The 55,216-nt window shown below is 65.1% G+C and carries 60 protein-coding genes and 1 pseudogene (2 of these 61 only partly in view); 22 read left to right on the top strand and 39 right to left on the bottom strand.

The annotated features are described in order from the left end of the window. Window positions 1–1,106, bottom strand: partial view of a glycosyltransferase 87 family protein gene (locus QRN52_RS08830; RefSeq protein WP_284752355.1) — the 5' portion only. 286 nt of this gene lie to the left of the window's left edge; only the first 1,106 of its 1,392 coding nucleotides appear in the window; the start codon lies at window positions 1,104–1,106; its stop codon lies off the left edge, out of view. 112 nt (window positions 1,107–1,218) lie between these two features. Between QRN52_RS08830 and QRN52_RS08825 the strand changes: the two genes are divergently transcribed. Beyond that, the gene (locus QRN52_RS08825; protein WP_284752354.1) at window positions 1,219–2,436 is read left to right on the top strand and encodes a molybdopterin-dependent oxidoreductase; all 1,218 of its coding nucleotides are present in this window, start codon (window positions 1,219–1,221) and stop codon (window positions 2,434–2,436) included. After that, the gene (locus QRN52_RS08820; protein WP_284752353.1) at window positions 2,436–2,948 is read left to right on the top strand and encodes a hypothetical protein; all 513 of its coding nucleotides are present in this window, start codon (window positions 2,436–2,438) and stop codon (window positions 2,946–2,948) included. The genes QRN52_RS08825 and QRN52_RS08820 overlap by 1 nt, the downstream gene beginning before the upstream one ends. Here the strand turns inward: QRN52_RS08820 and QRN52_RS08815 are convergent. The 12 genes from QRN52_RS08815 to QRN52_RS08760 form a co-directional block, all read right to left on the bottom strand. Continuing rightward, window positions 2,909–3,658, bottom strand: a complete 750-nt coding sequence (locus QRN52_RS08815; protein ID WP_284752352.1) for a methyltransferase domain-containing protein — start codon at window positions 3,656–3,658, stop codon at window positions 2,909–2,911. The two genes, QRN52_RS08820 and QRN52_RS08815, sit on opposite strands and share 40 nt — an antisense overlap. Beyond that, window positions 3,658–4,362: a TIGR04282 family arsenosugar biosynthesis glycosyltransferase gene (locus QRN52_RS08810; protein ID WP_284752351.1), complete on the bottom strand. Its 705-nt coding sequence runs from the start codon at window positions 4,360–4,362 to the stop codon at window positions 3,658–3,660. Before QRN52_RS08810 ends, QRN52_RS08815 begins: the two co-directional genes overlap by 1 nt. Beyond that, the gene (locus QRN52_RS08805; RefSeq protein ID WP_350225140.1) at window positions 4,359–5,171 is read right to left on the bottom strand and encodes a glycosyltransferase family 2 protein; all 813 of its coding nucleotides are present in this window, start codon (window positions 5,169–5,171) and stop codon (window positions 4,359–4,361) included. Before QRN52_RS08805 ends, QRN52_RS08810 begins: the two co-directional genes overlap by 4 nt. A 78-nt stretch (window positions 5,172–5,249) precedes the next feature. Beyond that, on the bottom strand, window positions 5,250–6,314 hold the full coding sequence (locus QRN52_RS08800; protein WP_284752350.1) for an NAD-dependent epimerase/dehydratase family protein: 1,065 nt from the start codon (window positions 6,312–6,314) through the stop codon (window positions 5,250–5,252). Continuing rightward, a complete protein-coding gene (locus QRN52_RS08795; RefSeq protein ID WP_284752349.1) occupies window positions 6,311–7,264 on the bottom strand; it encodes an MTAP family purine nucleoside phosphorylase in 954 nt (317 codons plus the stop codon). Before QRN52_RS08795 ends, QRN52_RS08800 begins: the two co-directional genes overlap by 4 nt. 89 nt (window positions 7,265–7,353) lie before the next feature. Further along, entirely contained in the window at window positions 7,354–7,701 is a 348-nt protein-coding gene (locus QRN52_RS08790; RefSeq protein ID WP_284752348.1) for a DUF6510 family protein, read from the bottom strand. Next, on the bottom strand, window positions 7,698–8,435 hold the full coding sequence (locus QRN52_RS08785; protein WP_284752347.1) for an FAD-binding oxidoreductase: 738 nt from the start codon (window positions 8,433–8,435) through the stop codon (window positions 7,698–7,700). Before QRN52_RS08785 ends, QRN52_RS08790 begins: the two co-directional genes overlap by 4 nt. 10 nt (window positions 8,436–8,445) lie before the next feature. After that, complete coding sequence (locus QRN52_RS08780) at window positions 8,446–9,039, bottom strand: sulfite oxidase-like oxidoreductase (protein WP_284752373.1); 594 nt, start codon at window positions 9,037–9,039, stop codon at window positions 8,446–8,448. 111 nt (window positions 9,040–9,150) lie between these two features. Beyond that, complete coding sequence (locus QRN52_RS08775) at window positions 9,151–10,224, bottom strand: DNA polymerase IV (protein WP_502869701.1); 1,074 nt, start codon at window positions 10,222–10,224, stop codon at window positions 9,151–9,153. Window positions 10,225–10,237: 13 nt separating this feature from the next. Next, entirely contained in the window at window positions 10,238–10,864 is a 627-nt protein-coding gene (locus QRN52_RS08770) for a dihydrofolate reductase family protein (RefSeq protein WP_284752346.1), read from the bottom strand. Between the two features lie 51 nt (window positions 10,865–10,915). Continuing rightward, window positions 10,916–11,341 carry a hypothetical protein gene (locus QRN52_RS08765; protein WP_284752345.1) on the bottom strand — a complete coding sequence of 142 codons (426 nt, stop codon included), beginning with the start codon at window positions 11,339–11,341 and terminating at the stop codon, window positions 10,916–10,918. Window positions 11,342–11,451: 110 nt separating this feature from the next. After that, window positions 11,452–12,432: a CapA family protein gene (locus QRN52_RS08760; RefSeq protein WP_284752344.1), complete on the bottom strand. Its 981-nt coding sequence runs from the start codon at window positions 12,430–12,432 to the stop codon at window positions 11,452–11,454. 251 nt (window positions 12,433–12,683) lie between these two features. Here QRN52_RS08760 and QRN52_RS08755 point away from each other — a divergent pair, with 251 nt between their 5' ends. The 3 genes from QRN52_RS08755 to QRN52_RS08745 all read left to right on the top strand — a co-directional run bounded on the left by QRN52_RS08755 (window position 12,684) and on the right by QRN52_RS08745 (window position 15,567). After that, on the top strand, window positions 12,684–13,985 hold the full coding sequence (locus tag QRN52_RS08755; protein WP_284752343.1) for a phosphoribosyltransferase family protein: 1,302 nt from the start codon (window positions 12,684–12,686) through the stop codon (window positions 13,983–13,985). A gap of 123 nt (window positions 13,986–14,108) precedes the next feature. Continuing rightward, a complete protein-coding gene (locus QRN52_RS08750; protein WP_284752342.1) occupies window positions 14,109–14,744 on the top strand; it encodes a dihydrofolate reductase family protein in 636 nt (211 codons plus the stop codon). A gap of 22 nt (window positions 14,745–14,766) precedes the next feature. Beyond that, a complete protein-coding gene (locus QRN52_RS08745) occupies window positions 14,767–15,567 on the top strand; it encodes an SDR family oxidoreductase (RefSeq protein WP_284752341.1) in 801 nt (266 codons plus the stop codon). A 16-nt stretch (window positions 15,568–15,583) separates the two neighbouring features. Here the strand turns inward: QRN52_RS08745 and QRN52_RS08740 are convergent, their stop codons facing one another. Further along, window positions 15,584–16,141, bottom strand: a complete 558-nt coding sequence (locus tag QRN52_RS08740; RefSeq protein ID WP_284752340.1) for a hypothetical protein — start codon at window positions 16,139–16,141, stop codon at window positions 15,584–15,586. Between the two features lie 394 nt (window positions 16,142–16,535). On the opposite strand from QRN52_RS08740, the gene trxA reads away from it, so the two are divergent. The 3 genes from trxA (at window position 16,536) to QRN52_RS08725 (ending at window position 17,748) form a co-directional block, all read left to right on the top strand. Next, window positions 16,536–16,862 (top strand): thioredoxin, encoded by a 327-nt coding sequence (gene trxA / locus QRN52_RS08735; protein WP_284752339.1) that lies wholly within the window; start codon window positions 16,536–16,538, stop codon window positions 16,860–16,862. 65 nt (window positions 16,863–16,927) lie between these two features. Continuing rightward, window positions 16,928–17,317, top strand: coding sequence for a heavy metal-responsive transcriptional regulator (locus QRN52_RS08730; RefSeq protein ID WP_284752371.1), 390 nt, complete (start codon window positions 16,928–16,930; stop codon window positions 17,315–17,317). A gap of 41 nt (window positions 17,318–17,358) precedes the next feature. After that, the gene (locus tag QRN52_RS08725; protein ID WP_284752338.1) at window positions 17,359–17,748 is read left to right on the top strand and encodes a carboxypeptidase-like regulatory domain-containing protein; all 390 of its coding nucleotides are present in this window, start codon (window positions 17,359–17,361) and stop codon (window positions 17,746–17,748) included. Window positions 17,749–17,754: 6 nt separating this feature from the next. On the opposite strand, the gene arfB is transcribed toward QRN52_RS08725, so the two are convergent. The 3 genes from arfB to QRN52_RS08710 all read right to left on the bottom strand — a co-directional run bounded on the left by arfB (window position 17,755) and on the right by QRN52_RS08710 (window position 19,202). Next, window positions 17,755–18,177 carry an alternative ribosome rescue aminoacyl-tRNA hydrolase ArfB gene (arfB, locus tag QRN52_RS08720; protein ID WP_284752337.1) on the bottom strand — a complete coding sequence of 141 codons (423 nt, stop codon included), beginning with the start codon at window positions 18,175–18,177 and terminating at the stop codon, window positions 17,755–17,757. 51 nt (window positions 18,178–18,228) lie between these two features. Further along, window positions 18,229–18,813 (bottom strand): HhH-GPD-type base excision DNA repair protein, encoded by a 585-nt coding sequence (locus QRN52_RS08715; protein WP_284752336.1) that lies wholly within the window; start codon window positions 18,811–18,813, stop codon window positions 18,229–18,231. Window positions 18,814–18,929: 116 nt separating this feature from the next. Beyond that, window positions 18,930–19,202, bottom strand: a complete 273-nt coding sequence (locus tag QRN52_RS08710) for a hypothetical protein (RefSeq protein WP_284752335.1) — start codon at window positions 19,200–19,202, stop codon at window positions 18,930–18,932. Between the two features lie 336 nt (window positions 19,203–19,538). On the opposite strand from QRN52_RS08710, the gene QRN52_RS08705 reads away from it, so the two are divergent. The 3 genes from QRN52_RS08705 (at window position 19,539) to QRN52_RS08695 (ending at window position 22,177) form a co-directional block, all read left to right on the top strand. After that, on the top strand, window positions 19,539–20,411 hold the full coding sequence (locus QRN52_RS08705; RefSeq protein ID WP_284752334.1) for an NAD-dependent epimerase/dehydratase family protein: 873 nt from the start codon (window positions 19,539–19,541) through the stop codon (window positions 20,409–20,411). A gap of 8 nt (window positions 20,412–20,419) precedes the next feature. After that, window positions 20,420–21,451, top strand: a complete 1,032-nt coding sequence (locus QRN52_RS08700; protein WP_284752333.1) for an aldo/keto reductase — start codon at window positions 20,420–20,422, stop codon at window positions 21,449–21,451. 81 nt (window positions 21,452–21,532) lie between these two features. Further along, on the top strand, window positions 21,533–22,177 hold the full coding sequence (locus QRN52_RS08695) for a hypothetical protein (protein WP_284752332.1): 645 nt from the start codon (window positions 21,533–21,535) through the stop codon (window positions 22,175–22,177). Between the two features lie 63 nt (window positions 22,178–22,240). Here the strand turns inward: QRN52_RS08695 and QRN52_RS08690 are convergent, their stop codons facing one another. Continuing rightward, entirely contained in the window at window positions 22,241–23,128 is an 888-nt protein-coding gene (locus tag QRN52_RS08690; protein ID WP_284752331.1) for a transglycosylase domain-containing protein, read from the bottom strand. 302 nt (window positions 23,129–23,430) lie between these two features. Between QRN52_RS08690 and QRN52_RS08685 the strand changes: the two genes are divergently transcribed. Together QRN52_RS08685 and QRN52_RS08680 are read left to right on the top strand one after the other, a co-directional pair. Continuing rightward, window positions 23,431–24,330 carry a diacylglycerol/lipid kinase family protein gene (locus tag QRN52_RS08685; protein ID WP_284752330.1) on the top strand — a complete coding sequence of 300 codons (900 nt, stop codon included), beginning with the start codon at window positions 23,431–23,433 and terminating at the stop codon, window positions 24,328–24,330. 95 nt (window positions 24,331–24,425) lie between these two features. Further along, window positions 24,426–24,692: a GlsB/YeaQ/YmgE family stress response membrane protein gene (locus QRN52_RS08680; protein WP_284752329.1), complete on the top strand. Its 267-nt coding sequence runs from the start codon at window positions 24,426–24,428 to the stop codon at window positions 24,690–24,692. A 21-nt stretch (window positions 24,693–24,713) separates the two neighbouring features. On the opposite strand, the pseudogene QRN52_RS23940 reads toward QRN52_RS08680, so the two are convergent. Both QRN52_RS23940 and QRN52_RS08675 read right to left on the bottom strand, forming a co-directional pair. Next, window positions 24,714–24,821 (bottom strand): annotated as a pseudogene (locus tag QRN52_RS23940) (muconolactone Delta-isomerase family protein); the annotation flags it as partial. Between the two features lie 138 nt (window positions 24,822–24,959). Then, a complete protein-coding gene (locus QRN52_RS08675; protein ID WP_284752328.1) occupies window positions 24,960–25,400 on the bottom strand; it encodes a VOC family protein in 441 nt (146 codons plus the stop codon). A 148-nt stretch (window positions 25,401–25,548) separates the two neighbouring features. On the opposite strand from QRN52_RS08675, the gene QRN52_RS08670 reads away from it, so the two are divergent. After that, a complete protein-coding gene (locus tag QRN52_RS08670) occupies window positions 25,549–26,475 on the top strand; it encodes a LysR family transcriptional regulator (protein WP_350225139.1) in 927 nt (308 codons plus the stop codon). A 14-nt stretch (window positions 26,476–26,489) separates the two neighbouring features. Here QRN52_RS08670 and QRN52_RS08665 read toward each other — a convergent pair whose 3' ends face one another. From QRN52_RS08665 to QRN52_RS08620, 10 genes are read right to left on the bottom strand one after another with little or no spacing between them, the layout of a single operon-like run. Continuing rightward, on the bottom strand, window positions 26,490–27,380 hold the full coding sequence (locus QRN52_RS08665; RefSeq protein WP_284752327.1) for a pyridoxal-phosphate dependent enzyme: 891 nt from the start codon (window positions 27,378–27,380) through the stop codon (window positions 26,490–26,492). 59 nt (window positions 27,381–27,439) lie between these two features. Beyond that, on the bottom strand, window positions 27,440–28,540 hold the full coding sequence (locus tag QRN52_RS08660) for an ABC transporter permease (RefSeq protein WP_284752326.1): 1,101 nt from the start codon (window positions 28,538–28,540) through the stop codon (window positions 27,440–27,442). Beyond that, window positions 28,540–29,649, bottom strand: a complete 1,110-nt coding sequence (locus tag QRN52_RS08655; protein WP_284752325.1) for an ABC transporter permease — start codon at window positions 29,647–29,649, stop codon at window positions 28,540–28,542. Before QRN52_RS08655 ends, QRN52_RS08660 begins: the two co-directional genes overlap by 1 nt. Then, the gene (locus QRN52_RS08650; protein ID WP_284752324.1) at window positions 29,646–30,584 is read right to left on the bottom strand and encodes an ABC transporter ATP-binding protein; all 939 of its coding nucleotides are present in this window, start codon (window positions 30,582–30,584) and stop codon (window positions 29,646–29,648) included. The genes QRN52_RS08655 and QRN52_RS08650 overlap by 4 nt, the downstream gene beginning before the upstream one ends. Further along, window positions 30,577–31,878, bottom strand: a complete 1,302-nt coding sequence (locus tag QRN52_RS08645; RefSeq protein ID WP_284752323.1) for a vWA domain-containing protein — start codon at window positions 31,876–31,878, stop codon at window positions 30,577–30,579. The genes QRN52_RS08650 and QRN52_RS08645 overlap by 8 nt, the downstream gene beginning before the upstream one ends. Continuing rightward, window positions 31,871–32,815, bottom strand: coding sequence for an AAA family ATPase (locus tag QRN52_RS08640; RefSeq protein WP_284752322.1), 945 nt, complete (start codon window positions 32,813–32,815; stop codon window positions 31,871–31,873). The genes QRN52_RS08645 and QRN52_RS08640 overlap by 8 nt, the downstream gene beginning before the upstream one ends. Next, window positions 32,799–33,755 (bottom strand): XdhC family protein, encoded by a 957-nt coding sequence (locus tag QRN52_RS08635; RefSeq protein WP_284752321.1) that lies wholly within the window; start codon window positions 33,753–33,755, stop codon window positions 32,799–32,801. The genes QRN52_RS08640 and QRN52_RS08635 overlap by 17 nt, the downstream gene beginning before the upstream one ends. A gap of 1 nt (window position 33,756) precedes the next feature. Beyond that, window positions 33,757–36,150, bottom strand: coding sequence for an aerobic carbon-monoxide dehydrogenase large subunit (locus tag QRN52_RS08630; RefSeq protein WP_284752320.1), 2,394 nt, complete (start codon window positions 36,148–36,150; stop codon window positions 33,757–33,759). Then, on the bottom strand, window positions 36,147–36,671 hold the full coding sequence (locus QRN52_RS08625) for a (2Fe-2S)-binding protein (protein WP_284752319.1): 525 nt from the start codon (window positions 36,669–36,671) through the stop codon (window positions 36,147–36,149). Before QRN52_RS08625 ends, QRN52_RS08630 begins: the two co-directional genes overlap by 4 nt. 5 nt (window positions 36,672–36,676) lie before the next feature. After that, window positions 36,677–37,555, bottom strand: a complete 879-nt coding sequence (locus QRN52_RS08620; RefSeq protein ID WP_284752318.1) for an FAD binding domain-containing protein — start codon at window positions 37,553–37,555, stop codon at window positions 36,677–36,679. 237 nt (window positions 37,556–37,792) lie between these two features. On the opposite strand from QRN52_RS08620, the gene QRN52_RS08615 reads away from it, so the two are divergent. Further along, on the top strand, window positions 37,793–38,398 hold the full coding sequence (locus QRN52_RS08615) for a DUF1326 domain-containing protein (protein WP_284752317.1): 606 nt from the start codon (window positions 37,793–37,795) through the stop codon (window positions 38,396–38,398). A gap of 442 nt (window positions 38,399–38,840) precedes the next feature. On the opposite strand, the gene QRN52_RS08610 is transcribed toward QRN52_RS08615, so the two are convergent. From QRN52_RS08610 to QRN52_RS08585, 6 genes are all read right to left on the bottom strand, one after another. Further along, a complete protein-coding gene (locus QRN52_RS08610; protein ID WP_284752316.1) occupies window positions 38,841–40,562 on the bottom strand; it encodes a CocE/NonD family hydrolase in 1,722 nt (573 codons plus the stop codon). 6 nt (window positions 40,563–40,568) lie between these two features. Continuing rightward, window positions 40,569–41,522: an MBL fold metallo-hydrolase gene (locus tag QRN52_RS08605; RefSeq protein WP_284752315.1), complete on the bottom strand. Its 954-nt coding sequence runs from the start codon at window positions 41,520–41,522 to the stop codon at window positions 40,569–40,571. Then, window positions 41,519–42,451, bottom strand: a complete 933-nt coding sequence (locus QRN52_RS08600) for an alpha/beta hydrolase (RefSeq protein ID WP_284752314.1) — start codon at window positions 42,449–42,451, stop codon at window positions 41,519–41,521. The genes QRN52_RS08605 and QRN52_RS08600 overlap by 4 nt, the downstream gene beginning before the upstream one ends. Window positions 42,452–42,456: 5 nt before the next feature. Then, a complete protein-coding gene (locus tag QRN52_RS08595) occupies window positions 42,457–43,614 on the bottom strand; it encodes an FAD-dependent oxidoreductase (RefSeq protein ID WP_284752313.1) in 1,158 nt (385 codons plus the stop codon). A 78-nt stretch (window positions 43,615–43,692) separates the two neighbouring features. Beyond that, a complete protein-coding gene (locus tag QRN52_RS08590; protein WP_284752312.1) occupies window positions 43,693–44,646 on the bottom strand; it encodes a phosphotriesterase family protein in 954 nt (317 codons plus the stop codon). A 46-nt stretch (window positions 44,647–44,692) separates the two neighbouring features. Next, window positions 44,693–45,703, bottom strand: coding sequence for a phosphotriesterase family protein (locus QRN52_RS08585; protein ID WP_284752311.1), 1,011 nt, complete (start codon window positions 45,701–45,703; stop codon window positions 44,693–44,695). Between the two features lie 222 nt (window positions 45,704–45,925). Here QRN52_RS08585 and QRN52_RS08580 point away from each other — a divergent pair, with 222 nt between their 5' ends. From QRN52_RS08580 to QRN52_RS08550, 7 genes are all read left to right on the top strand, one after another. Continuing rightward, on the top strand, window positions 45,926–47,653 hold the full coding sequence (locus tag QRN52_RS08580; protein WP_284752310.1) for an MFS transporter: 1,728 nt from the start codon (window positions 45,926–45,928) through the stop codon (window positions 47,651–47,653). Between the two features lie 38 nt (window positions 47,654–47,691). After that, window positions 47,692–48,864, top strand: a complete 1,173-nt coding sequence (locus QRN52_RS08575) for a cytochrome P450 (RefSeq protein WP_284752309.1) — start codon at window positions 47,692–47,694, stop codon at window positions 48,862–48,864. Further along, window positions 48,861–49,055: a ferredoxin gene (locus QRN52_RS08570; protein ID WP_284752308.1), complete on the top strand. Its 195-nt coding sequence runs from the start codon at window positions 48,861–48,863 to the stop codon at window positions 49,053–49,055. The genes QRN52_RS08575 and QRN52_RS08570 overlap by 4 nt, the downstream gene beginning before the upstream one ends. Next, window positions 49,052–50,248, top strand: coding sequence for an NAD(P)/FAD-dependent oxidoreductase (locus QRN52_RS08565; RefSeq protein ID WP_284752307.1), 1,197 nt, complete (start codon window positions 49,052–49,054; stop codon window positions 50,246–50,248). The genes QRN52_RS08570 and QRN52_RS08565 overlap by 4 nt, the downstream gene beginning before the upstream one ends. Window positions 50,249–50,631: 383 nt before the next feature. After that, window positions 50,632–51,246: a TetR/AcrR family transcriptional regulator gene (locus QRN52_RS08560; RefSeq protein WP_284752306.1), complete on the top strand. Its 615-nt coding sequence runs from the start codon at window positions 50,632–50,634 to the stop codon at window positions 51,244–51,246. Between the two features lie 86 nt (window positions 51,247–51,332). Further along, window positions 51,333–51,533 carry a hypothetical protein gene (locus tag QRN52_RS08555; protein WP_284752305.1) on the top strand — a complete coding sequence of 67 codons (201 nt, stop codon included), beginning with the start codon at window positions 51,333–51,335 and terminating at the stop codon, window positions 51,531–51,533. A 27-nt stretch (window positions 51,534–51,560) separates the two neighbouring features. Then, window positions 51,561–52,676, top strand: coding sequence for an AI-2E family transporter (locus QRN52_RS08550; protein WP_284752304.1), 1,116 nt, complete (start codon window positions 51,561–51,563; stop codon window positions 52,674–52,676). A gap of 28 nt (window positions 52,677–52,704) precedes the next feature. On the opposite strand, the gene QRN52_RS08545 is transcribed toward QRN52_RS08550, so the two are convergent. The 3 genes from QRN52_RS08545 to QRN52_RS08535 all read right to left on the bottom strand — a co-directional run. Then, on the bottom strand, window positions 52,705–54,018 hold the full coding sequence (locus QRN52_RS08545) for an alkaline phosphatase family protein (RefSeq protein ID WP_284752303.1): 1,314 nt from the start codon (window positions 54,016–54,018) through the stop codon (window positions 52,705–52,707). A 90-nt stretch (window positions 54,019–54,108) separates the two neighbouring features. After that, a complete protein-coding gene (locus QRN52_RS08540; protein WP_284752302.1) occupies window positions 54,109–54,693 on the bottom strand; it encodes a histidine phosphatase family protein in 585 nt (194 codons plus the stop codon). Between the two features lie 31 nt (window positions 54,694–54,724). Further along, window positions 54,725–55,216: the 3' portion of a magnesium transporter CorA family protein gene (locus QRN52_RS08535; protein WP_284752301.1), read on the bottom strand. 480 nt of this gene lie beyond the right edge of the window; only the last 492 of its 972 coding nucleotides appear in the window; its start codon lies off the right edge, out of view — the gene reads right to left on this strand; the stop codon is at window positions 54,725–54,727.

Here is a 55,216-nt window from a genome sequence, read left to right as displayed (position 1 = left end):
CACACGTAAATGGCCAGGACGAGCAGCAGCACCAGTGCGGCCGAGGCCGCCCAACTGGCCGGGAGCAGCAGCTTCAACAGGGTGAAGCGCGGGCTGTCCTGCCCGTCGTATCCCTCCGAGCGAAGGTATTCGGGCAGATAGCCCAGTACAGCCCAACCGCTGGCGAGGAGATATGGCACGTATGTCAAGGCAAATGTGGCCACGGCCGCAGCCACAAAGCGGACCGGCCGCCGGTACAGCATGGCCGGGGCGCTGATGGCCGGAATGAGCTTGGTGGCCACCGCCGCGCCAAAGGCCACGCCGGAGCCCAGTGTGCGCCCGCCCACCAGCAGCAGCGCCGCGGCCAAGACCAGAGCGGTGCCCAACGCATCCACGTGCGCACCGTTGATGGCTTCAAAGGCCACCAGCGGGGACCATGCCCACCACACGGCTCGGTGTGCGGGCCTTCCGGTGCGGCGCAGGAACGTCAACAGCGCTGCCGTTATCGCGAGGCTGAGCAGCAGCCCGGCCAGCTGAAAGGCGATAAACCCCACTTCGGAACCGGGGATGAGCCGCACGGCCAGGAAATACAGCTCCGCCACCGCCGGATAGACGGTGGGCACGGCGGGCCTGTTGATGGCCGTGCACAGGATGCTGCCGCTTGGAATGTTGGTAGTGGTCTCCGTGCCCGTCGGGAAGGGATTGGCATGGCAGGTTCCGTCCGGTCCGGGGTCCTGGAACAGCCAGGCCGGCCGCAGCGGCCGCAGCGCCTCGTCCGCCGGAACGTGGGCATAAGGGGAGATTCCGGCTTTCTGGACGATGCCGTCCCACGCATAGCGTGCAGAGTCGTTGCTGGTGGCCGGCGGTGCGGCGATGGCCGCTGCTCCCACCAGAAGGGAGCCCAGGAGCACCACGGCGGCCGCGTACCGCGCAGGGATCCGGCGCGCCGCCAATGCTGCCGGGACGAAGACCGTCCAGGCGGCCAGCGTGCCAAGGGGGGACACCCACTCCGCGGCTGGATCGTTGGTGACCGTCCACCAGAGGACCCCGGCCAGCAATGCGACCAGAGCAAGTGCCACCGCCGCAGCCGCAATGCCGGACGCCCGCCGGGTTGTTGGTTCGCTCACCCTTCGATCGTGCACTACGTGCAGGCCGGCGGGCGATGAATCCAAGGGACCGTTTGCCTTTCGTAAGGTCTGGACCGGGACGACGGGAGGGTCTTGGTGGTCTGATCGAGGTATGGACAGATTGACCACTTTCCTCCAACAGCGGATGGAAGCGGTGAACGGACGGTTCTCCTCGCCCTTGCGCAGCAGGCGGCTTACAGTAGTGCTTGGCCGTTGGCTCGGCCTTGCCTTTACCGTTTGCTTCTTGACCGGGCTGTTCAGCCACCTTCTGCAGGATCCGCCAGATTGGATGCTTTTCCTTACCCGTCCCGTGTGGCTTTACGTGGCTACGCAGGGTATCCACGTCGCCACCGGGATAGCTTCCGTCCCTCTATTGGCCGCCAAGCTATGGTCCGTGTATCCCGAACTCTTGCGCTGGCCGCCGCTAAAGTCCGTGGTGCACGCACTCGAACGGGCCTCGATTGCGCTCTTTGTGGCTTCTTCGCTGGTGGAAGTCACCATCGGATTGCTCAACACTTTTCAGTGGTATCCTTGGCCGTTTTCCTTCAGGGATGTCCACTATTGGCTGGCCTGGGTCATCATCGGGTCCTTGGCGCTTCATATCGCTGTCAAGATGCCCCTCATCCTGGCCCATTGGAGCCGCCGATCGGACGAGGCCGCTATCGCCGCGGACACGGAGAGGGGAGTGCCGGCGGGCAAAACCGATCCGGCTGCCGTGAAGCCCGGAACCGGGCACGGCTGGAGCCGCAGGGGGTTCCTGGCGGCAATCACCGCCGGGACCGGCGTCGTCGTACTGGCGACGGCGGGCCAGTCGTTCGCCTGGCTGTCAGGCTTGAACCTCTTTGCGCCGCGACGAATGGACTCGGGCCCGCAAGGCGTACCCATCAACAGGACCGCAGCCCAGGCGGGTGTGGCAGATGCCGCGCTGGCCCCTGACTGGGTGCTGACCGTGTCCTCGGGATCGGTGCAGAAGACGTTCACTCTGGCGCAGCTGGCGGCCTTGCCGCAGTACAGCTATGGATTGCCCATCGCGTGCGTGGAGGGCTGGAGCCAAGGAGCCCAGTGGCGCGGTGTCCGAATCAGGGACCTGATGGCGACGGTGGGCGCACCGACGGATGCCGAGCTGCAGATTTCCAGTATGGAGAAGGGCGGCGTTTACGGTCGCTCCTTCATGCCTGCCGCGTACAGCCAGGACGAGCAGACGTTGCTGGCGCTCGAGCTCAACGGCGAACCACTTGACCTCGACCATGGCTATCCGGCACGGATCATCGCCCCCGGCCGTCCCGGAGTCCTGCAGACCAAATGGGTGCACAAAGTGGAGGTGATCTGATGCGGCTCCCTTTGGTGACTCCGTCGGCGCCCGGTGAACACAGGACTGTCTGGTGGGTGCGGGCAGCCCTGGGCGCCCTGGGCCTGGCTGCCCTCGGCTATGCCGTCTTCGGATTCCTGGCGAACGTGCCGCCTATGCAGCTGATCGGTGTGGCGGCCTGGCTTGCCGTGGCGTTATTGGTGCACGACGGCGTGCTGGTCCCGCTAACAACGCTGGCCGGCGGCGGCTTGTCGCGGCTGACGTATGGACTGGGCCCAGTTCAACAGGAGATAGTGCGCGGGGCCCTTTTGGTGGGGGCGGTGGTGACCCTGGTGGCAGCCCCGCTGATCCGCGCCCAGCAGGTGCTTCAGCCAGGGGGTCAGGGCAGTGGCGCCAACGGCACCGTCCTGCAGGGCGACTATACGCTGGCCTTGGGTGTCTTTTGGCTGGTTCTGGCAGTGGCCGCGGCGGTTGTCGTGGCCGCCGTCGGACTTTACGGCCGCCGTTCCAAGGTCAGAAAGACCCGGTTCTGAACGGTCCGGGTGGCCACGGCATCCAGCCCCGCCCGCGCCGCGTGGAAAGCGAGCGCTTTCGACCCGGCGCGGGCCCAGGGAAAGGCCGCGCTGGCGCGTCCGTCTGAATCCTCCAGCACAGCCAGGTAGGCCACATCGAGGAAGTCCGGGGCTTCGGCCTCAGCCAGTACGTGCCCGCCCGGCGCGAGCAGTGAGGCAACACGCTCAAGCAGCATCCGGATGTTTCCGCCGATGCCGATGTTGCCATCCAGCAACAGGGCCGAACCCCAGCCCCGCTCGTGCGGGACGGGGTCAAAGATGGAGCCGAGGATGGCCGCGCCGCCGCGGTCGGTGGCCAGCGCCACCGCGGCTGGGCTCGAATCGATGCCCATGGAGGCCAGCCCCAGTTCCCGGGCGGCCTCAAGCATCCGGCCTGGGCCGCAGCCCACATCGAGAACGGGCCCGCGGAGGGTGCGAAGCAGTTCGCGTTCGTCTGCCGTGGCGGGGCCCGACCAACCGAGCATGTTGAAGTGGACGCGCCCGATGGTTTCGTGCCAAGGAGATTCCGGACGCAGCGTCAGGCGCCCCTGGCCGAGGGGCAGGCTACGGGCGTAAGGTTCGTGCCCGCCCTGTCCGAATAGAGCTTGGCCAAACAAAGCTAGCGGGCCCATCCCCGCTGCAGAACCGTCTGCCCGGGCGCGGGGACCCTTGGGGACTGCCTGGGTGCTCATCACGGGGCAACCCTTCGGGTGGGTGCGGCCGCGGACGGGGCCTCAGCCGGCACGCCGGCCGCTGGCCGCCCCGTGGCCAGGCGCTCCACTGCGAGGGCAAACGGGGTTCCGCCACACTCCCGGGAGGCAGCGAAGGCATCGGAAAAGTAGTCCACATCCCTCAGGACGGGCAGCAGCCCCACGTCCAGGCCAGCGCAGGCCAGCCGGGCCAATTGGTGCGCTCCCGTTTGCGGGGTGGACATGTCCACCCCGCGGAGCAGACCGCCGTCGGGTCGGTACAGTCCCAACGCCCAAAAGCCACCGTCCGACGCCGGGCCGAACCACGCGCCGCGATGCGGCACCGGAGCGGGAGTTGCCCAGTCTGCCAGGAGCGGGGCCAACTGGTCCCCGCATAGCTGGGGCGTGTCCATGCCCAGGATCAACAGCGGTCCGGCCGTCAGCGAACAGATAGCCGCCAGCCGTTCGTCAAGGCCTCCGGCACTCTGGGCGAATACTTCAAAACCAGCAGCGTCCCCTTGGCGCGGGGAGCCGTCAAACACCAGCAAACGCCGGGCCGCGGGAAGGGACCGCACTGTTTCCAACGTCTGGCTCAGGCTTGTCTGGGCCAGGGCTGCGGCCTCCTCTGGAGTGAGCGGGGGAGTGAGTCGCGTCTTGACCCTGCCCGGGATGCATTCTTTGGCAATGACGGCGATGGTGAGATTCACGGCGTCGCTCCATGGGGACCCGCCGCTGGTCCGCCGCCCTTCGTCGCCTGAGTCCGCTGCGATGCGGCGGCCAACTGGGTCCCCATGTCTTTGAGCGCAGTGACGGTTCCGCGGAGTGTCCCCGTGACTTTGGACTTTCCTAGCCGCGGCGCATAGTCGACCGGAACTTCGGCCACACGCCAGCCGTCGCGGTGCGCTTTGAGGAACATCTCCAGCGGGTAGCCGCTGCGCCGGTCCCTCAGGTCCAGGCCGAGGAGTGCGCTGCGCCGAGCAAGCCTAAGGGGGCCAAGGTCAGTGACGGGGATGCCCGTTAGCCGGCGCAACCGCCGGCTCAGGGCCATGTTGGCCAGCCGGGCGTGGATCGGCCAGGCACCGCGGGCCGGACGCCGTGCACCCAACACCAGATCGGCACGGCCGGTGCGCACGAGCTCCAGCATCGGGGCCAGTTGGGCAGGGTCCAACGAACCATCGCAATCGCAAAAGGCCACAAACTCGGCCGTGGCCACCAGGAGTCCGGCATGTGCTGCCGCGCCAAAGCCGCGCCTCGCTTCGTCGACAACAGTGGCGCCCAGGCTCTCGGCCAGGGCACCGGAGCCGTCGGTTGATCCGTTGTCCACGACGATCGCGCGATATCCGGGTGGCAAGGCCCCCAGCACCTTGGGAAGGGCCGAACGCTCGTTGAGGCATGGCAACACCACGTCTACCAGCGCGGCGGCTGAACCCCCGCCGTCGTCCTCCGGTCCGTTTGGGATGCTGGGAACGCCGATTCGATCGTGCGAACCGCGTGCACCGCTTTGCTTTTTCTCCACCCTTTGACCGTAGAATCCGCAGGCCCGGTGCGACAGGCGGAAATCCTTACGGAACCGGGACTTTTGGCCGCCGGCAGCCTAGCTTTGATCCCCGCGTAGCGGTGCAGTAGAGAACTCCCGCATTCCGTCCTCGAAACCATGCCTCGGGAACCAGCCCAGCTCGGCCCGGGCCCGGGCCGAGCTGGCGGTGATATGTCGGACGTCGCCTAGCCGGAATTCGCCTGTGACCACCGGCTGGGGGCCCCCGGCAAAAGAACTCAGGACCGCCGCCACCTGCCCTACGGTGTGGACCTCGGAGGCGCCGATGTTGTATGCCCTCAGGCTGCCCGAGGCAACCCGGCCTCCCGCCAATGCGTCAATGGACAACAGATTTGCCTCAGCAGCATCTCCTACATGGATGAAACTGCGGCGCTGCCAGCCATCCTCGAACACTCGCACTGCCTCCCTGCGGGCCAGTGCAGAGCGGAACAGGCTGGCCACGCCCGCGTAGGGGGTGTTTTTGGGCATCCGGGGACCGTAGACGTTGTGGTACCGGAGGGCGATGGCGGAGCCTCCGGTTGAGCGCGCCCACGCGGAAGCGAGGTTCTCCTGCGCCAATTTTGAGGCTGCATAGACGTTCCGCGGATCCATGGCCGCGTCTTCGCTGACCAGAGCGGGCAACAGCAGCTCGCCGGTGGCAGGGTCGCGGGGGTCAAAGATTCCGTGCTCCAGATCCTCCACCCGGCGCGGGCCGGGGCGCACCGGCCTGCCTGCTGAATCGGTGTAGGCGCCTTCACCGTAGACCACCATGGAGGAAGCCAGGACAAGCTTGCCGATGCCGGAGGCCGCCATGCCTGCCAGGAGCACAGCCGTGGCCAGGTCATTGTTTCGGACGTAGTCCGGAGCGTCGAAGAAGTCCACGCCAAGGCCCACTTTGGCGCCCTGGTGAACGACGACGTCGACTCCCGCGAGCGCCTCTGCCACCGCGGCCGGGTCTCCGACGTCGCCCACGAACAGGGGCACTCCGGGAAGTCCAGGCGGCCGAACCGGGTGCACTGCCGGATCCAATGAATCCAGGACCCGGACCTCCCAGCCGCGGGCCACGGCGGCTTCGACGACATGGCTGCCTATGAAACCGGCACCACCGGTGACCAGAATCCTCACTGCACTTTTCGTCCCGCGCGGGGGCGGACGGGGCCGGCGGCGCCCATCACGGTGGCCACCGCCGTAGCCGGCATGAGCGCCATCCGCCATATTCCGTCGTCGTCCGCTGGCTCAGCGCCGGTCAGCCCCGCGGACACTGTCCGCACTGCGTCCGACAACACCGCGAAGATCCGTGGCTGCGCGGCTGCCAGGCGGCCCAGCACCAGTTCCGCCGTCACTGGCTCGGAGCCGTCGTGCCCCGTGTCGGCGTCGGTAATGAATGCCAGCGCCGCGAAGTGCATGTTCAACTCCGCCGCGAGCATCGGCTCCGGGTACTGGGTCATGCTGATCAAATGCGCGCCGGACTGAACCAGTGCCGCGGACTCGGCCTTGGTGGAGAAGCGCGGACCATTGATGACGGCCACGGTGCCCGACGCGGCGAAGTCTTCCCCTTGGCGCTCCAGGGCGGCGATGAGTGCCGCGCGCAATGGGACGCTGTAGGGCTCGGCAGCGGGCAGGTGCTGCACCCCGGTGGGCAGCGAGCCGTCGTAGAACGTGTCCGCCCGGCCCCAGGTTTTGTCCACGACCTGGTCCGGTACGGCAAAAGTGCCGGTTCCGTGGCTGGAAACCAGTCCGCCCACGGCCGCGGAGGACACAACAGCCTCCACGCCGAGGCTCTTGAGGGCCCAGAGGTTTGCGCGGTAGTTGATCTGCTGCGGGGCAACGCTGTGCCCCCGGCCGTGCCGGCTCAAGAATGCGACCACCGGCCCGCCGTCGTCGCCGGGGCCGTCCGGTGCGGCGAGCCGGGCGACCGTCACGGGACTGGAGGGAGGCCCGAACGGCGTCGGGACGTCCAGCGTGCTGAGCACGACGGCCCCGGGCAGCTTGTACAGGCCGGTGCCGCCAACGATCCCGATCCGGGGACGGGGTTCCAAGGGGGGTTCTGCGTGGGGTTCGGGCAGCGTTGACATGACCCCATCATGCCAACGCCGGCGTCCGGCGTCGCGGGTGGAATCCTTACGTGTCCGGAACGGGGCTGCCGGGACAGTCGGATGTTACCTTAGCGCTCGCGGTCGATCTGCAGATAGCTGAGTCCGCTTACATCGAGCCAGTACCGCGTGGGAGTCTCCACGAGGCGGAGCAGCACGCCCTCGCAGGACGCGCAGCGGACAACGATGCCCGGAGCGTCCACATACACCTTCGTCTCCCCGAAGACGCGGACCGCGCCGCAGTGCTTGCACTGTCCGATCGCTGCGACGATATCGAAGCGGAACAGTTCCCACAGCGGTCCTGCCACTGCGTTTCCGTCCAGATGCGGTATTGCGTTGCCTGGGATTCCGGCGATGTCCTGATCCTCGAAGCCCGGATCTTTAGTGCCCGGGGAATCGGAGCCGTTGTTGCCACTCACCGGGTTCCTCCCGTTCCGCCGAAGCGTTCGGTCTTGATCGAGGCAGCCGGATATCCCGCCTGCACGAGCCATTCCGCGACCGTTTCCACGAAGACCGTCTGGCCACATATGAAGATGTCCGGGACGGCGTCCGTCGGCAGGATGTTGGCCAGCAGGGTTTCTGCCGTGAGCCGTTGCGGAGTATTCGGCCAACCCTCCGGCGCCTTGCGTGTGTACACGTAGTCGATAGTGAGCTTGCGGGATTCCTGGCCCAAGGTTTGGAGTTCTTCCCGATAAAACCCTGCTTCGGGTGACTTGAGCGAATACAGCAGCCGGAACTGCGCCGGATTTTCCGATGCATGGTGTGCTCGGATCATGGACATGAGCGGTACGATGCCGGATCCTCCGGCAATCAACTGAACGGGGTTTGTGTCCGTTGGTTTCCAGACGAACCAGCCACCGACTGGTCCTCGGATCTCCAACTGGTCTCCGACCGCCAGTTCCCTGACCAGATAGGGGGAGACTTCGCCGTTGGCCAATTCGTCAACCGTGATCTCCAAGGTTTCTTCCATGTCTGCCCTGGACACGGAGTACGAGCGCACGGCCGTGTAACCGTCGTCGGCCGTGAGGCGAATGTCGATGTGCTGTCCGGCGAGGTTGCCGTTCAAGCCGTTCACCCGCAGGCCGATGGTTCGCGCGGTTTCCGTTTCGGGTATGCTGCTGACGACGTCGGCCACTCGCCATAGCGTGCTCATCCGGCGCACCTCATGAGTAGCGCTCCTCCCGCCACGGATCGCCGTGGATGTGGTACCCGTTGGACTCCCAGAAACCAGGAACGTCATCCTGCGTCAACTCGATGCCATTGATCCACTTTGCGCTCTTCCAAAAGTACAAATGCGGGACCAGGAGGCGGGCAGGTCCGCCATGGGCACGTTCAAGTGGCTCACCGTCGAATTCCCAAGCCACCCACGCCCTGCCGCCAAGAAGGTCCGGGAGCGGGACGTTGGTGGTGTATCCCCCGTAGGAGTGGGCCATCGTGAACCTGCAGTTTGTTTCCACGTCCTCAAACAGAGTGTCCAGGGACACCCCGCGCCACGTGGTGCCCAGCTTGGACCAGCTGGTCACGCAGTGGATATCCGTATGGATGTCCATCTGGGGCAATGCCATGAATGTGTCCCAGGACCACGCGTGACGCTGCCCTGACTCGGTGCTGATGAAGAATTCCCACTCGTCAGTCGGGATCCGGGGAGCGGGGCCGGCGGTAAGGACCGGGAAGCTGGCGGTCTCGTATTGGCCCGGTGGCAACGCTGGATTGCCGGTCTGCCGTCTTCCGTGAAATCCAGACGAGATGATGCCCATCATGTACCTCCGATGCGGAGTCTCAAGCCGACTGTGCTCGGTTCCCCAACGATAGGGCAACGGCCGGGCAGGGTCCAGACACTACGGCAAAGCCCAAGGGGAACGACGGCGTCACCAACCGCCGCGGGTGGGCGTATGTCCCTTTCGGGCATCGTCGGGCATCGCCATTTCGGCCCGCAGGCCCAGGAGCCGGATCGGACGTCCCGCTTCGATTCCCGCTGCGAGGTCCAAGGCCCGCGCGAGGATTTCGTTCCGGTCGAATGTCTCCGGAATCTTCTTCCCCTGGGTCGTGGTCAAGAACGGCGCGTACCGGACCTTCAGGGTCAGCCCGATGACGGGCCGTCCTTCGGCCACGACATCCTCAAGGACGTGCGCTGCCAGCTCCCTCACGGCGTCCTCCACTTGGGTCGGGTCCGTCAGATCCTGCTGGAAGGTGGTCTCGCGGCTATGTCCTCGGGCAACCCACGGTGTGTCGTCCACAATGCTGGCGCCGTCGCCTCGTCCGAGCTGCGCGTACCACGGACCCATCCTGGGGCCGAACTCCGGGACCAGGTCCTGGGGATTGGAGGCGGCAAGTTCGGCGACCGTGTTGATGCCGAGTTTGGCTAGCCGGGCCGACACCCTGGTGCCGACGCCCCACAGATCCTTGGTGGGCCGGCTGCCCATGACGTCGAGCCAGTTCCCTGCGGTGAGGCGGAAGACTCCGGCCGGCTTTCCGAACCCAGTGGCCACCTTGGCCCGGACCAAGGTGTCGCCGATGCCCACGCTGCAATGCAGTTGCGTTCGCACCAGGACGGCCGCCTGCACTTGCCGGGCGTAGGCTTCCGGATCCTCCGCCTCGACGCCGACAAAGGCTTCATCCCAACCCAGCACCTGTACTGTGGCTCCTGGCTGCGAGCGCAGGGTAGCCATCACCATTTCAGACGCCTCGAGGTAAGCCTCGTGATCGACGGGCAGGATTACGGCGTCGGGCACTTTCCGGGCTGCAATGCGCAAGGGCATTCCGGAACCCACACCGAACGCCCTGGCTTCGTATGACGCGGTCGACACCACGGCCCGTTCCGTGGGGTCGCCCCGACCGCCGACAATGATCGGCTTGCCCGCAAGTTCCGGCCGTCGGAGCACTTCGACCGCTGCGATGAACTGGTCGAGATCAACGTGCAGCACCCACGGGATTCCGCTCACACGCCACCAGCTGTCATGTCTGCGCGCGCTCCGCCTCGATGTCGACGCCTGTGACCACATCGCCCGCGCGCTCATAGACGAGCCAGATCGCGCCCTTCGGGAAGGCTTGAGGTGGCTGGGCGAGCGTGAAGGCGGCGGGAACCGTACCCTCCCGGAAGATCCGCTTGCCTGCGCCGAAAGTCACCGGGTACAGCCAGAGATTCAGCCGGTCGACGAGGTCCTCGGCGAGGAGGGTCTGAAAGAGGCCGCCGCTGCCGATGACGTGGGTCTCGTCGTGGCGCTCGCGGATCCCGCGGACCTCGGTTGCGACATCCGTCAGCACCGTCGTCCCGGCCCAAGAGGGGTCAGTGATTGTGTGTGATGCGACATATTTCGGCACGGTGTTGAACCGGGCCGCGATCGGGTCGTCGGCGGGTGCGGTGGGCCAGAAACCAGCGAAGATGTCGTACGTCTTCCGCCCAAGCAGAAGCGCGTCGAGGCGTTCAATGCCCGCGCCTATCGCCTCGCCGGACTCCTTGTCGAAGTATGGTGCCTGCCAGCCGCCGAACTCGAAGCCGCCCTCGCGATCTTCGTCGGGCCCGCCTGGAGCCTGATAGACCCCGTCGAGGGTACTGAACAAGTCGACCACGATGATTCCCACAGGCCCCATTTTTCGGCGCGCGCTGCGAGAAGGCAAGAGCTTGTACGAAACCTAGCTATTCGCTGGGTCCCGCTCGTCGAACAGGCGCGTCAGGCAATCGGCATAATGGGTCATTGCGTCCGCGAAATTGAGAAGTTGGACTCCGCCGTGGGTGGCCTCTGCCCTATCGGTGCTAGCTTCGTCGGCGTGGCAGAGGAGTGGCTCGCAACTCGTTCCGTTCGCGGTGAGCCTTGCGATTCCCCAAGGATGGCTCGGGTCGGTGACTGCTATACCTGCTGCGTCGAAGGTGTCGCGGAGGACGTACCTTGTGACTGTCCTCCATGACTGCAGGAACTGTGGCTGCAGTTGTTCAATGAGTTCGTCGTCGTTGCTGCGGTAAGCGCGTCCTAGGTCCATGGAAAGCTCGTCCCACTCCTGGGCGTCGCGGACCATGAGGTGTCCGGCCCGCAACCGGGCTATGGTTTCGTTCAACGTCATGGTCAGTCCCCAAACTTCCTGTCGTATCTGTTCCTGCCTACGAAGCAGGTCATCAAGGGGAAGAACGGACGGGAACCCGGCATGATTCCCACGCCGGCAGCAATCCACGATCATGAGACCACGTCGATCGGTATTTCCAAGACTCGGTCGCTCTCGATCCACGTGCTCCGGGTGCCGAACTGCCTGCTCAGCCTTTGCATCCGCTCGGCGATTTTCCCCGCGCTCCGGCTCGCCAGCCGGGTTTGCAGGCGGGCGATGTTCGTCGGATGCAAGCGCAACGTGCTGGGTACGTTTCCATCTGTTTCCAGGAGGAAGACGAACGACTGATCGTTGCGTTCGTCCGGGTCAACCGCGTAATCATCCACAAAGTCGCCGGCGCTGTAGACAATGGGCCGGCCCCTGTAGATTTCGATGCCGCGGAATATGTGGGCCGAATGGCCGAACACGACGTCGGAACCCGCGTCTATCAGCGCCCGGGCCAGGCTCTGGTGCGCGGACGGGACCTTGGACCCCCAATTGGCGCCCCAGTGTGCTGAAACGACCAGCAGCTGGCTGTGGTCTTTCGTCCGACGGACCATGTCCAGCAAATCCTTCACCCGGCGGTCACCGGAGTCGACCGGGACATAGTAGGTTCCTGGAGCTCGGGCGGTTGCTTCCCAGCCCGGTTCATTGTCGGTGAAAGCAATAAATCCGACCGCAGTGGGTCCTGCCCGCCGGACCGCCGGGCTGCGGGCAGATTCCAGGTCGATCCCTGCCCCCGCATGCAGGATCCCGTTCGCGTCGAGTGTCGGCAGCATTTCCAAGAGCGCATCGACTCCGTAGTCGAGTACATGGTTGTTGGCCAGCGAGACCACGTCGATCCCCGCCGAGCGCAGGCTCTCCACGTTCCTTGCATCCGAGCGGAAGTGGTACATCTTGCCGGCCGCAGGCGTTCCGTCGTCCGCGAGAACGCATTCCAGATTCGCGAATCGGATGTCAGCCTGCCGGAGGACCGGGAGGGTATCGCCCCAAGGGTAGTCGGTAGCAGCCACCTTGAGCTCGTCGTTGACCAGCCGACCGAGCATGACATCTCCGAGGAGGGCTATCCGCATTCTCCACCTCCAACGTCGCAGGCCTTTGGTATCAGGATGGGCCGCTTCGCCGCCTGGTGCCAGTCAACCGACGGACGCGAAAACCGGCGTCGAACCCCAAGGGGTGCCGCTTGAGCCGTTCTTCACGGAAAGGCCTCGCGTGGTCCGGATTCGTGGGGGATAGTTGGATCAGGAGGCCGCCCCGCGTGTATTGCTTGCTGCTTTCCGGTCTGGACGTGGAGCGCGGCGGCTTTGATGGGAATGTCGCGACGATGGGGATTTTTCAGGACAGGGCTGATGCAGGACGGCAGTTGGGGCTGCGGCTGGCGCATCTGCGTGGTCAAGAGGCAGTCATCCTAGGGGTGCCACGCGGCGGGGTTCCGGTGGCCTTTGAGGTTGCAGCGGCCTTGGATGCGCCGCTGGACGTGATCGTTGTGCGGAAGCTGGGAGTCCCGTCCCAGCCCGAACTCGCGATGGGCGCCATCGGGGAGGACGGCACATATGCGCTCGAGCGGAGCGTCCTCGCAGCCACAAGGGTCAAACAGGAAGAACTGCGGGCTGTTGAGCGGCGGGAGCGGGCCATCCTCGAGGACCGGGTGGCCAGGTTTCGCGCCGGCCGGGGCCGCGTTGACTTGAAAGGCCGCATCGCCGTCGTCGTCGATGACGGGATCGCTACGGGGTCAACCGCCAGGGTGGCATGCCGGATTGCACGGAACTTGGGGGCCGCCAAGGTGGTACTGGCCGTTCCTGTCGCCTCGTCCGACGTCCTCGCGGGACTGACGGAACCGGACGACGTGGTGTGCCTTGCCACGCCGCCGCGGCTTACGGCTGTCGGCTACCACTACCGTGATTTCTCGCCGACGGGCGACGACGAGGTGGTGTGGCTGCTCGCCGCCGCTGCCAAGCGCCTGCAAAATGCCTCTTCAACCGTGGAAGACCGCGGCCTTGACGAGGAGGTCCATATTCCCGCTGACGGGTTGTGGCTTCAAGGACACTTTCATTTGTCCGGATCAGCTGCCGGAGTGGTGGTGTTCGCTCATGGGAGCGGTAGCGGCCGCCACAGCCCGAGAAATAGATTTGTCGCCACAACGCTTCAGCGGGCTGGCCTGGGGACCTTGCTGCTTGACCTGCTCAGCCCAGGGGAGGAGCTCAATCGTGCCAATGTGTTCAACATCGAACTGCTTGCGCGCAGGTTGATCGCGGCAACGGGATGGCTTAGCGGGAGGCCGGACGCGGCCTCATGCAGCGTGGGATACTTCGGCGCGAGTACCGGTGCCGGCGCCGCATTGTGGGCGGCGGCCGAGCTCGGGGAGAAGATCAGCGCAGTCGTCTCGAGGGGAGGCCGTCCGGACCTGGCGGGTGCGAGGCTTGCCATGGTGCGGGCCCCGACGCTCTTGATTGTCGGGAGTGCGGATCACCGGGTGCTCGAACTCAACCGCCGGGCGCAAGCCGTGATGGGCTGCCCCAACCGCCTCGAGCTTGTCCCGGGGGCCACCCATCTCTTCGAAGAACCCGGAACATTGGAGGCGGCGGCGATTCTCGCCAGGGATTGGCTTGTTCAGTACCTGCCGTAAGGCCGGACAGTGGTCCCTTGAACCTCTGTTCGCTCCAGGGCTAGCATTGCCGCCACGGGACCCGGCTGTCCTTGGCCGAGGCCCAGGGGGAAACCGACGTCGATCATATTCGAGGAGACGGGCATGGGCGAGACAATGGCGGATGCGTCATCAGCGAACCTGATGGTCGACTTGATCATATCCTTGGACGGGTATGCCTCAGCCGAGGGATGGCCCGGCTGGTGGGGTCTGGAGGCTCCGGAATACCTGGCGTGGCTCGGGCAGGAGGGGGAGAAGGGTTATACCTTCCTTCTCGGGGCGAAGACCTACCGGCTTATGTCCAGGATGTCAGAGGAAGCCGCAGCCGAGGACTCGGGATTCTCCGAGGATGAGGGTGCCGCCCTGACCGGCCTTGCCGCCGTGCCGAAGGTCGTCTTCTCCTCCACGCTGCAGGCTCCCTTGACGTGGCCGAACTCGCAGCTGGTCACCGGGGACGCGATCGAGGCCGTGGCGGAGATGAAACGGACCCGGACCGGGCCCCTGAGCACTCTCGGGAGCCTGAGCCTGTGCCGGTCGTTGCTGACTGCTGGCCTCGTGGACAGGTTCCGGGTGGTCCTTTTCCCGGTGATCACGGGCAGCACCGGTCGGGAGCGGATTTACGACGGCTATCCGGATGTCTCGCTCGAGATGGTGGAAAGCAGGACCTTCGATGGTCGGCTCCAACTGCTCGAGTACGTCCCCACCGTGCTCAGCGGTCCGCCGGGCAGCGGTCCGGCGTGAGCCGATCCGAAGGGAAACGGCCGTGAACTCGACGATTTTGGTGACGGGTGGAACCGGCACGCTAGGGCGGCTGGTGGCTTCGCGCCTACGGGGCGGGGGCTACTCCGTGCGCGTGGCGGGACGCCATGCCCCTCCACCGGAGCAAGACATCGAATTCGCGCAGTGTGACCTCGACACCGGCGACGGCATCGAAGCCGCCTTGAGCGGTGTCCGGACCGTGGTGCATTGCGCGGGCACCCAGAAGGGCGACGGCGACAAGGCGCGCCACCTCGTCGCCGCGGCTTCCCGAGCGGACGTGACGCACCTTGTGTTCATCTCGGTCGTGGGGGCCGACACGATCCCGGTCAAGAGTAGGTTCGACCGTGCGGCTTTCGGCTACTTCGCGTCCAAACGGGATGCGGAGGAGGTCGTGGCCGGGTCCGGGATCCCCTTCAGTACCCTCCGCGCCACGCAGTTCTTCGAGTTGTCGCTCTTGACCGTGCGGGCCATGGCCAAGCTTCCGGTCATTCCGGTGCCGAAGGGCTTCCGGTTCCAACCGGTGGACGCTGGCGAGGTCGCGGACCGGCTCGTCGAGCTCGCTCTCGCTCAGCCCGCTGGCCTTGTGCCCGATCTCGCCGGTCCGGTCTGCTACCCGATGGGTGAGCTCATCCGCTCCTATCTCGCCGCAGCCGGTCTGCGGCGCCTACTCGTCCCCGTTCATATGCCGGGGCATGCCGCCAAGGCAATCCGAGCGGGCGCCAACCTGTCCGAGGACAGGGCCGTCGGGCGCAGAACCTGGGAGGAGTTCCTCACCGAGCAGGTTTCCACGGCTGTCCGGAGGTGACCCCACTGGTGCGGGCTCAACGTCCCACGTCGTCAGCGACCGGGGGTTGCGCGGCGTGCCTGGCCCGCGCCGCCGGTTCAACTAAGTCCACGGCGTAGGGTTTGGTGGCCGAGCGCTGCAACGGAAGGCGCAAGCGCACCTGATAAGAGCCATTCCGGAACTTGGCGCGGGGATCCATCTGGATAACCAGGAGTGGCTCTTGGCGGGATGCGTCCACCCTCAGCAGCATTCCGTGCCGGCGACCATCAACGAGCAGTGGGGTCGCAGGCTCCACCGCGGTCTGCTTGAGGACTTCCTGATATTTCGGACCCGCCGCCAAGAACAGGATTCCATGGGAGAACCCGACTACTCGCAACGGGATTGCCGTGTCAGGCTGCCGGTCGGGCCCGGGGCTTCTTTCGTGTTCCTTCGCAAAGGATTCCGTCACTGACTTTAGCGATCGATCGCACTCCTGGCACCTGGCCCGCGTCCCGACGTCGGCCAAAAGGGTCACAAGCAGCCCCCTGGGGGCGGTGCTCCATTTGTCGGAAACGATGTGGCACCACGCCGGGTGGTACTCCTCCCCGTACTTCATGACATAAACCTGATCTTCGCCGAGGAGGGGTTTGCCCTCCCGCCTGGCGGCCGGCTCCACGGGTCTAAGAGCGCCGAGGCCTTTGGCATCTGGGCGGCCTGCGTGACTGCGCTTGAGGTATGTGCGGATCCATGGATTGAGTGGACGTTTTGGGCTAGGAATTGCGGGGCCTTCCTGTGCGGAGGGAGTATGTTCGTCCCTCATTACCCCCTACCTAGCTTGATGGCTTTTCGAGCAAGTCGCCAGTCCGGCTGCCGTAGTCCGTCATCGTCCGCCCCTTGACTTTTCCCCTAGGGGAAGGTGCAAAGGTGGAGCGCAGGTCGGCCTCCAGCCGGTGTGGCAGCTAACCGCTGGGGTGGGGGAGTAGCCCGGGCCATTCAATAAGGGGAAAAGCATGGCAAAAAACAAGGAGGTCACTGACGCGTCTTTCGACGCCGACGTGCTGAAGTCAGCCAAGCCCGTCGTCGTCGAATTCTGGGCGGATTGGTCTGGACCTTGCACTAGGCTTTCTCCCGTCCTGGAACAGCTCGCGGTCGAATACGCCGACAAAATCGAGGTTGTAAAAATCAATGTCGATGAGAATCCCGAAACCGCGGGTGCCTTCGGCATCAGCTCAGTCCCGTCGGTGTCCTTGTTCAAGGACGGCAAACGAAGAATCTCCGTGATCGGCGTCGGCGCGATGCGGTACTTCGAAATGGAATTCGCTGAGTACTTACGCTGACTCTTCTTCACCCCATGAGCGCCGTCCCCTACAGTGGGAGTTCAATGGGGAAGACGAGGTGCATGGTGCGAATCGGTGAAGCCGCCCAAGCGGCGGGTATGACGAGCAAGGCCTTGAGATTCTATGAAGAGCACGGGCTGCTGCCGGCTGCGAAGCGCACCGCCAACGGATATCGCGATTACACAGGCGAAGCCATCAACAGGCTCGACTTCATTCGTCGCGGGCGCGCCGCGGGACTGGCCCTTGCACAGATCCGCGAAATCCTGATTCTGCGCGACGCAGGCCGTGCGCCTTGCACCCATGTGCGCGACCTCCTGGCCGGCCAGCTGGCCGACCTCGACGCGCAGATCGCCGAACTCGTCGCACTGCGCACCACCGTCGCTGAATACCACGCCATCGCCGCCGCCGCGGACCCGGAAGCGTGCGACGCCGAACGGATCTGCAGCTACCTCTGAAATGGGGTCAGCCGCCTCCCTGATTGGACACATGTTCGTGAGTGAGTGAAGTGAAGCGATTCGTCGTAGCCCTGATGGCGGTGGTCCTGTGGTTGTCCGGGTGCGCCAGTCTGGGCGGTCCGGGCACTGGGCATTCCGGCGTTGTCACCGGCTTTGTCCTGACCGCCCCGGTGTGTCCCGTCGAACGTGTCGGTCAGGAGTGTCCGCCGCGCCCCGTCCCAGGGGCGGCGGTTGTCGCCTTGGACGGGGAAGCTGCCCGGGGCTCGACGCTGACCGATGGCACCGGCGCCTTCCATCTAACGCTGCCTGACGGCAATTACGTCATCAAAGCGAGCAACGTCGGCGGTTACGCGTCGACGGCTACCGAGGCGGTGGTGATCTCGGAGACTCCCGTCCACATCACGCTGGTTGTTGACAGCGGGATTCGCTAATCCGTATTACTCGGCGGACGGTCGTTTTCGTTGTTGTTTCGTCGCCGACCGGTGCTCCTTTGTGACCCGGTGCCGACGTTTCGAGCTCCGGGTGGGTTTGCTCGCCCGGCGGGCAGCGGCTTCGGGAGCAAGCGCCTCCGCTACGAGGCGGGAGAGTTTGGCCAAGGCGATCTCGCGATTGCGTAACTGGGACCGCTGCTCGGAGGCGGTCACCGTGATGACCCCGGCGATGAGGCGTGGTCCAAGACGCGTGAACAGCATCAGCCGTTGGTCGTCGGAAAGCGCCGCGGAGTCGGCGGCATTCCATGACAGTTCGACGCGGCTGTCCGAGGTATTGACATGTTGACCGCCTGGCCCTGACGAGCGGGAGAACCGCCAGCCGAGTTCCGACGCCGGAATCGTGAGCCCGGGCAACACTTCGAGATCCATGCTGCAAGCGTTTCACGTTATGGGCAGGAACGAAGCCCCGCCCTGCGCTCCTCAGCGCCCGGATGCCTTCGCAGCCTTGATGGCGGCCTTGGCAGCTTGCTTGTTCGCCCGCACTTTTCTGAGCGACTCCGGATCCACGATGTCGGCCACAGAGACAAATGCGTTCTCTTGGCCGTAGGCGCCGGCAGCCTCACGCCAGCCTTGTGCCTGGAGTCCGCGCTGCTTGCCGAGCAGTGCCAGGAAGATTTTTGCCTTTTGCTCTCCGAAGCCGGGCAATTCCTTCAACCTACGGAGCACTTCCTGGCCGTCGGGATCGTCCCGGGTCCAGATGGCAGTTGCGTCCCCATTCCAATCGCGCTGAACGACTGCGGCCAGATCCTGGACGCGGCCGGCCATGGAGCCGGGGAAACGGTGGACAGACGGACGCTCCTTGAACACCTCAACGAAGCTTGCCGGGTCATATTCGGCTATTGCGGCAGGGGACATGGACCCGATGCGCGCGCGGATCTTTTCGGGTCCGGCAAACGCCGACTCCATGGTCACCTGTTGGTCGAGCAGCATGCCGATGAGAAGCGCGAACGCATCATCGCTGAGCAGTTGGTCGGCGGCGGGGTCGCCGGTAATGTGCAGTTCCATGCGCCCATCCTCCCACCTGCTTTGATTCGCGTCATGGTGGATGAGGCCCGCAAGCTCAGCAGCCCAAGGGCGCGCTGGCCCGGCCAGCTCAGCAGCCCGGTTCCGGTCCCCGTCTGTTAGCTCCCCGGCAATTCGCGCCGCTCGAGCGTCTGCCCATAGGGAACGTCGCGGCTGATGGCGACGGTGTACCTCGTGTATCCGTGCTGGGTGACGAGGATGCCGTGACGGCGGTCCTTGACGGCGTGTTCGCGGGCGATTTCGACGGCGGTGTTCAGGTCGTTTTCGATGGTGTCAGGGTCGTGGGCGGTGATTTCCAGGACGACGTCCGAGTGGCGCTTGATCATCGTGGTCTCTTTCTCGGCGGGAAGTACCGGGGTCTCAGCGGTCACGGGCTTCCGGGGCCGGGCGCACCCGGGGAGGCGGAAGGCGGTGATTCGAGAGGGGTTGCCCGGCATTCTGTGATGGGGCGGTGGCTGGCCGAAGAGTCCGGCGGCCTTGATCGGCGGAAGCATCTTCCTGCGGATCTGTAGCCAGTTTGGATGATCGGCGGCCCGGACACAAGGTGAACTGCCGAAAAAGTTGGCCGTGTCGCCAAAATACATTCGGCGATGCATTCACGTGGGAGCGGGTGTCTGGCTGTCCTAGGACCGGGAGGGCCACGCGCCGGAGCCGGTTTCTGCCCTAGTGTCGATTCGGAACGGCCGATCTATATCGAGGGAGTACCGATGAGAATCGCAGTGACGGGTGGAAGCGGAAAACTGGGCCGGCATGTTGTGCGCCGGCTCAGCGGGGACGGGCACCAGGTGTTGAACCTGGACCGTGCGGGCGAAAGGAGCCCGGGTCTGGCGATCGTTGACCTGCGTGACTATGGTCAGGTGCTGGATGTGTTCCTGGGGCTGGACGACCGGCATAGCGGCTTCGATGCCGTGGTGCATCTGGGGGCCATTCCCGCACCCGGAATCGTCCCGGATGCCGCGACGTTCGGGAACAATATGCTGTCGACGTACAACGTGTTCCAAGCGGCCCGACGGGCCGGCATCAAGAAGGTTGTCTACGCCTCAAGTGAGACGGTGCTGGGCCTGCCGTTCGACGTCGACCCTCCCTATATCCCCGTGGATGAGGAGTACCCGGCCCGGCCGGAAAGCACCTACTCGCTGGTGAAGCATTTGGAAGAGCAGATGGCCATCGAGTTCACGCGTTGGGACCCCGAGCTGAGCATCGTGGGGCTGCGGTTCTCCAACGTCATGGACGTGTCGGATTACGAACAGTTTCCGTCCTTCGACTCCGACGCCAGGCTGCGCAAGTGGAACCTGTGGGGTTACATCGATGGACGCGACGGCGCGCAGGCTGTGGCGCGGGCCCTTGAAAACGGCAAACCCGGGTTCGAAGCATTCATCATCGCAAACGCGGATACGGTCATGAGCCGGTCCAGTGCCAGCCTGGCTGCGGAGGTATTCCCCGGCGTCAAGGTGATCAAGGAATTGGGAGAGCACGAGACCATGCTCTCCATCGACAAGGCCAGGCGATTGCTGGGCTTCGACCCCGAATACACGTGGCGCAGCTACCACCCGAACCGTACTACCCCCACCGAGGATTGAGGAACATCATGCAATACCGCACTTTGGGCAACAGCGGCGCCGTGGTTTCGAACTACGCGCTGGGAACCATGACATTCGGGGCCGAGGCCACCGAGGAAACGTCCCGCGCCATCCTGGACAGCTACGTTGCTGCCGGCGGCAACTTCATTGACACCGCCGATGTTTACAGCACGGGGGTATCGGAGGAGATCATCGGCCGCTGGCTGGCCGAACGGCCCGATGCGCGGGACCGCGTAGTGCTGGCCACGAAGGGCCGCTTCCCCATGGGCGCGGCTCCGAACGACGTCGGCACCTCCCGACGCCACCTCACGCGGGCGTTGGACGATTCGCTGCGCCGCTTGGGAGTGGAGCAGATCGACGTGTACCAAATGCACGCGTGGGACCCCATTACGCCTTTGGAGGAGACGCTGCGCTTCCTGCACGACTCCGTCAGCAGCGGCAAGATCGGCTACTACGGGTTTTCCAACTTCCTGGGGTGGCAGTTGACCAAAGCTGTCCACATTGCCAAGGCGTTTGGCTGGAGCGCGCCGGTGACCCTGCAGCCGCAGTACAGCCTGCTGGTCCGTGAGATTGAATCGGAGATCGTTCCGGCTTCCCTGGACGCTGGAATCGGGCTGCTGCCGTGGTCTCCCCTGGGTGGCGGTTGGCTCTCCGGCAAGTACAAGCGCGACGTGCCGCCCACGGGTGCCACCCGCCTGGGTGAGAACCCGGAACGCGGGATGGAGGCGTGGCAGGCCCGCAACGATGATCCCCGCACGTGGGACGTCATCGGAACGGTGGAAAAGATCGCAGCGGATCATGGCGTCAGTGCCTCCCAGGTTGCACTCGCGTGGTTGGCGGACCGGCCCGCCGTGACCTCCGTGATCCTCGGCGCCCGCACCACGGAACAGCTAGCGGACAACCTCGCCGCGGCCGACCTGGAACTCAGCCCCGAGGAAACCGGGCGGCTCACCGAGGCCAGCCAACCGCGCGTCGGCGTCTATCCGTACGGTCCGATGGCGGAGAACCAGCGCAGCCGGAAGATCGAGGGCGGCCGGTAACTCCGGGCGCCGGGTCCGACGCCATACTGCAGGGCCCGAGGTCCATTGCCCACGAGGCAGGACAGGCGTTGAATGTGGCTTATGGTCGACTGGGTTCTGATTTCCAATCTCGGCACCGCTCTCGGCACGACTGTTCTCGCCGTCGCGACCTTCATTTCGACGCGCTCGGCGAACCGGTCGGCGCGGCTCGCGGAGCGCGCGCTCCTGAATGGATTGCGGCCTATCCTGCTGCCCTCGAACTGGTCTGACGCCCCGCAGAAAGTGCGGTTCATGGAAGGCAAGTGGATGGTAGTGCGCGGTGGCCATGCCACGCTCGAGATCAGCGACAACACTGTGTACCTGTTGATGTCTGTCCGAAATGCCGGTGCGGGAGTGGCGGTCCTGCACGGCTGGCACCTGCCACCGGACGCCAGGGCTCCGCTGGCGCCCGTGGAGGAGTTCCACCGGCTGACCCGGGACATCTACGTGCCGGCCAACGACGCCGGATTCTGCCAGGTCGCGATCCGGGACCCGGAGTCTGCCGACTTCCGCAACGCCACAGCGGGAGCGGCCGGCGAAGGCTTCACCGTTGATGTCCTCTACGGAGACGCTGAAGGCTCGCAGCGCGTCGTCTCCCGTTTCTTCATCACACCAGGACCCGGCGGCGCCGGCCACGAAGACGACGTCGACTGGCTGCTGATGGTCTCGCGCCACTGGAACCTGGACTTGCCGGCACCGCGCGGCTGAGCCTGGACCCTGCCGTCCGTCCTGGATTTCGCGGATACGACGCCGGCCGCGGTCCGGGTGGCCCTAGCCTGCTTCGCTTTGGATCCGGTCCTTCACGCTTTGGGGCATGGTCGAGCACGCATCGTTGTCGGAGCGCTGGTCGGCATGGCTGTCGGCAGTATCGGTGATGCCGACCGTCGCAACGGCCCCCTGCCAGCCGCCCAGGCCAACGAGCTGCCGGGGGACCCAGACGTTCGCGGCGCCGTTCACGAGGTTCCACACGGCAGGGTTGACACCTGCGCCGAGGTAGATGCCTCCGTTGGGGTCCCGCTTGACGAGATCCGGCAATGGAAGGACGCCCATCAGCTGGGCCGACTGGTAATCGGACATGTTCCACGGCGGCGTTCCGAAGTAGTACCAACTGGCGGCGCAGACGCCGTAGAGATGGGGGCCGAACTGGGCATAGTTCAGGTAGAGCTCCAAGGTGCGTTGGGGGCTCAACGTGTAGCTGAACTGGGTCGCCAGGACGGCTTCGATTCCCTTGCGGACGGCGTTCTGGTCGTCCCAGAGGAAGATGTTCTTGACCAGCTGCTGGGGGATGGTGGAACCGCTGGGGTCCGGCTTTCCCTGGAAATACGCCTGTGCCCTCGCCTGGAGGTCGCCAAGATCGAAGGCCCCGCTGCGTGTTCCGAGCTGTTCGTCTTCATGGGCGATGGTCGCGGCCAGCAGGTGGCGGCTCATGTGGTTGATCGAGACGAACTGGTAGACGTTGGGCTCGCCCGCCTCCAGCATGTAGGCGGTGCGTGGCGGGGTCACGCCCATGCTGAACATGAAGGCGATGATTTGGACCAGAACCAGCGGGGTGATCAGCGCCAGGAGGAGCTTGCGCCGCCACTTCCGCTTGGATCGCTTAGCATTCTTACCGCCTGAGGGAAACGGCGGCTGGGCCTGATCCGGCTCTTGCGGCTCCAAGGGGACTGGCAACGGGTAGCTGACGACCCTGCCCCGGGCAGGATCAGGGCGGCCCGCTGAAGGAGGTCTTCCGGGCTGCGGACGCCGAGGCGGGGTCGGTGGTGTTGGAGTTTCCATCGGTCTGCCTTTGCTTCTCGTCCCGCGCGGTTACCCCCGGAAGGGGGAGAGGATGGCACGAAAGTCTACCGGGCCTTGCTGGTTGTTCCGTTCAGCAAAGTAGCCGGGGTCCCGATCCCTTAGGGTGCAAGAGAAGATTGTAAGTACACTTACCGAAGTCATCACGAGCGAATATCGGAGCGGCAATGACTTCTGCACGGACCTTTGAATCGATAGTCATTATTTTCAATCCCAACAGCACGGGGGATGCACGCAGGCTGGCCGAGGGTCTCCACAACGAGCTGGAGGATCTTCTCAGCTACCCGGTGGACATCAGGCTCCAGCCGACCGGCCACGCCGGCCATGCAGTCGAGCTGGCACGGGACGCTGTCAGCGGTGGCGGGCACGTGCTGGTTGTGTCAGTCAGTGGTGACGGCGGCTACAACGAGGTTGTCAACGGCGTGATGCAAGGTGGCAATCCCAGGGCTGTGTGCGCGGTGCTGGGGGCGGGGAATGCCAATGATCACCGGCGGACCACCGGCACCAAGCCGCTGGGAGAAGCAATCGCCGCGGGCAGGGTGCGAAGCATTGACTTGCTCCGGGTGCACACGGGCAAGGGATCGGACTTGCCCGGGGAGTACGCGCACTCCTATGTCGGCTTCGGGCTGACGCCGGTGGTGGCTAAGGACTTGGAAAAGGGCGGCAAGGGAGCCCTGAAAGAATTGGTCTCCGTGATGCGCACCTTCTCAAAGTTCGAGCCCTTCGAGATACAACAGGCCGACGGCAAGCGCCGCAGCTTCGACAGTCTCGTGCTCGCCAATATTCCGGAGATGGCGAAGTACGCGACGCTCAGCGACGCCGACGACAAGCTCTCTGACGGAAAATTCGAAGTGATCGCCTTTGCCCACAAGCCAAAGTGGAGGGTCCTCTTGACGGCGCTGCGGGCCGCTACGAAGGGCCTGGGGGACCAGCCCAGCGTGAGTAGCTACTCGTTCACCACCGTCAAGCCCCTGGCATATCAGATCGACGGCGAAGTGAAATCCGTTGATGCCGAGACCCAGGTCAGGATTGAGTGTGCCCCGGCGGCCCTCTCCACCCTGGGATAGGGAAGCGCGGGACCTTGCCTGCCAGTAAGCATGCTGATTAACTCAGAGGCGAAGCGCCACACTGGCGCTGCCTTCGCTTGCAAAGGAGATGCGCCATGGGAATTCTTGCTTTTCTTCTTCTCGGCCTGATTGCGGGCGCCATCGCAAAGGCCATTCTTCCTGGAAGACAGGGCGGCGGCTTGCTGCTTACTCTTCTCCTGGGGGTCGTCGGGGCATTTCTTGGTGGTTGGATCGGTTCCCTCGCCTTCGGGGGCGGACTCGGAAACTTCTTCGATCTCAGGACCTGGCTGCTGTCCATCCTGGGAGCCGTCATCGTGTTGCTGATCTTCGGCCTATTCAGAGGACGTCGAAGCAGAGTCTAGGCGTGGATGGCTCGTAGATGGTCAGGCCTTCGCCGGCACAGGAACGTTCGGGTGTGGATTCAGTGGCGTGATCTCCGCGGTCATCCACACGTGCAACGGGAGCGAGGCAAGGATTTCCTTGAGATCGGCTTCGGTGTCGGCGCTTCAGAGGCCGAGAGTGCGCCACTCGCCCGGCTCTGTGGGCGGCCGCCACAATCGCAGGAGGTGGCCCATCTGCGCGAGTTTGTTGCGTGATCTAGTCCCGCGAGGCATCTTTTCCGGGTCGAGTTAGATGCGGCCCGGGAGGCGATCGGTGACTTCCTGGACGATCCACAGATTGCCGTCGGGGTCTTCGAAAGAGCAGAAGGACCCGTAACTGGTGCGTTCGGGGTCGACGCCGGGCTGCCGCGCCTCAACCGGGAACGGGGGACCGTGCCAGATGTCAGTCACCTCGATGTCACGCCCGACGAGTTCGTGGTGGGCAGCTTCAATGTCGGAAACGACGAGTGTGTTCACGGCTGAGCCCGGCTTGGCCGGGTTGAGACCAAGGCCGAAGTCGACCGAGGTTCCCGAGCCCGGCGGGGTGAACTGGACAATGCGCAACCCTTCCATGGGGGCGGCGTCTTCGTCGAGGCGCCAACCCAGTTGTGCGTAAAACTTCTTGGATCGGTCCGGGTCCGATACCGCGATGACCTGGACCTCGAGCTTCATCGGGATGCCTGCACTCATGGCTAACTGTCGCTTTCTGTGTTTGTTGGTCTCCGGGCGGGTGCCCCTTCTCTGAGTCAACCCGAGTGCACGGCTGCGGTCCACGACTTGTATCCGAACACTGGTAGGCCCCGCCTCCCACCGGTCATCGCGGCGTACAATCGATCTCGTGGAACTGCGGCAGCTCACCTACTTCGTCGCTGTCGCCGAGGAGCTGCATTTCGGTCGAGCCGCGGAGCGGCTTCACATTGCCGGGCCGTCGCTCTCTCAGCAAATCATCAACCTCGAGCGCGAGCTTGGGACGAGTCTGCTCATCCGCGATCGCAGGCATGTCGAGTTGACGCCCGCCGGCAGCGAGTTCCTGACTGATGCCCGCGAGGTCTTGGCCGCTGCCGCACGAGCGTTCGATCGGGCTCGCAACGGCGACCGACAGTTGCCGCTGCGGCTGGGCTATGTCAGTTGGCTTCCCCCAGGGATCGCGACAACGCCCACCCTTCGGGTCCGTATCGACGAGTGGGTCCTGCCATCCCATACCCAAGCGGCACGGGTGGCCGAAGGCAGCCTCGACCTCGCCATCGCGTGGATTGAGAACGCCGACGTCGTGCGGCAGAACCTGGTGGCCGAGCTCCTAAAGTACGAGCGACTGCAGGCGGTCATGCCAGGCACCCACCACTCGACCCGTCACGACAGCGTGCCAGCAGCCGAGCTCACGGTTCTCGTCGATGTTGACGAAGCGTCCTGGGACTCGTGGAACCGCTATGCGTTGGCCTTCGCGAAGGCCAGCGGGGCGTCCGTCACACACATCGACGACGGTGGCATTACTGGCCCGGCATTCTTCGAGCATGTGGCTCGTTTGAGGCGGCCAGTGCTGCAGTCGCCCAAACGCCATGCGGCGCCGATGCCGCCCACGTTGACCCGCCGGCCTGTCACGTCCCCGGTACCGCTGTGGGCATGGGATCTGCTGCACCGCGCGGATGACACGCGGCCTATCGTCGCGGGCGCGATCCGAACGTTGATCGACGGTGCCTCGGCGGCTAGGTGGCGAATCCCCCCGACCGAAACCCACTGGCCCCCAAGCACTGAAAAGCAAGCGTGAAGCGTTCCGCACCCCTAGGAGTGGATTTGCTCGTGGCCGAAAAGACCTGGCAGCCCGCCTGTATGGAGAAATACTGCCGTGCCCTCTGGTAGGCGATCGTGGCGTGCCGCGCTGATTAGGCCGGCCATAGCACGCCCGGTGTACGTCGGGTCGAGGATAATGCCTTCCATCCGGGCGGTCAGATCTATCGCTTCCCGTGCCGCCTCGGTGAGGTATCCGTATCCGGCGCCGACCTGCTCCCCATCAATGCGAAGCGCGCCGCTGGCAAAGCCCATCTCGTCGAGGAGGCGTGCGACGGCGGATCGCGCATCTTTGAGAGCTCCGGAGTCAACACCGAGTACGCGCTCCGCCCCAATCGCTGTGACGAGGCCAGCCATCGTCCCGCCGGAGCCTACTGCCACGGTGACGCTCCCCAGATCAGGCACCTGCTCGAGTAGCTCCATTCCCGCTTCCCGATACGCCTCCGCGCTAAGCGCGTTCGTTCCGCCGAAAGGTATCCGGAACGCGTCGCGTGCACCCGCCAACTCAGCGGCGATGCCTTCGGTGTCCGAGGTCCCGGCGAATACAAGCTCAGCGCCCAAGATGTGATCGAGCAGGAGGTTGCCAGTGAGTTTCTCCGGGCGTTCCCCTGAAAGCACTAGTATCACCTGCATTCCAAGGCGGGCTCCTGCGGCAGCCGTGAGCCGCGCATGATTGCTTTGCTGAGCGCCTGTGGTCACCAGGACGCGCGCACCCTGCTTTACAGCGTCCGCCATGAGGATTTCGAGCTTACGCACCTTGTTGCCACCGCCGGCAAGGCCCATCAGGTCATCGCGTTTGAAGACCAACCGGTCTCCTGGGATGCCGAGGGCCGCGGCTAGCCGGGGTACGGCTTCTACCGGTGTCGGCCGTAAAAAGAATTGCATTTTCTCTTCCATCCTTAGCTTCGTACCAAAGGTCAAGGGAACGGAGGCGCCATCGGAGGTTAGTACGCGACGAGCCGCCGCCGAAGGGACACGGTCCCCAAAACGAGCCCGGCTGCGGCAGTCACCCCCAGCACCGCGAGGTCCCGGCCCAGGTTGTCGGTCGATTGGTAGAAGATCGCGGCCTCCAAGGCATCCACGCCGTAAAAAGTTGGTGTGAAATGCGCTATGGCCTGGATCCAATCCGGCAAGAACGCCGCAACACTGATTCCCCCGCTGAGGAAGAACAGGTAGATCGACAGGTTGATGCCGGCCCCGGCAACCGCCGAGAAGCGCCGCAGCGCACCTCCCAAGGCAGTCCCCAACCCAGCGGCCGCTAGCGCGATCAGTCCGATCGCGGCCAGCGCCGGAAACCAATACCAGCCGGCAGGCCGGAGGACCCCAAAAGCGAACGACAAGAGCAGCACCACCGCCGCCACGAGCATTGTTGTCACCCAGCACGCCAGGATCTTTCCGGCGATGAGCGAGCCGCGGCCGATGGGCGAAAGCAACAGTGCCTTGATGGTCAGGTCTTCGAACTCACGGGCGGCGGCCAATCCGCCGTTGACGATCCCCATGATCGTGAGCAGGAGCACCAGGATCGGCACGAGCTGGAACTGGACCAGGCCGACGTCGTGCGGCCTCAGGTCCGATTCGGCGACGCCAACCATGATCGGCGTGTCCGGCTGGCCCGCATAAAAGTTGGTAATGGCAGCCGGAACTGAGCGGCGCAGATCGTTGGTGAAGTCGAGGTTCAGGTTGTTGATCTGCACGCTGACGGGGTCGGGCCGCTGTGCCCGGTAGTCGTCGTCGAACGCGGCGGGTACGGTGATGACCGCCGCGACTTGGAGCGTGTCCAGCAGATGGGTGGCCTCAACGGGAGTCGCCCGCTGGACGCGGAACGCGTCAGAGTCCTCAAGGATCGAGACGAGTCGCTGCGCCTGCGGCCCGCTATCCTCGACCACCAGCGCGACCGGGTTCCGTCCGACCGCCCCGGCCACCACGAAGATGATCAGCAGGAATGCAACGGGAGGCAGGAGGCTGGCCAGAATCGCCGACGGCGTGCGGAACCAGGTCAGGATGTCTTTCGCCGCTATGGCGAGCACGGCACGTCCGGCGGCCATCAGTGCCTCGCCCCCCGCCGGCCGAACACGAAGGCCGCGAACCCGACGGCCACCAAGGTGAAGGCTGCCAGCACGATCGCGTCGACGGTCAGGCCTTGCGGAGCCGTCTGGTAGCCGTGGAAGGCGTGCTGGAAGGCGGCGATCGCATACGTGAGGGGAGATATCGCGGCGATCCCGCCGGGGATGGCGCCCAGCCAGTTCGCCGGCCCGAACGGTCCGCTCAAGAAGAACAGGGGAAGAACGGCCGCGATGGACAGGGGGATTGCCTGCTGCCTCCGACGGACGAGTGTCCCGACGAGGACGCCGAGGGCGAGGAACGCCGCCAGTATCAGGAGTCCGAAGCCCAATACTTCGAGGGGATGGAGCGGATGGACTCCGATAAAGAGGACCACGACGGCGAGTAGCAGCAGCGCGGACGCCGCCGCGAGGACTGCGGCGCCCAGCACCTTGCCCACCCCGATGGTCAAACGGCTCACAGGCGCCAAAGCGAGTTCCTTGATGGTCCCGAGCTCGTAGTCCCGCGCGGTATTGACGCTGCCTTGCAGCTGGGACGCGAGCATCAGGCCGGCAACCATGATGCTCACGGCGAGGTACGGAATGTAGCCGGTGTCTTGGGCTTGGACGTCGGATTCGCGGGCGGTCACTACCACCTGGTCGGGGAAGGCATCCGCGTAGAAGGACGTGATGGACAAAGGAACTGCCCGCCGGATGTCGTTGGTGAAGTCGACGTTCAAGTTGTTGACTTCCACCGGAATCTCGATTCGCGCTCCGGCGGCGAGTGCGGCGTCGAACTCTTGTGGCACGGTGACGACGGCGACAATGCTGCCGGAACGGATCTCGCGTTCTGCGTCGGCCGGGCTCGCGGTGTGGATGATGAACGAATGCGATCCGTCCATGGCCTGGACGAAGCGCTCCGCGAGCGGTCCGCGGTCATTCATCACGACCGCGATCGGTGCCTGGCCGCCGCTGATCGCGAAGAGGAGGAAGAGCAGCAAAAAGTTGATGGGGATGAGGACGCCGATGATCGCGAAGAGCGGCTCCCGGAGGGTGAGGCGGATGTCTGTCGCCGCGACGGCCCGGATCACACGAAGGTCATGGCGGATGCTCATTCCCGGAGCTCCTTGCCTGTCAGGCTCAAGAAGACCTCGTCGAGGCTCGGTTCGCGGCTCTGGATCTCCTCCAGGCTCGTGGATCCGACGACGGCGGTCACCACCCTGCCGGTGACATCGGAGCCGCCTTCCACAGTGACCTTCAGCGAGCCGTCGGAAGTAACTGCCGAGACGACGCCGGGGAGCGCAAGGACCTTTCGAACGATGTCCTCCCCAGGCGCCGGATGTGTGCGCATTTCGACGACCGTGTCACCAAAGCTGCGCCGCAGCTTGGACGGCGAATCGAGCGCCACCAGCCGTCCGCGGTCGATGATGGCCAGGCGATCGCACAGGGCGTTCGCTTCCTCGAGGTAGTTGCTGGTGATGAGAACCGTGGTGCCGCGCTCCTTGAGTTCGAGGATCCGGTCCCAGAGGGCATGCCTGCTCTGCACGTCGACTCCGAGGGTCGGTTCGTCGAAATAGAGCAGCTCCGGTTCGTGAAGCATGGCCCGGACCAACGCCAGCCTTCGCTTCATGCCGCCGGAGAACGTGGCGACGCGGCTCTTCCGGCGCTCCTCCAGTTGCGCCAATTCGAGCAGGGAGGTGATCTTCTTATCAAGACCATGCTTGGGCACGTCGAAGAGATCGGCATGAAACCGGAGGTTGGCCTCCGCTGTGAGCTCCTCGTACAGGGCGTTCTCCTGCGGTACTGTCCCGAGCGAACGCCGGATCCCGCGTGGATCCTTCAGCAGGTCGATGCGTAGAACCCTGACCCCGCCGGAACTCGGGCGGCTGAGGCCGCTGATCATGTTGATGATGGTCGTTTTGCCTGAGCCATTGGGCCCGAGAAGGCCGAAAATCTCCCCACGCTCCACCTGCAGGCTGAGGTCGTCGACGGCGGTGAGGGAGCCGAACCGCTTGGTCACACCTATGAGCTCGATGGCTGTTTCAGTCATTCCCTTCCTCCCTGTCCTGTCCGGTGGCACTGCCCGCCATTCGCGCCGGGCGGGACCGCTCCGCGCGAATGGCGGATGCGGCATCCGCCAAAGCCGCGTAGTTGTGCCCGCTGACGAAGGCGTCACAGTACGGCAGCGCGGCTGCCATACCGCCTGCCAACGGTTGGTAGTCCGTGCCGGCCTTCCTCGGATTGACCCAGACGATCCGGTACGCAAGGCGCCGCAACCGCGCCATCTGGGCGCCCACCAATTCCGGCGCATCCTGGGCCCAGCCGTCGGAGAGCACCACAATGACCGCGCCCCGGGCCAGCCCACGGCGCCCATGACCGTCGATGAAGTGCCGGAGGCTCTCCGCGAGCCGTGTGCCACCTGCCCAGTCCGGGGCGGCTGCGGCTCCAAGAGCGAGGGCTTCGTGTGCATTCCGGTTCGAAAGCTGCCGGGTCAGCCGGGTCAGCCGGGTGGAAAACACGAACGCCTCGGCCTGGGCGCCCGCCACCGCTCCCTGCAGCAGGGACAGGAAGACCTGCGTGTACGGTTCCATGGAGCCGGATACATCGCATAGGAACACCAAGCGGCGCGGACGGGGACGACGGCGGGCATAGACCAAGGTGCTTGCGTCGCCGCCGGTGCGCCGGGCCGCGCGGATGGTGCGGCGGAGGTCGAGCTTTGCGCCGCTGTGCGCCCACTGGCGTGTCCGGCGGCTTCGGCGCTCCGGTGTAGCGAGCACGATGCGCCGCACCAGCTGACGCACCCGGGCGGTCTCTTCGGGGGTGAGCTCGGCGAAGGACTTCTCGTGCAGGTGCTCGTCAGCGGAGGCCATGGCCAGGATAGCCTCGAACCCGGGAGCGTTGGATTCGTCGCCGTCGCTCTCTATGCCGGGGAGGGCGACAGGTGCCCGCGACGCCGGGAGCTGGCCGGCAGCATGAGCCGGTCGTCGTTCGCTCGGAGCTGCCCGGGTGTGCTCTGTCGCGCCGATTGCCGGTGGGCTGTTGGCATCACCGCGGGTGTCTGCCGGATCGGCCATTCCGTCAAATGCGGCCGTCCCGTCAAATGCCGCTGAGAAGACGGCATCGAATACCGGCAGTTGTTCATGCGAGAAGACGAGCGCCACCCGGCACGTCCAGTACAACGGCTCACGGGAAGTAGGAGGAACGATCCGGAGCGCCTGGGCCAGCCAGGCAGCGCGGTCCGGGGAGTTCGGCAGCCCTGCACGGCGCAGGGCCGTGCTGAACGCGACCGCCAAAGCCGCAGCATCGACGTCGGCCAGGCCATCCCCGAGCGCGTGTTCAGTCATTGCCGCCGGCCACCCACGCCGGACCCCGGGCCCACGCAATGTCCAAGTCGTCGCGATTCTTCAGGACAGAACCCCAGGTCTGTTTCACCGCAGCCGGATCCAGCCGGTCCACGCCGAGCACCGTCAGCGCGGACACCCAGTCGATTGCCTCCGCGATCCCCGGGGGTTTGGCCATGTCCAGGGACCGCAGCCTCGTGATAGCCGCCGCGGCATCCAGGGCTAGCGGCTCGGCGCTCGCGGGAACCCTGCGGCGAACGATCGCGGCGATGCGCTCGGGCCGTGGGTAGTCAATCCAGTGGTACAGGCAGCGCCGGGTCAGTGCGTCATGCAGGTCCCTGGTCCGGTTCGAGGTCAGGACGACGACGGGCGGATGCGTCGCCCGGATAGTGCCCAGCTCCGGGATCGTCACCGCGGCCTCGGCCAGCAGCTCGAAAGTGAAGGCCTCGAACTCCGCGTCCGCCCGGTCGATCTCATCCAGCAGCAGGACCGCCGGACGCGGGCCGGGATGCTCGATCGCCTTCAGCAGCGGTCGGCGCAGCAAATACTGTTCCCCGAAGAGATCGGCCTCCTCCACACGGACATCCCGGACCTCCGCCAAGCGGATGCCAAGAAGCTGGCGTTGATGGTTCCACTCGTACAGGGCCTCGCCCACATCGATACCCTCGTAGCACTGCAAGCGATACAGGGGAGTGTCGAGCACCCTCGCCAGCGCCTTCGCCGCCTCGGTCTTCCCGACGCCGGCCTCACCCTCCAGCAGGATGGGTTGCGGCAAGCGGACAGACAGGAACAATGCGGTCCCCAGTCCGACGTCGGCGAGGTAGTCGCCGTCGTCGAGCGCGGACATGAGGGAGGAAACGTCCGGTACAAGACGCCGCACCTCGTCTTCCGCTCCCGCCCGCACCGGCCCGGCAGCCCCGGACTCAGGACGCAGTGGCATAGCGTTCCGGATCGGCGAGGAAGGCCCTCCTGCATCCAGGGGAACAGAAGTAGTACGTCGCTCCGCCATACTCGGCATGCAGCGTCGACTCCACAGCCGCGACGCTCATGCCGCAGACGGGGTCCACGGCGCTCGCGGGTTCGGCGCTCGCGGGTTTGGCGCTCGCCGGCACCGGATCCGGCGTCGCAGCCTCCGCCGCCGTAGTCTCTCCAGCCGCGCCGAGGTGGCGCACGGACACGAGCTCGGCCAGAATCGACAGCGCAATCTCAGCAGGCGTCCGGCCGCCCAGCAGCAGCCCGGCCGGGCTGTGCACGCGCGCACGCTGGCCGTCGTCGACGTCGAGTGAGGCCAGGACGGCGGCGCCGCGCGTGCGGCTGGCAACCAGGGCGACGTACGGCACCCCTAGCCGGAGTGCGGCCTCCAACGCGGGCTCCTCGTCCCGGCCCTGCGACGCGACGATGAGGGCGGCGTCGTCGGCCCGCGGCTCCGCGGCGGTTCCGTCGCTGAGTTCCATGTCCAGGTCGAGGATGGCACCCAAGGCCCCCAACGCCTGTGCAACGGGCGTCGCGCCGACCACCACCACCCGGGGCGCGGGCATCTGCGGCTCGAGGAAGATCTCCACCGCGCCACCGCTGAGGCAGGGGTTTGAAACCTCGACGGCGCCCTCCTCGCGGGTGCGGGACGGTTCGCCGGGGACAACACGGAGCAACAACGGTTCGTGCTTGGTCAGCGTCTGCAGGCCGTATTCGCGCACGGAAGCCTCGACGCACGTGCCGCCGAGGAATCCGTCGATTTCCCCGTTGGCCAGCACCAGGGCGGTGTCCCCGGCGTGGGCGCTCGTTGGGTGCTGCGCGCGCACTACCGTGGCACGCACAAACGGTTCCCGGCGTTCCGCAAGTTCCTGCGCCCTCGCCGCCAGGGCTTCTCCGTGCAGGGGCATGTCACACCGGTGGCCTGGCCCGGCCCTGCATGGCTTCCCACACCCGCGCTGGCGTGCACGGCATATCCATGTGCGTCACTCCATATGGCATCAAAGCATCCACGATGGCGTTGACGATGGCCGGCGGGGACCCGACCGTGGCGGATTCGCCGATGCCTTTGGCGCCGATGGGGTGGTGCGGCGACGGCGTGACGGTGAAGCCGGTCTCCCAGTCCGGGACTTCCATCGCCGTCGGGATGAGGTAATCCATGAACGAGCCGCTGAGGCAGTTTCCCTCTTCGTCGAACGCGATGATCTCCATGAGCGCCATCCCGACGCCGTCGGTGAGCCCGCCGTGGACCTGGCCCTCGATGATCATCGGGTTGATCCGGGTCCCGCAATCGTCCACCGCGATGAAGCGCCGGACCTTGACGTGGCCCGTCCCGGCGTCGACGTCCACCACGCAGATGTAGGCGCCGAACGGGAATGTCAGGTTGGGAGGGTCATAAGTCACCTCCGCGTCGAGGTTGCCGTCGATGCCCTCGGGCAGGGCCACGGTGCCGTGGGCGCCGAATGCGATCTCGGCGATCGTCTTGCCGGCGCTTGGATCGCCCTTGACGAACCAGCGGCCCTTTTCCCACTCGAGGTCCTCGGGCCGCGTCTCAAGCATCGCTGCGGCAATGAACCTCGCCTTGTCCCGGACCTTCCGCGCCACAAGCGCCACCGCGCCACCGCTGACCGGCGTCGAGCGGCTCCCGTACGTGCCCAGGCCGAAGGGCGTCTGGTCAGTGTCGCCGTGGACAACGTCGATGCTCTCCGGCGGGATGCCGAGCTCCTCGGCCACGATCTGCGCGAACGTGGTTTCGTGGCCCTGCCCCTGGCTTTGCACCGAGATCCTGACGACGGCCTTGCCGGTGGGATGGACGCGGAGTTCAGCGCCGTCGGCCATGCCGAGCCCAACGATGTCGAAGTGCTTGCGGGGCCCGGCGCCGACAGTCTCGGTGAAGAAGGAGACGCCGATGCCCATCAGCTCACCGCGCTCCCGCTTTTCGAGTTGCTCGCGCCGGAGATCCTCGTACCCGGCCATTTTCATCGACAGCCGCATGGCAGGCTCGTAGTTGCCCGAGTCGTAGACCCAGCCGGTCTTGTTGGCGTAGGGGAATTGCTCCGGCTTGATGAAATTCTTCAGCCGAAGCTCTGCCGGATCCATCTCCAGTTTCCTGGCCAGGATGTCCACCATGCGCTCCACGAGGTAGACCGCTTCGGTCACGCGGAAGGAACAGGCATATGCCACGCCCCCGGGGGCCTTGTTGGTGTAGACGCCCGTGACCTTGCAGTAGGCCGCCTTCAGGTCATAGCTCCCGGTGAAGATGGAGAAGAAGCCGGCCGGGGTCTTGGTGGGCTGTGCAGTTGCGTTGAAGGCACCGTGGTCTGCCAGCACGCTGGTCCGGACTGCCAGGATCTTGCCGTCCTTGGTGGCCGCGATCTCGCCCTGCATGATGTAATCGCGAGCGAACGACGTCGACATCAGGTTTTCCGAACGGTCCTCCACCCATTTCACCGGCTTGCCGGTGACAATCGAGCCGACGACGGCGAGGACGTAGCCGGGATAGATGCCCACCTTGTTGCCGAAGCCTCCGCCGATATCGGGGGAGGCGATCCGGATCTTGTGCTCCGGGATGCCGGCGACTATCGCGTACAGAGTCCGGTGGGCATGCGGGGCCTGGGTCGTCTCGTAGAGCGTCAGCCTGCCGTCGACCGGATCGAAGTCCGCGACGGCGCCGCAGGTTTCCATGGGTGCCGGGTGCACGCGCGGATACACGACCTCCTGGGCGACGACGACGTCGGCAGCCGCGAACACGGCCTCGGTTTCGGCCGCATCGCCGATCTCCCAATCGAAGATCCGGTTGTCGGTCCGGCCCTCGATATCGTCACGGATGACCGGCGCGCCGGGGTCGAGGGCGCGGCGGGCATCAATCACCGGCGGCAGCATGTCGTATTCGACGTCGATCAGCTCCAGGGCGTCCCGGGCGGCGTAGCGGTCTTCGGCGACGACGAAAGCGACCTCCTGGCCTTGGAAGCGGACCTTGTCCGTGACAAGGACTGCCTGGACGTCCGCCGACAGGGTGGGCGCCCACGCGAGGTTGAGGGCCTGCAGGTCCTTGCCGGTGATGACGGCGAGGACCTTGGGATGCGCCAACGCCTCGGTGGTATCTATTGAAACCAGCCGGGCATGCGCAACGGGTGCGCGCAGGATGGCTCCATGCAGCATGCCGGGCAGCACGATGTCGTCGAGGTAATTGCCCTTGCCGCGGACGAACCGCGGGTCCTCCTTGCGCTGGAGGCGGCCGAAGCCGATCGGGCGGCCCGGGTCTCCGGCCGCCGGGTTGGGTGCATGCTCCTGGACGGTGGTCATGCCGTCACCTCTTCAGAAGTGGACTCCTCGGCACCGGCGGCGTCCCCTTCCGCCTGAGCACCGAGCGGGTGGGCCGCGGCCCATTGCACCGAGCGGACGATCGTCGCATAACCGGTGCACCGGCAAATCTGGCCGGAAATGGCTTGGCGGATCTCGGCGTCGTCGGGATGCGGGTTGCGGTCCAGCAGGGCCCTGGCCGTGAGCATCATGCCCGGAGTGCAGAATCCGCATTGCAAGCCGTGTTCCTCCATGAACCCCTGCTGCACCGGATCGAGCGTGCCGCCGACAGCCAGTCCTTCAACGGTCCGGATGTCGTGTCCGTCGGCCATGGCTGCCAGCACGGTGCACGATTTCACCGGTTGTCCGTCCATCAGGACCACGCAGGTTCCGCAGTTGCTTGTGTCGCATCCCCAGTGCGTGCCGGTCAATCCAAGGTTTTCGCGGATGAAATGGACCAGCAACACTCGGGGTTCGATCTCCCGGGTCACCTTGTCCCCGTTGACCGTCATGCTGACCTGCATTGCTTTCAGCCTTCCTTTGCACCTGCGGCGCGCGCACAAGCACGGCGCAGGACCCTGCGGGTGAGTTCATCGGCCAGGTGCCGTTTGTAATCGACCGGCCCACGCTGGTCGTCCACCGGGTGGCAGGCGGCGGCTGCGATGCGGGCGGCCTCGACGAACAGGTCTTCGCGCGGCTGCTGTCCGCGGAGCACGGCCTCGGCCTCTGGAACAGTGCCGTCCAGCCCGACCGCCGTCAGCCCGATGGCTGTCTCTTCCACCGTGCCGTCTGCGGAGAGCCCGACGGCGGCCCCGGCCGCGACGACTGCCCAGTCACCTACCCGGCGTTCCACTTTTTCATAGGCGCTGCCCGAACGAGGGCGGATCGTGAAGCGGACTTCGTACAACAGTTCGTTCTGCGCAACGGCGGTTTCGTAAGGGCCGCGGTGGAAATCCGACATCGCGACGATCCGTTCGCCATCGGGGCCGCGGATCACGGCTTGGGCGCGCAGAACATCGCAAACGGTAGACAGGTCTTCGGCCGGATCCGCTTGGCAGAGCGAGCCGCCGATCGTGCCGCGGTTGCGGACCACAGGGTCCGCGATCACCTGCTCGGCGTCGCGGATAATCGGAAAGAGCTCTGCGACGTCGGCTGACTCGAGGAGCGCTGTGTGGCGGGTTAATGCGCCGACTCGCAACTGATCACCTTCGCGACGGATGAATTCCAGTTCCGCGAGGTCGTTGATGTCGATCAGCCACTCCGGCCGCGCCAGGCGCAGCTTCATCATCGGCAGCAAGCTGTGTCCGCCGGCGATGATGCGCGACTCGGGACCGTGGCGTTCGAGGAGGGTCAGCGCGTTTGCGACGTCGCTCGCGCGCTCGTAATCAAATGGAGCCGGAATCTGCATTGTCCACCCCTTAGGGCCAGACATCCTGCACCTCGTAGGACGCGGACCTATGATCAGTCTTGCCCGCGTCATTGTGGGTGTCAACATGGCCAAGGGGGCAAGATCACGGCCATTCTGAATGGCAAAAAGAATTTCCCAGGCGCCCCATGGACCCGTGAGCGATCCGGAGAGCGTTGACACTGTTCTGGCCCGCGAGGAGACTTTTTTCTGGGGATGCCTCGCCGAAAGGAGCCCCAGATGTCGTGGCACGTCGAGGGTACGTATTTTGAGAATTGCAACTGCGACATGGTCTGCCCTTGTTCGACTTCAGGGCTGACCGCACCGGCGGATAACGATCGCTGCAACGTGGCCCTGGCCTTTCATGTGGACACGGGTGAGGTAAACGGCGTTGACGTCGGAGGCCTGACGGTCTGCGTCGTCGCCGATACGCCCGCCCTCATGAGTGACGGGGGATGGAAGATCGGCGTTCTGATGGATGCCGCCGCCTCGCCGGAGCAGGCGGAAGCGCTCGGTGGCGTCTTCGGTGGACAGCTCGGCGGACCGATGGAGGGCCTCACGCCGTTGATCGGTGAAATGGCGGGAATGGAGTCCCTGGAAATGGCCTACACCGAGGACGGGCGCATGCACCAGGTCCGAATCGGCAGCGCCGTCGACATGGCTGTGGAGGACTTTGTGTCTCCGATGGATGCCACAGGACTCGGGGTGAAAATCAGCGGGATCGGGTTCCCGGCCGACACCCTGGCGGCGGGCACAGCCAGCACGGCCCGCGTGGACGTGTTCGGGATGACCTGGGACAACGCCGGGAAGAACTCCTTCTCGGCTCCTTTTGCCTGGTCGGCCTAGGCGCCGCCCCTGGGTCGAGCGCCAGATTGTCTGACGTCGACCGGGACGCTCGCTCACATATACGGTCAAGTTCCACGACGTTCGCTCACATCATGCGAGCGAGCGTCGACGGAAAACACCCTAAAAGTGAGCGCGCGTCGGTGCAAAACACCCTGAAAATGAGCGCGCGTCCGGCGAGGGCGTGCGCAAGGCAAGATGACCGCGCAAGGGGACTGCCCGCCGTCGGGCGGTGACGCGCCGGTGAGGCCTTCACCCACGACGCTCGCTCTGATATGTCGTCAAATTCCGAGACGCTCGCTCACATCATGTGAGAGAGCGTCGGTGGAAAACACCCTAAAAGTGAGCGAGCGTCCGGGGACGCGAAGCCTAGTCAAGCGGTCCGACAACCCGTGGCGGTTGGCTGCGGTCGTGTGAAGGCCAGGAGGGAAAGAAGTCCGGTTGCTCAGCCGTTCAGGGTCGTGAACGGCAGGACGAGCCGTGACTTGTGCGCGGCATCGCGGTAGATCTTGTGGGTGACGGGGCGGCCCACCGGCAAGTGGAAGGCGTCCGGCGGGAGCAGTGCGTTGTGCTCATCGGCCAGTGGCTCGTCGTTGGACAGTTCAACCGTGAGGCGATGACCCGGCTTGAACGTGTTGGCGAACGGGTAGAGCCGCAGTACGTACTCCTCGATCGTCCCGGGCTCCACCGGCACTGACCGGGTGTGCGGGTGGTAGGGGTTGCCCTCGGTGGTCCGGTCATCCAGCTCGCGGTGCGAGGCCTTGAGGTAGCCGGTGGTGATCAGCTGGCGTTGCCCGTTCGGCGCGGTGTCCCAGAGGCGCATAATGAAGTTTGTGTCGGCCTGGTCGATTTCCGCGAAGATATGGGCGGCGCCTGCGCCGATCAGTTCGGTGTCCTGCTCGAACGGCTGGGTGCTCCACGAGAGGATCTCCACCTTGTCGGTCACCGTCAATGGGGCTTGGTAGAAACCGTCCGGGGCGGCGTACTCGGCACCCATCGGCTCCGGCTCTTCCGACAGCTTGTGGCGCGGCCGGAGGTAGAGGGACTTATACTCGATGTCCTTTGGCGGCCACTGCCCGGCGGTCACCACTTCGCGCGAGCCCTCCACGAAGATGCTTATGGGCGGCTCCTCCATGACGCCGTTGTCGATGCCTTTGATCCAGTAGTCGTACCACCGGAACATTTTGTCGTGCTCCTCGATGAAGGGGCGTGATTGCATGGGCGGGTAGGGGCCGATGGTCAGTTTTTTCGGGCCCTTGAGTGCGTTGTACAACTCGATGGTGCCGTCAAGGGTCCACCCGCGGCCCTGGTCGAGCTGCAGCCAGACCGGGATGTCGATGTTGGGGGCCAACGTGATGGGGTTGCGTTCTTCGTACCATTCACCGTCCAGTTCATTCATGACGATGTCGAACCAGGCCTCGTGGTTCTTGGGGTAGTTCAGTACGTGGACCAAGTTCGGCCAGGCCGCGATGTCCGGATCCTCGAGGCGCTCGGCGACGAGCTTCTTCAGTTCCTCCGAAGAGTACGTCTCGATCATGCGGGACTTCACGTTGTCGGTGAACGCCCAGCCCGAGTCCCCTCCGCGGCCCTCGCGGGCGGCACGCGGCATGAACCACATTATGCCGCCGTGGTACGTCGTTTCATAGAAGTCGTAATGGCCGCCGGAGACGAAGATCGCCTTGAGGTGCGGCGGACGCTCGGCGGCGGCCAGCACCTGCATCGAACCGAAGTAGGAGATGCCCACCATGCCGACGTTCCCGTCGCACCATGGCTGCGCGGCAACCCATTCGATGAAGTCGTAGGCGTCCTGGCCTAGCGACACACCTCCGGCGTTGTAGTTGCCGATGTGCTCGCCGCCCGAGAAGCCCGAGCCTCGGAGGTCGCCGATGACATGGACGTAGTCTTCCTTGACGATCCTGGCGATGTCCCCGGCCTCGATGCAGCCGTCCCACATGGGGCTGGGGCGCCGCTGGGGGGGAGTGGTGAGGGCAAGGGCCTGCAGCTCCTTGCCGTACGGACTGAGTGCCACCAATGCCGGGCGCGGCTTGTTTTCGGGGCCGTGGTAGGCGTCCGCCGCAAGCTCGACTCCGTCGCGCATCGGAACCCGGAGGTCCTTGCGGACGGCAATAGTCTGCCCGCTTGCATCCAGCAACTGAAAGTCATCCATGAGTGTTTACTCCTCGTCTTCGATCAAATGGTCCAGCGACGTGCGGTACCCGTGGAGGGTGGTGAAGAACGGGGAAGGCTCCAGCGTGGGGTCCCCGTCGTATCCAAGGTCCTCGGCCACGCGGGTGAAAGGGGAGTAGGGCGAGTCTGTGTCCTGCAAGCCGGAGGCCAGGCAACCGCCGGCCGCATTGCTGACACGGGCCTCGATGTCCAGGCTACCTTGGAGCGCTTCCCTTGCCTGTCCGGCGTCGAGCTCCACGCGGTAGGGCGTGCCGTCCGTGCGACGGTACGGGTGCCCCAGGTACATGTGCCGTGGACGGACCTCATCCCGCAGGTACTCAAGGCTCGAGCGGTAGGCGACCGGGTCCAAGAACCCCGGAAAGCCGTTTGCCGCGCCGTGGATTTGGACCGCGTCGCCGACGAACACCCCATTCTGCCCGTCGAGGACGTATGCCACAGACCCAGGGGTGTGGCCCGGAATCGAATGGACCGAAACCGTGGCGCCGCCGCCCAGCGAGATGCTCTCGTCTCCCCGCACCAGCAGCGTCGGCTCCATCTCGCCCGAGATCACGGCATTCGTGGCCGCGGTGAGCTTCGCCTCGCCGTCGGGATCCTGCAGATACTGCGCTCGCCCGGAAAGGTATTCGTCCACATGGGCCCGGCGCGAGCGCAAGAACGGTGCGTCGGCCTCATGAATGACCACTTGGGCGCGCCGTCCGGTGAGCTCCCACAGGGCGTAGGCGCCGCCAATGTGGTCGATGTGTCCATGGGTCAGCAGGATCCAGCGGACGTCTTCGATCCGGCGTCCGATTGCCTCCAGTGCCGGCACCATGCCTTCGGCGGGGGAGGATGCGATCCCCGTGTCGACGATGGCCGGTTCGGCGGCGTCGATGAAGAAGCTGTAGAGGCCGAAGCGGCCCCACGGCGAGAGGAGGGGATGTACAGCAAGCGGCTTCGTCATTGGCCGGTCCTCGCGTTCAGGAATTCGCCCGTCTCCTCGAATGCCCTGTAGAGCTCCGGGATCCAGGAGAAGTGCTGGACAAAACCGTGGTTGGCGCCGGGGTAGCGGGTCACTGTTGTCTCGACGCCGGCCTCCGCCAAGCGCCGGCCATAGAGTTCGCCCTCGTCCCGGAGGGGATCGTGCTCGGCGGTGATGACCAGCGCTGCCGGCAGCCCGGCGAGATCTTCCCGCTTGATGGGGGAGACACGGGGGTCTGCAGGGTCGGCCCCGTTCTCAAGGTAGAACGAGTTGAAGGGTTTGAGGCCCGCCGTCTCCAGCCCGTACCCTTCGGCGTTTTCGCGCAGTGAGGGGTAACGCTCGACGTCGAAATCCAGGTCCAGCGACGGGTAGAACAGGACCTGGTGGGTGATCCGCTTGAACCCGTCGTCGAGGGCTTTCGCGGCGACGGCGGCAACGAAGTTGCCTCCAGAGCTATCACCGGCGATGGCGAGGTTCTTCCCGTCCCACTTCAGGTTTCCGCCCTTCCCGGCCGCCCAGCGGACCACGCCGTAGCAGTCGTCAAGCCCTGCAGGGAATGCGGCCTCGGGAGCCAAGCGGTAGCCCACCGAGATGACCTTGTGGCCGGTTTCCTTTGCCAGTGCCCGTGCCACGTGGTCGTGGGTGTCCAGGCTGCCCAAGAAGAAGGCGCCGCCGTGGAAGTACACCAGCAGGCCGTAGGAGTCGGCCTTCATCGGCGTGTAGATCCGCACCGGCACCTCGCCCGACGTCGTGACAGCCGTGGCGTCTTCGACCGAGTACAGCGGTAGCCGGTCCGCCAGCGGCGGGACCTGGGCTGCTTCGCCGGCACGCATGGCTCGAGGGTCCAAGGGCGAACCATCGGGTGCTGGCAAGGTGGCCAGGATTTTGGCGATTTCCGGATGGATGGCCATGGCGTTCAGGCCCTCGCTTCTGCTGCTGCGGTTGCGCTCGTGGGCTTTTGGGACGTGGGCTTCTGGGACGTGGGCTTCTGACCGGGGAAGACATCGTTGACCTCTTTCTCGCTCCAGCCTTGGCGGGAGATGCGCTGCAGCTCGTCCGTCACCGGCTTGCGGGTTGCCTGGAACAGGGCCAGCGCCTCCTTGACCGTGGCGGCCTGGGTGAGCGCGTCGGCGAGTGCACCTGCGTCCTCAATGGCCGAGTTTGCGCCTTGTCCCTGGTGGTGCAACATGGAGTGCGCCGCATCGCCCACAAGCACCACGGAGTCGGTGTGCCACGAGTCGACCGGCTCGATGTCGTAGACGGCGCGGACGTTGACCGCGTTCATGTCGAGACCCCTCGTGATGTTCACGATGCGCTCGTCGAATCCGCTGACGGTTTCCAGGAGGCTTTCCTTGCACACCTTCGGCGCCCAGGTACCGTCCGGGTTCAGGGCAGTGATGTCGAAGGACACCTGGTTCCGGTGGCGAAGCGGCAACAGGTAGACCTTGGTGCCCTTGCCGATGTACATCCGTAGGTTGTCGTCAACCACCAGGCCGTGGGCGTCGTCGGCGGAAATGACCACACGGTAGGCGTGTTCTCCGGAGAACACGGGGCCTTTGTCGCTGAAGAGCTGCTCACGGACCACGGATTTGATACCGTCGGCACCCACCACGAGGTCTGCCTCGACGGTATTGCCGTTCGTGAAGCTCAGCACGGAACGGCCGTCCATTTCCTCGATCTTCTCGAGCTTGTGGCCCAGGTGCACCATTCCCTTCGGGAGCACGCCGAGCAAGGCCTCGATGAAGTCGCCCCGGTGGATGAGGTAGGTGTGGGCCTGTCCGCCGAACTCCGGCCACGTGTCCTTCAAGATCGGTTCACCGCTGGCCGTGAGGATCTCGAAGTAGTCGCTCGGCGAACTGACCTTGGCGATCGCATCGAAGATCCCCCACTTGCTGAAACGGTCCATGGTGGCGGGACGCAATCCAATGCCGGCGCCAACCTCCCGCATCTGCGACGCTTGCTCATACACGTTGACGTTCGCGCCGAGCAGGCTGAGCGCCTTGGCCGCAGCTGCGCCCCCATACCCTGCGCCGATGATGGCGATATTGAGGTTCTTGATGTCTTTAGATTTCATTGCTTGGATCACTTTCTGGACTCTTCCATGGCAGACGCCAAGGCTGGAGAAGCGGTAGCTTGGGGTGCCTGCCCGACGTCAGGCGTCCAGCGACAGGAAATCGGCCGGGTTGTCTTCGAGGAGGAGTTTGAGGGTGGCGTCGTCGATTCCCGCCGCGCGCATGTCGGGGATCATGTCCTCGAAGATGTAGTTGATGGTGTGGCCCTTCACGCCCGGCCAGCCCAGCGGGCTGCAATTCGCGTCTGCCGAAACGAGGAGCTTGTCCGCGTAGCCCTTGTTCACGAGGTTCACGAAGTGCTGCATGCGTTCGGCGCGCTTGCGGCCCCAAAACGGGGGATCCGGAAGTTCGAGGTCGTAGCCGAAGGTATCGAAGCCGATGCGGCCGCCCTGCTCGTAGATCCAGTCGTGCGGGGTGATCGGAGCGTTCAGTCCGTCGTCGGCGTGGCCGAAGAGCACACGGTCCAGGGAGAGGCCCTCTTCGTTGAAGATGGAAACCGCCGGCTCGGGATCGATGGCCAGGTGCGTCAGGATCGGTGCGCCGGTGACGACGGCGGCGCGGGCCGCTGCCCGGTAGATGCGTTTGTCCAGCTCTGTCATCCGGCCACCGCGGCTCACGCCTACCTTGATGACGCCGGCTTTGGCGCCGGTGTTTCCGATCCCCACGGTGATCTCGTGGATGTACACTTTCGCGAGGTAGTCCACGGTGGCGCGGGAGAAATGCGGCAGGGCGGTGTCGCCGCCGACGAACCCGGTGCAGGCCACAATGTGCACCCCGGTCTTCCGGGACAGGGACTTGTAGTAGTCGACGTCGCGGCCGTTGCAAATACCCGTGGCGTCCACTAACGTGCCGCCGCCGTATTCGCGGAACTTCCGCAGCTTCGGCACGGTTTCTTCATAGGCCTGTTCCGGGGTCTTCCACCATTTGGTGTCGAGTTCGGACCCGGGCATGCCGTAGCCGATGTGTTCGTGGACCGCCACGATTTCCAGTTCTTCGGCCGGAATGGTTCCCAGCACTGTATTGACCTTGGTCATTCGTTCACCTCAGGGGTTCTCAAGCTTGTTGCGGGTGGGCGGGTGCTTAGCGCACGCTCAGGAGATTGCGCGGATTGTCCACGAGGATGCGTTGGGCGTCTTCGTCGCTCAGGCCCTGGGTCTTGAGGTGGGGCACGAACGTGGCCACCACGTGGCTGTACGGCAGCTCGTACTCCGGGAGGCCCTTGGCCACTCCGATTGAGTTGCCCGAGAGGATGATCTTGTCGGCGTGGCCGGCGCTGACGAGTTCGAGTACCAGTGCAGTGCGTTCCTGGTCGCTGAGGTAGCCCGGATGGTCGTTCAAGCCCACGTGGTCGATGCCGACGAATGCTCCGCGGCGGGCCACCTCAATGGCCGTTCCGGCGGCGTCCTTGCGGTCCAGGTCACCGACAAGCACCCGCTCGGCCCCGATCTGTTCATCCAGGACGATGTCCAAGTCGTGCAAGGCGTCGGCGCCGAAGCGGATGGAGACCGGAATACCTGTGTCCCTAGCGGCGCGGGCGGAGCCGCGGAACAGGCTTTCCTCGGTGGGGGTCATCCCGGCACGGTCGGCGATGGCAGCCACGATGCCTGCGGCGGCGCGGCGCTCGAGCCGGGGGACCACCATTCCCTCAGTGACCTCCCGGCCGAAGAGGTCAGAGAACTTTTCGGCCGGCCAGGGAGTGGGCGGGTTGGTCTGGGGGGTCAGGAAGTACCCGCCGAGTTCTTCCTCCGGGCCCAGGCCCGTGGACGCCACGATGTGGACGCCGGTGGAGCGGGAGAGTGCCTCGTAGAGTTTGAGGTCACGGCCGTGGAACATGCCGGTGCTGTCGACGATCGTTTGCCCGCCGTGCCCGCGGAACTCCGTGAGTTTCGCAGCCAGGGCCTCGAAGATCTCCGCCCGGTCCATCGAGATGTCGGGAGCGTACTGGGCGCCCGGGAGCACCGACAACAAGGCTTCATGGACCGCAACAACGCCCAGTTCAGAAGCAGGTACGGGGCCCAGGACCGTGTTGACGGTTTGCCCGGCGGGGGCATCCAGCACGTCGGCGGTGCCGGTGGGGGTGGTGTGACTCACGGGGGTCTTCTCCCTTGAAGATCGGATGTTGAATGCAGGGACGCCGCGGAGTGTGACCGTGCCGTCGCTCCGTTGCGATGCAGCCAGCATCACACTTTCCTTTACATGCTGTCAAGAAATTTATACTTATGAATCTTCCTTGACAGACTGTAAGAATTAACTCCACACTGTCTCATACAGTCCCCATGAACCAGATCGAACAGAAACAAGGGAGTTTCATCGATGAGTCAGACCATTTCGGTAGCGAGCCGCGGCTCTGTACGGGCCACTTTCGTGGCCGCCTACAGCGCTGTCACCCTCGCGCAGATCACCAACGCGTTGCCAGGGGCCCTCAGCGGCACCTTTGCCGTGGAATTCCATACCTCGGGCGCCGGCCTGACCTGGATCGCGGGCATGTTCCTGATGGGCATTGTGGTGTTCGAGCTCAGCTGGGGACTCCTGGGCGATATGTTCGGGCGCAGGAAGCTGCTCTATGTCGGCGCTGCCGTCAACATCATCGGCTCGGTCATGGCCGCGATGGCGCCCTCCACCGGCGTGATGATCGTCGCGCAGGCCATCGGCGGCATAGGGGCGGGCATACTCTTTCCCATTTCGCTTTCCATGATCGCGGCGATCACCCCCGACCACCGCGCCCGGGCGAAGGTCATCGCCACCTGGGCAGGGTTCCTGTCACTGGGCGCGGTGATTTCCCCGATGCTTGCCGGGTTCACTGCGCAGTTCTTCACGGTGCCCGGCGGTGGCCCAGGCGCCCCGAACGCCTTCAGTGGCTGGCGTGCGGCCTATTTGATTGCGGCCGCTGTTGCCGTCGTCGTTCTTCTCATCGCGGTCCGGGCGAAAGATTCCGCAGCCGCCGAGGGGCGCAAAGTGGACATGCCCGGCCAGCTCACTCTCGCCGTCGGCCTCATTGCCGTCCTTTACGCCACGGTGACGGCGGTCGACGCCGGCTTCGGCAGCGCGCAGGTTATCGCAAGCTACATCGCCGGCGGAGTCCTGCTGTTTGCTTTCGTCGTCATCGAGTCACGCACCGCGGAGCCACTGATCCACCTCTCGCTGTTCAAGAACAGCTCCTACTCGATCACCGGGATTGTGGCGGTCACAGGGATGTTCGCTTTCCTCGCGATCTGCTTCAGCACGAGCGTCGCCGTCAGCGGGCTGGCCCTGGCCGAGACCTGGAAGGTCGGAGTTCTATTCGTCTTCATCCAGGGCCCGGCATTCGCCTTCATCCCGGTTGTCGGGTGGCTCATCCACCACGTCGCTCCGCGCTGGGTCCTCACAGCGGGCTTCGCTTTCATGGCCGTTTCCGGTTTCTGGCTCTCGACCTTCACCCTCGGCACTCCGGAGACCTTCGGCGGCACCCCGTGGACGGCGTTCATTCCACCGCTGCTCGTACTGGGTATCGGATTCGCCCTCACGGTCGGCTCCGTTACCGCCGTGGCCATCAACACCGTCCCGGCCCAGCAAATCGGCATGGCGTCAGCCACGACGAACCTGCTGCGCGACCTCGGCTTCGCCCTCGGCCCCGTCATCGGCTCGGCCATCGCCTTCGCCATTGGAGCCACAGTCTTCGCGGGTCCCCTCGCCGGGATCCTCGGCGCGGCCGGCTTGCCCGCAGATGCCGTGGCCGGACTGGCCCATGTGCCGCCGCTGGGCTTCCTCTCAGGCTGGGACGGCGTCGTCGCCCAATTCTCCGGCCAGGCAGCGGCAGGCGGCGCACCCGCCCAGGCCGTCGACGGCATGGTCAAGGCCCTCACCGTCGCCAAGCCGCACATCCAGGGGGTCGCCGGGACCTCCCTCGGCCAGGGCTTCCAGACCGTCTACCTCTCCGCGGGCATCGCGGCGACCCTCTCCGCCGTTCTCACCTTGTTCATCTCCGCACGGTCCTCGGCACCTACCGCAGACACGGTTGCGGAGACCACCGAAGCAAGCACCGAGGCCGCCGTCATCGACTGACGGACGCCTCCACCCCTACTATCCGCAAGGAGAACACTGTGACTGCACCCATCGAGTCAGACATCGACATCTGGGATGACGACATCCTCGTCGACCCCTACCCCACATATGCCGCGCTCCGCGAGCAGGCTTCCGTGGTCCACCTTCCGAAGAACGAGCTGTACGTCCTGACGCGATACGACGGCATCCGCAATGCGCTCGGCGATCCGGAGGCATTCTCGTCCACCAGCATCGGATTCAACCCGATGGTCAACGAGGCACTGCAGGGCACCTCCCTTGCCTCCGACCCGCCGATCCACACGCAGCTCCGCGCCACGCTGTCACAGAACCTCACCCCCCGGGCCCTTCGCGGCCTCAAAGTCGTCATCGACGAAAAGGCCGACAAGCTTGTCGCGGAACTGGCCACCAGTGGCAGCTTCGAGGCCATCGATGCCCTGGCCCGGGCCTTCCCGATCGAAATCGTCGCCGACCTCATCGGCTTCAGCGGTCATGTCAAGGACAACATGCTGCGCTGGGGCCAGGCCGCGATGCAAGTGATCGGCCCGCTGAACCAGCGCACCCAAGAGAGCTTCCCGATCGCCGGCGAGCTGTACGGCTGGTGCTCCTCCGTCACCGCGGACGACCTCACTCCCGGCTCCATCGGCCGTGGCATCTTCGACGCCGAGACCCGGGGCGACATACCTGACGGTTCCGCGGGCCACATCATCCACCAGTACCTCGGAGCAGGCGTCGACACGACCATTGCCTCCATCGGCAACATCGTCGCGCTGTTCGGCCGCCACCCCGACCAGTTCGAGCTGGTCCGGGAGAACCCCGAACTGGTTCCCGCCGCGTTCGCCGAAGTGCTGCGCTACTGGGCACCGGTCCACATCTGGGGACGCAAAGCAACCCGCGATGTGGAAATCGAAGGAGTTACGATTCCCTCAGGTGCCCAGGTCGGCATCCTCTTCGGTGCCGGCAACCGGGACCCGCGCCACTACGCGAATCCCGACACCTTCGATGTGAAACGCAATCCTGTGGACCACCTTTCCTTCGGTTACGGACCGCACGGCTGCGCCGGCCAGGGGCTCGCGAAACTCGAGGCGCATGCGATCATCGAAGCACTTGCCCGCAGGGTGAAGACCCTGACCCTCTCCGATGAGGTCCGCGAGCCGAGCAATATTACGCGGAGCTTCGAGGTGCTCCAGGTTGAAAAGGTGGTGGCGGCATGAGGATCGAACTGGACCGTCCCCGCTGCGAAGGCCACGGCCTGTGCGAAGAAGCCGCGCCCGCGCTGATGCACCTGAATGACGACGGCGAATTGGTCATCGATGTGCCGGATGTGGATGGGGCCGGGCTTGATGCCGCCCAGGCGGCGGTCAGGGTTTGCCCGGTAGCGGCGCTCCGATTGGCTGCGGCATGACCTTGCGTAGGATTGTGGTGGTTGGCAACGGGATCGCCGGGCTCACCGCCTGCGACACGCTGCGTTCGGCGGGCTTCGACGGCGAGTTGACGGTGGTCGGCGCCGAGCGCCACCAACCGTACAGCCGTCCCGCCCTGTCGAAGGCGCTGCTGCACGATGTTAGGGGGAGCGGGGTTAGCGGGAGCGGGGTTGGCGGGAGCAGCGCCGGCGCCCTCCAGGCGCACCAACTTCCCGAGCCGGGCCACGAAGCGAGCGAGATGCTCGGCGTCAGCGCCACGGGACTGGACGTCGACGCCCGGCTGGTTCATCTGGACGGAGGCGATGAACTGCCGTACGACGGCCTCGTCATCGCCTCCGGTTCCCGGGCGAAGTACCTCACGGCGGGAGCGCAAGGGAACGGCTCCTCCCGGGAGCTCACACTGCGCACCATCGAGGATGCGATCCTGCTCAAGGAACGCCTCGCATCGCGTCCCTCGGTGGTTGTGATCGGCGGCGGGCCGCTCGGAATGGAGGTCGCCTCGGGTTGCCTGCACGTTGGCTGCGAAGTCACGCTCGTCTCCGACGCCAAGCCCCTCTCGCGCCAGCTCGGCGGCCATCTGGCGGACATGTTCACCTCCGCCGCCATCCGGCAGGGCCTACGAGTGGTTGTCGGGGGGAAAGCCCGCCTAGTGGAGTCCGACGCCGGGACGCAGGTTGTCTTGGCCGACGGCACCGAGCTTGAGGCGGATCTGGTGGTCACCGCCGTCGGCGACGAACCGAACACGGACTGGTTGGCTGAAACCCGGCTCCTCGTCGATGGGGCGCTGCGGGTCGACTCCCGCGGCCGGCTTCGGCCGGATATCGTCGCCGCCGGCGACGTCGCGTTCTTCCCGAGCAGTCGCGGGGTGAGGCGGGTGCCCCTCTGGACGAGCGCCATCGACCAGGCGAAGGCGGCCGCCGTCGGGCTGCTCAAGGGTGACTCGGCGCCCGAGTTCACTTTCCAGCCGTACTTCTGGACCGAGGCTTTCGGCCTGTCGCTCAAGTCGGTCGGATTCACGCCCGTGGTCGGCGCACCGGACTACTGCGAGCCGGGGGAGGACAGCGACTCGATGCTCTTGCGCTGGGAGGACAAGGACGGCTCCGGGACCGCGGCGGCGATCAACTACCGGATTCCGGTCCCGAAATTGCGGCGGCTGGCCGACGCCGGCCCATAAACCCGGACCCTCGCTCACATATACGGCCAAATTCCAGGACCCTCGCTCACATATACGGCCAAATTCCAGGACCCTCGCTCAGATCATGTGAGCGAGCGTCGGCCGGAAAAGCCCCAAAAGTGAGCGGGCGTCCGGGGAGGGCAGGCGCAATGGCAGGACGACGGCGCAAGGCGACTGCTGCCGTCGGGCACTGACCGAGCAGCGCCGGCACATCCACCCGGACGCCCGCTCACATACACGGCCATAAACCCGGACGCTCGCTCACATACACGGCCAAATACGAGGACGCGTGCCCATCTTTACGGCATGTCAGGCCACTGGGCGACGCGCATCCTTTGCGACTCCTCCGCACAATTGCCGAACACCACGGTTAGGATTGACCCATGTCGTCGTTGCGAGAAGCCCAGAAGCAGCTGACCCGCGACATGATCGTCGAACGGGCGCTCGAACTCTTCACCGAGAAGGGCTACGCCGCCACCACGATCGACGAGATCGCCGCCGCTGCCGGCACCACAAGGGTGACTTTTTACGCCTACTACCCCTCGCGCAGTGACCTGATGAGGGACTTCATGGCGCGTGTCAACGCCGTGCTCGACCGCGCGGATGGTCCCGACAAGGCGTCGACCGCCGTCGAGCTCGTCGACGTGGTACGGGAGGGCAAACTGCCGGGAATCCTTGCGTGGCTAGAGTCGCGCGCTGCGCTCTGGCCGGTCTTCCGTCCGTACCTCGATGTGCTCGACGAGGCCGCCGCGGTCGATCGCGAAGTGCGGACGTTGGTGGAGGGATGGCACGAGGAAGTCATCTCCGACATCGTCCGCGGCATGCAACAGGCTGGCCGCTTCCCTGAGGAAACGCACCACATCCGCGGAACACTCGCCTTCACGCAGCTGGACTACGTCGCGACGCTCTGGACTCGCCGCAAGCTCGAGCCAAACCGCGACCACGCGCTTGAGGTGCTGGCCGACAGCTGGTACCACTTGCTCTGCGACGAAGGATAATCCAGCTCAACGCGGCTGGTCGCGCCTCGGCTGCCGACTGTGCCTCACAGGAGTAGCGTTTGCCTTGACTGACGATAGGGGTCCACATGAGCTACAAGTATCGAACCGTCCGGGTTCGTGGCACCGAGATGGTTGGAACCATTGCGCGAAAACACGGCAGCGCGCCGGAGATCTATGAAACGTCGAAGGACGCGAACACGTCGGTAGTTCCCGTGTTTTTCCAGGCAACAGGAGAGATTCGATTCTTCGACAGGGCAATGCTGGAGGACGTCGTGACCCCGACGTGAAATCCACTGGGCCAATGGAGGAATCCAATGACTGAAAGCAACAATTCGCCGAACAAACCCACGATGTCGGCGATCTGGTCCGACGGCCTTGGCCGGGCCGGGATCCGTTCAGCGCAGATGCTCCTGGTCATCACCCTGGTCTCGGTGATTGTGTGGGCGATGACCACTGTGCCGCTCGTCATGATCCCGGTCACGATCGCGCTCATTCTTGCCTCTGCGATCTCGCCTCTAGTGCGTTGGCTGACAGCCCGCCGGTGGCCCCGGGCCCTCGCCGTCGCAGCATCGTTCGTGGGGATCCTCGCAGTCTTCGGCGGAGTTATCACCGGAATCGTCTTCCTTATCAGGGCGCAATCCAAGGAGCTTGCCGTGAAATTCACTGCCGGCATCGACCAATTGCACCAATTCCTGAACAACGGACCTTTCAGGGTCAGCGACGAGCAGATCCGCTCCGTGGCCGATTCCATCCAGCGTTTCTTCACGAGCAGTAGCTTCGGTGCGGAAGCGCTCACCGGGGCCCGTACCGTCGGTGAAATCCTGGCCGGCTTGGTTCTTATGGTCGTGATCTTGTTCTTCTTCCTCAAGGACGGCGAAAAGATCAGGACTTTCCTCTTCGGATTCCTTCCGGCGGCTCACCGCGGGAAGGCGCATCTCACGGCGGAAAGAAGCGCCACCGTTTTGGGAGGCTATGTCCGCGGCACGGCTCTGATCGCAGCAGTGAACGGCGTGATCATCGGGACAGTCCTGGCCATCCTCGGTGTCCCGCTTGCCCTGCCCCTGGGTGTTTTTGTGTTTATCGGCGGCTTCATTCCGATCATTGGTTCCACTGCGGCAGGTACCCTGGCTGTGGGTGTCGCCCTGATCTCTAACGGTCCGGTGACGTCCCTCATCGTCCTCGCTGTCCTCATAGCGGCCAACCAGCTTGAGCACCATTTCCTCCAACCCGTTTTGATGGGCAAGGTCCTGAGCATTCATGGACTGGCCATTTTGCTGGCTTTGGCCATCGGCACGATGCTCGCAGGCATTATCGGTGCCCTACTGGCCGTACCGACCGCCGCCGTTGCTTGGACTGCCATCAAGACGTGGACCGGGCGAGGCGACACGGCGCCCGCCGCCATCGACGCCGCCGACGGAACCGTGGCCTGAATAGGACTCACACAGCCAAAGCTCGGTCCTACGGTTGCGCGAGAAGCTCGTCGTGCAGTTGTTGCAGGTGGGACGGTTGTTCTGCGAGTGCCCGCATGGTCGGCGGTGGACTAGGTGCCTGAACGTCCGCGAGGGGGTCGTCGGTGCGAGGGACGGCGAGGCTCAAGGCCCCGCCGACGTCGGGTGCCGCGGCATCGCGTCGGGTGAGGGCCGGCAGATTCCAACGATGTTCGATGGTCGCAAGGACGCTCGTGTGATCGAGCGGGACAGGTCCAGGGGCCCTAAAGACGGTACCAGCGGGGATGAGCGGACTCATCAGTACCGTTGGCACCCGCACTCCGAACCGGGTGAAATCGAAACCGAATTCCCCGGGGGTATCGTCCGGTGGCGTTGCGCCCCACGGCGGGGCGACGTGGTCGTAGCAGCCGCCGTGTTCGTCATACGTGACGATGAGCAGGGTGGAGTCCCAGGCCGGACCATCGCGCACGGCGCGATAGGCGTCCAGCAGGAACTGCTCTCCGAGCGCGACGTTGTAGTTGGGGTGCTCGCTGTTGCCTGTCGAGGACCAGGACGGTTCGAGGAAGGCGTATGCGGGGAGCCGCCCGGCCGCCGCGTCGGCTTGGAAGTCCGTGAACAGGCCAATGTTCGACGCCGGAGCGTGCCGCGTGTCGTCGAAGTCGAGTTTCGTCAGGGGTGACCTGGTTTCGCCATAGATCTTCCACGGGATGCCATGGTTGCCGAGGTGCCCGAAGATACTCGGCACGGTGAACCGCTTGGCCTTGTCATCCAAGTTGCCCTGGCTGGTGCCGGCGCAGGCGAAGGCCCGGTTAGGCATCGTCATCGTGGGAGCCGACGCGAACCAGGCGTCACAGACGGCGAATCCCTTCGCCATCGCCGACAACACAGGCAGTGTCTGCGGGGTGAAGCAGCCCATGATCATGTGCTCGGTTGTGCCCGGCACCACGTGCCAGCCCTTGGCGAGGTTGTCCTTGATGGCGCCGGCGTAGTTGCCTACAAAACCGGTCATGGAAGGAACAGCCCCCGCTTTCGGCGCGCCGGCGCTGCCAAAGAGCTGGGCGTTCGTTGCCCGGTACCCTTCTCCAGGGTCGGCGCCCGGCATGAAGTAGAGGTCGGGGGTCGAGGGAGTCAGCCGATAGACTCCAACCGGACTGCCATCGGATCCTGGGCAGGACTCCGTGCCGGTCAGGCCCTCGAACCGGTCCCCCGCAGGGGAAACATTGCCGGAATCGGCATAGAGGTATCCGAGCATGTGATCGAATGATCGGTTTTCAAGCATCAAGACGACGATGTGGTCGACGGCGTTGAGACCAGTTACCGTCACGGCGACCATCCCCTTCGAAAAGAGTTCCTGTCCGTGCTGAACAGTCTCCCACGCCGCCTTGCCGGTGGGTATGCCTTGGGCTCGTTGCTCTCAGCCGGGAACGGTAGCCATGACGCGTTCACCGTTGAAGTATTCGAGCTGCCAGCCGTCAACGGGATGGTGGTGGGCAAGGTTGAGCACGGCGTTGTCGATGCTTTGCAAAGTGCGGCCAACCGCGCGGCCGAGGCTCACGCGGAGGAGTGTTCCGTGGGCGACAACCAGGACGCGGCGGCCGCTGAACTCGTCCGCCAGCGCTTCCAGTGCGGCTAGCCCACGGGAGGCTGCCTCGTCCTCGGATTCCGCGCCGCGGAAGCCACCGGGGATGCGCAGCGCCTCCAATTCAGGTCCTGCATGAAGGCCTTCGGCAGGTCCAAAGCGTCGCTCGGTGAGCTCCGGCACGTGCCGGTCCACGCTCAGCCCCAACCCTGCAGCGATCAGCTCGGCGGTTTCCGCGGCCCGGCTCAGCGGTGAGGAAACGACGACGTCCCACTCGTGACCGGACAGGACGGCGACGGCGTCACGCGCTTGCCCACGGCCGACGTCGTTCAGCGGAATATCGGTGGATCCCTGCAGCCGGCGCTGGGCATTCCAGTCTGTCTGGCCGTGGCGGACGAGGGCGAAGGTAGTAAGGGGCATGCCTTCCATTCTGCCTTGGGAGGACCCCTGGCTAGATCCAGTCTCGCTTCTTGAATGCCAAGTACAGGAATATTGAACCGCCGGCCATGAGTGCGCTGGATAGCCAGAGGCCGTAATCGCTCTGGAAGCCGAAGAAGGGCACGTTCTGACCGAAAAAGCCGGTCACGGCAGTGGGGACGGCGATGATCGCGGCCCAGCTGGTCACCTTCTTCATGACGAGGTTCATCTGGTTCCCCTGGATGCTGATGTGGGTTTCCAGGATGGTGGTGACCAGATCGCGGAGGGATTCCGTCCATTCCGTGGCACGCAGCACGTGGTCGTAGACGTCCTGCAGGAAGGGCTGCATCGCCGGGCTGCAGCCGACCAGGTCCTCCCGCCGGAGGAGGGTGTTGAGGACTTCACGCATGGGCAGGACGACGCGGCGGAGCCGGACGAGGTTCTTGCGGAGTTCGAAGGTCTTCCGCTGCAGGTCATGGTCGGGGGAGTGGTCATCGAAGAGCGACTCCTCGAGGGCGTCGATGTA

It is taken from the genome of Arthrobacter sp. efr-133-R2A-120 (genome assembly GCF_030209835.1).
GTDB lineage: Bacteria > Actinomycetota > Actinomycetes > Actinomycetales > Micrococcaceae > Arthrobacter.
This window is presented reverse-complemented; position numbering and strand designations above follow the sequence as displayed.

Coding starts and splice junctions, on each gene's coding strand:
- QRN52_RS08825 (WP_284752354.1), top strand. CDS start 1,219: ATGGACAGATTGACCACTTTCCTCCAACAGCGGATGGAAGCGGTGAAC.
- QRN52_RS08820 (WP_284752353.1), top strand. CDS start 2,436: ATGCGGCTCCCTTTGGTGACTCCGTCGGCGCCCGGTGAACACAGGACT.
- QRN52_RS08815 (WP_284752352.1), bottom strand. CDS start 3,658: ATGAGCACCCAGGCAGTCCCCAAGGGTCCCCGCGCCCGGGCAGACGGT.
- QRN52_RS08795 (WP_284752349.1), bottom strand. CDS start 7,264: ATGTCAACGCTGCCCGAACCCCACGCAGAACCCCCCTTGGAACCCCGT.
- QRN52_RS08785 (WP_284752347.1), bottom strand. CDS start 8,435: ATGAGCACGCTATGGCGAGTGGCCGACGTCGTCAGCAGCATACCCGAA.
- QRN52_RS08780 (WP_284752373.1), bottom strand. CDS start 9,039: ATGGGCATCATCTCGTCTGGATTTCACGGAAGACGGCAGACCGGCAAT.
- QRN52_RS08765 (WP_284752345.1), bottom strand. CDS start 11,341: ATGACGTTGAACGAAACCATAGCCCGGTTGCGGGCCGGACACCTCATG.
- QRN52_RS08760 (WP_284752344.1), bottom strand. CDS start 12,432: ATGCGGATAGCCCTCCTCGGAGATGTCATGCTCGGTCGGCTGGTCAAC.
- QRN52_RS08755 (WP_284752343.1), top strand. CDS start 12,684: ATGGGGATTTTTCAGGACAGGGCTGATGCAGGACGGCAGTTGGGGCTG.
- QRN52_RS08750 (WP_284752342.1), top strand. CDS start 14,109: ATGGGCGAGACAATGGCGGATGCGTCATCAGCGAACCTGATGGTCGAC.
- QRN52_RS08740 (WP_284752340.1), bottom strand. CDS start 16,141: ATGAAGTACGGGGAGGAGTACCACCCGGCGTGGTGCCACATCGTTTCC.
- trxA (WP_284752339.1), top strand. CDS start 16,536: ATGGCAAAAAACAAGGAGGTCACTGACGCGTCTTTCGACGCCGACGTG.
- arfB (WP_284752337.1), bottom strand. CDS start 18,177: ATGGATCTCGAAGTGTTGCCCGGGCTCACGATTCCGGCGTCGGAACTC.
- QRN52_RS08715 (WP_284752336.1), bottom strand. CDS start 18,813: ATGGAACTGCACATTACCGGCGACCCCGCCGCCGACCAACTGCTCAGC.
- QRN52_RS08705 (WP_284752334.1), top strand. CDS start 19,539: ATGAGAATCGCAGTGACGGGTGGAAGCGGAAAACTGGGCCGGCATGTT.
- QRN52_RS08700 (WP_284752333.1), top strand. CDS start 20,420: ATGCAATACCGCACTTTGGGCAACAGCGGCGCCGTGGTTTCGAACTAC.
- QRN52_RS08695 (WP_284752332.1), top strand. CDS start 21,533: ATGGTCGACTGGGTTCTGATTTCCAATCTCGGCACCGCTCTCGGCACG.
- QRN52_RS08685 (WP_284752330.1), top strand. CDS start 23,431: ATGACTTCTGCACGGACCTTTGAATCGATAGTCATTATTTTCAATCCC.
- QRN52_RS08680 (WP_284752329.1), top strand. CDS start 24,426: ATGGGAATTCTTGCTTTTCTTCTTCTCGGCCTGATTGCGGGCGCCATC.
- QRN52_RS08675 (WP_284752328.1), bottom strand. CDS start 25,400: ATGAGTGCAGGCATCCCGATGAAGCTCGAGGTCCAGGTCATCGCGGTA.
- QRN52_RS08665 (WP_284752327.1), bottom strand. CDS start 27,380: ATGCAATTCTTTTTACGGCCGACACCGGTAGAAGCCGTACCCCGGCTA.
- QRN52_RS08660 (WP_284752326.1), bottom strand. CDS start 28,540: ATGGCCGCCGGACGTGCCGTGCTCGCCATAGCGGCGAAAGACATCCTG.
- QRN52_RS08655 (WP_284752325.1), bottom strand. CDS start 29,649: ATGAGCATCCGCCATGACCTTCGTGTGATCCGGGCCGTCGCGGCGACA.
- QRN52_RS08650 (WP_284752324.1), bottom strand. CDS start 30,584: ATGACTGAAACAGCCATCGAGCTCATAGGTGTGACCAAGCGGTTCGGC.
- QRN52_RS08645 (WP_284752323.1), bottom strand. CDS start 31,878: ATGACTGAACACGCGCTCGGGGATGGCCTGGCCGACGTCGATGCTGCG.
- QRN52_RS08640 (WP_284752322.1), bottom strand. CDS start 32,815: ATGCCACTGCGTCCTGAGTCCGGGGCTGCCGGGCCGGTGCGGGCGGGA.
- QRN52_RS08635 (WP_284752321.1), bottom strand. CDS start 33,755: ATGCCCCTGCACGGAGAAGCCCTGGCGGCGAGGGCGCAGGAACTTGCG.
- QRN52_RS08630 (WP_284752320.1), bottom strand. CDS start 36,150: ATGACCACCGTCCAGGAGCATGCACCCAACCCGGCGGCCGGAGACCCG.
- QRN52_RS08625 (WP_284752319.1), bottom strand. CDS start 36,671: ATGCAGGTCAGCATGACGGTCAACGGGGACAAGGTGACCCGGGAGATC.
- QRN52_RS08620 (WP_284752318.1), bottom strand. CDS start 37,555: ATGCAGATTCCGGCTCCATTTGATTACGAGCGCGCGAGCGACGTCGCA.
- QRN52_RS08615 (WP_284752317.1), top strand. CDS start 37,793: ATGTCGTGGCACGTCGAGGGTACGTATTTTGAGAATTGCAACTGCGAC.
- QRN52_RS08610 (WP_284752316.1), bottom strand. CDS start 40,562: ATGGATGACTTTCAGTTGCTGGATGCAAGCGGGCAGACTATTGCCGTC.
- QRN52_RS08605 (WP_284752315.1), bottom strand. CDS start 41,522: ATGACGAAGCCGCTTGCTGTACATCCCCTCCTCTCGCCGTGGGGCCGC.
- QRN52_RS08600 (WP_284752314.1), bottom strand. CDS start 42,451: ATGGCCATCCATCCGGAAATCGCCAAAATCCTGGCCACCTTGCCAGCA.
- QRN52_RS08595 (WP_284752313.1), bottom strand. CDS start 43,614: ATGAAATCTAAAGACATCAAGAACCTCAATATCGCCATCATCGGCGCA.
- QRN52_RS08590 (WP_284752312.1), bottom strand. CDS start 44,646: ATGACCAAGGTCAATACAGTGCTGGGAACCATTCCGGCCGAAGAACTG.
- QRN52_RS08580 (WP_284752310.1), top strand. CDS start 45,926: ATGAGTCAGACCATTTCGGTAGCGAGCCGCGGCTCTGTACGGGCCACT.
- QRN52_RS08570 (WP_284752308.1), top strand. CDS start 48,861: ATGAGGATCGAACTGGACCGTCCCCGCTGCGAAGGCCACGGCCTGTGC.
- QRN52_RS08565 (WP_284752307.1), top strand. CDS start 49,052: ATGACCTTGCGTAGGATTGTGGTGGTTGGCAACGGGATCGCCGGGCTC.
- QRN52_RS08560 (WP_284752306.1), top strand. CDS start 50,632: ATGTCGTCGTTGCGAGAAGCCCAGAAGCAGCTGACCCGCGACATGATC.
- QRN52_RS08555 (WP_284752305.1), top strand. CDS start 51,333: ATGAGCTACAAGTATCGAACCGTCCGGGTTCGTGGCACCGAGATGGTT.
- QRN52_RS08550 (WP_284752304.1), top strand. CDS start 51,561: ATGACTGAAAGCAACAATTCGCCGAACAAACCCACGATGTCGGCGATC.
- QRN52_RS08540 (WP_284752302.1), bottom strand. CDS start 54,693: ATGCCCCTTACTACCTTCGCCCTCGTCCGCCACGGCCAGACAGACTGG.